The 42,821-nt window shown below is 52.5% G+C and carries 35 protein-coding genes; 29 read left to right on the forward strand and 6 right to left on the reverse strand.

Translation table 11 applies throughout. From position 1 onward, the window contains the following. Positions 1 to 74 precede the first annotated feature (74 nt). The 9 genes from FDW98_RS20215 (at position 75) to FDW98_RS20255 (ending at position 7,310) form a co-directional block, all read left to right on the forward strand. Positions 75 to 635, forward strand: a complete 561-nt coding sequence (locus FDW98_RS20215; protein ID WP_137398940.1) for a recombinase family protein — start codon at positions 75 to 77, stop codon at positions 633 to 635. Between the two features lie 82 nt (positions 636 to 717). Continuing rightward, entirely contained in the window at positions 718 to 1,905 is a 1,188-nt protein-coding gene (locus FDW98_RS20220) for a phage tail sheath protein (protein ID WP_137398941.1), read from the forward strand. Between the two features lie 12 nt (positions 1,906 to 1,917). Next, positions 1,918 to 2,436, forward strand: a complete 519-nt coding sequence (locus FDW98_RS20225) for a phage major tail tube protein (protein WP_023223221.1) — start codon at positions 1,918 to 1,920, stop codon at positions 2,434 to 2,436. A 62-nt stretch (positions 2,437 to 2,498) separates the two neighbouring features. Beyond that, positions 2,499 to 2,780 (forward strand): phage tail assembly protein, encoded by a 282-nt coding sequence (locus tag FDW98_RS20230; protein ID WP_079935220.1) that lies wholly within the window; start codon positions 2,499 to 2,501, stop codon positions 2,778 to 2,780. Positions 2,781 to 2,812: 32 nt separating this feature from the next. Further along, a complete protein-coding gene (locus tag FDW98_RS20235; protein ID WP_000763326.1) occupies positions 2,813 to 2,932 on the forward strand; it encodes a GpE family phage tail protein in 120 nt (39 codons plus the stop codon). Then, entirely contained in the window at positions 2,925 to 5,354 is a 2,430-nt protein-coding gene (locus FDW98_RS20240) for a phage tail tape measure protein (RefSeq protein ID WP_137398942.1), read from the forward strand. Before FDW98_RS20235 ends, FDW98_RS20240 begins: the two co-directional genes overlap by 8 nt. Positions 5,355 to 5,365: 11 nt before the next feature. Further along, positions 5,366 to 5,830, forward strand: coding sequence for a phage tail protein (locus FDW98_RS20245; protein ID WP_137398943.1), 465 nt, complete (start codon positions 5,366 to 5,368; stop codon positions 5,828 to 5,830). A 2-nt stretch (positions 5,831 to 5,832) separates the two neighbouring features. Further along, on the forward strand, positions 5,833 to 7,026 hold the full coding sequence (locus tag FDW98_RS20250) for a phage late control D family protein (RefSeq protein WP_137398944.1): 1,194 nt from the start codon (positions 5,833 to 5,835) through the stop codon (positions 7,024 to 7,026). Positions 7,027 to 7,088: 62 nt separating this feature from the next. Next, positions 7,089 to 7,310, forward strand: a complete 222-nt coding sequence (locus FDW98_RS20255; protein ID WP_052746971.1) for a DNA-binding transcriptional regulator — start codon at positions 7,089 to 7,091, stop codon at positions 7,308 to 7,310. 313 nt (positions 7,311 to 7,623) lie between these two features. Here FDW98_RS20255 and pflB read toward each other — a convergent pair whose 3' ends face one another. The 3 genes from pflB to ycaO all read right to left on the reverse strand — a co-directional run bounded on the left by pflB (position 7,624) and on the right by ycaO (position 12,989). Beyond that, positions 7,624 to 9,906: a formate C-acetyltransferase gene (gene pflB, locus FDW98_RS20260; RefSeq protein WP_096757685.1), complete on the reverse strand. Its 2,283-nt coding sequence runs from the start codon at positions 9,904 to 9,906 to the stop codon at positions 7,624 to 7,626. Between the two features lie 59 nt (positions 9,907 to 9,965). Beyond that, positions 9,966 to 10,823, reverse strand: a complete 858-nt coding sequence (gene focA / locus FDW98_RS20265) for a formate transporter FocA (protein ID WP_135322512.1) — start codon at positions 10,821 to 10,823, stop codon at positions 9,966 to 9,968. A 405-nt stretch (positions 10,824 to 11,228) separates the two neighbouring features. Further along, positions 11,229 to 12,989 carry a 30S ribosomal protein S12 methylthiotransferase accessory factor YcaO gene (gene ycaO / locus FDW98_RS20270; protein WP_096757683.1) on the reverse strand — a complete coding sequence of 587 codons (1,761 nt, stop codon included), beginning with the start codon at positions 12,987 to 12,989 and terminating at the stop codon, positions 11,229 to 11,231. Between the two features lie 135 nt (positions 12,990 to 13,124). Here ycaO and FDW98_RS20275 point away from each other — a divergent pair, with 135 nt between their 5' ends. The 13 genes from FDW98_RS20275 (at position 13,125) to FDW98_RS20335 (ending at position 28,112) form a co-directional block, all read left to right on the forward strand. Next, complete coding sequence (locus FDW98_RS20275) at positions 13,125 to 13,817, forward strand: DUF421 domain-containing protein (RefSeq protein WP_096757682.1); 693 nt, start codon at positions 13,125 to 13,127, stop codon at positions 13,815 to 13,817. A gap of 214 nt (positions 13,818 to 14,031) precedes the next feature. Beyond that, positions 14,032 to 15,120, forward strand: a complete 1,089-nt coding sequence (gene serC / locus FDW98_RS20280; protein ID WP_096757681.1) for a 3-phosphoserine/phosphohydroxythreonine transaminase — start codon at positions 14,032 to 14,034, stop codon at positions 15,118 to 15,120. Positions 15,121 to 15,190: 70 nt separating this feature from the next. Next, the gene (gene aroA, locus FDW98_RS20285) at positions 15,191 to 16,474 is read left to right on the forward strand and encodes a 3-phosphoshikimate 1-carboxyvinyltransferase (protein WP_096757680.1); all 1,284 of its coding nucleotides are present in this window, start codon (positions 15,191 to 15,193) and stop codon (positions 16,472 to 16,474) included. A gap of 171 nt (positions 16,475 to 16,645) precedes the next feature. Next, positions 16,646 to 17,329 (forward strand): (d)CMP kinase, encoded by a 684-nt coding sequence (gene cmk, locus FDW98_RS20290; protein ID WP_045441261.1) that lies wholly within the window; start codon positions 16,646 to 16,648, stop codon positions 17,327 to 17,329. 113 nt (positions 17,330 to 17,442) lie between these two features. Beyond that, positions 17,443 to 19,116, forward strand: coding sequence for a 30S ribosomal protein S1 (rpsA, locus tag FDW98_RS20295; protein WP_096757679.1), 1,674 nt, complete (start codon positions 17,443 to 17,445; stop codon positions 19,114 to 19,116). 159 nt (positions 19,117 to 19,275) lie between these two features. Further along, positions 19,276 to 19,560, forward strand: coding sequence for an integration host factor subunit beta (ihfB, locus tag FDW98_RS20300; protein WP_003035780.1), 285 nt, complete (start codon positions 19,276 to 19,278; stop codon positions 19,558 to 19,560). Positions 19,561 to 19,766: 206 nt separating this feature from the next. Beyond that, positions 19,767 to 22,031, forward strand: coding sequence for a ComEC family protein (locus FDW98_RS20305; RefSeq protein ID WP_096757678.1), 2,265 nt, complete (start codon positions 19,767 to 19,769; stop codon positions 22,029 to 22,031). 36 nt (positions 22,032 to 22,067) lie between these two features. Then, a complete protein-coding gene (gene msbA, locus FDW98_RS20310; protein WP_096757677.1) occupies positions 22,068 to 23,816 on the forward strand; it encodes a lipid A ABC transporter ATP-binding protein/permease MsbA in 1,749 nt (582 codons plus the stop codon). After that, positions 23,813 to 24,790 (forward strand): tetraacyldisaccharide 4'-kinase, encoded by a 978-nt coding sequence (gene lpxK / locus FDW98_RS20315; protein WP_096757676.1) that lies wholly within the window; start codon positions 23,813 to 23,815, stop codon positions 24,788 to 24,790. Before msbA ends, lpxK begins: the two co-directional genes overlap by 4 nt. Positions 24,791 to 24,831: 41 nt before the next feature. Beyond that, entirely contained in the window at positions 24,832 to 26,064 is a 1,233-nt protein-coding gene (locus FDW98_RS20320; protein ID WP_096757675.1) for a winged helix-turn-helix domain-containing protein, read from the forward strand. A gap of 51 nt (positions 26,065 to 26,115) precedes the next feature. Next, positions 26,116 to 26,298, forward strand: a complete 183-nt coding sequence (gene ycaR, locus FDW98_RS20325) for a protein YcaR (RefSeq protein WP_096757674.1) — start codon at positions 26,116 to 26,118, stop codon at positions 26,296 to 26,298. Beyond that, positions 26,295 to 27,041, forward strand: coding sequence for a 3-deoxy-manno-octulosonate cytidylyltransferase (gene kdsB, locus FDW98_RS20330; RefSeq protein ID WP_096757673.1), 747 nt, complete (start codon positions 26,295 to 26,297; stop codon positions 27,039 to 27,041). The genes ycaR and kdsB overlap by 4 nt, the downstream gene beginning before the upstream one ends. Positions 27,042 to 27,218: 177 nt before the next feature. Beyond that, positions 27,219 to 28,112: a YcbJ family phosphotransferase gene (locus FDW98_RS20335; protein WP_096757672.1), complete on the forward strand. Its 894-nt coding sequence runs from the start codon at positions 27,219 to 27,221 to the stop codon at positions 28,110 to 28,112. On the opposite strand, the gene elyC is transcribed toward FDW98_RS20335, so the two are convergent. After that, positions 28,089 to 28,868, reverse strand: a complete 780-nt coding sequence (gene elyC, locus FDW98_RS20340) for an envelope biogenesis factor ElyC (RefSeq protein ID WP_096757671.1) — start codon at positions 28,866 to 28,868, stop codon at positions 28,089 to 28,091. The genes FDW98_RS20335 and elyC overlap by 24 nt on opposite strands. A gap of 135 nt (positions 28,869 to 29,003) precedes the next feature. Between elyC and cmoM the strand changes: the two genes are divergently transcribed. The 7 genes from cmoM (at position 29,004) to FDW98_RS20375 (ending at position 39,666) form a co-directional block, all read left to right on the forward strand. Beyond that, a complete protein-coding gene (gene cmoM, locus FDW98_RS20345) occupies positions 29,004 to 29,783 on the forward strand; it encodes a tRNA uridine 5-oxyacetic acid(34) methyltransferase CmoM (protein ID WP_096757669.1) in 780 nt (259 codons plus the stop codon). Between the two features lie 3 nt (positions 29,784 to 29,786). Further along, positions 29,787 to 31,109 (forward strand): chromosome partition protein MukF, encoded by a 1,323-nt coding sequence (gene mukF / locus FDW98_RS20350; RefSeq protein WP_096757668.1) that lies wholly within the window; start codon positions 29,787 to 29,789, stop codon positions 31,107 to 31,109. Next, positions 31,090 to 31,794, forward strand: a complete 705-nt coding sequence (gene mukE, locus FDW98_RS20355; RefSeq protein WP_096757667.1) for a chromosome partition protein MukE — start codon at positions 31,090 to 31,092, stop codon at positions 31,792 to 31,794. Before mukF ends, mukE begins: the two co-directional genes overlap by 20 nt. Beyond that, entirely contained in the window at positions 31,794 to 36,254 is a 4,461-nt protein-coding gene (mukB, locus tag FDW98_RS20360) for a chromosome partition protein MukB (protein WP_096757666.1), read from the forward strand. Before mukE ends, mukB begins: the two co-directional genes overlap by 1 nt. 259 nt (positions 36,255 to 36,513) lie before the next feature. After that, positions 36,514 to 38,265: a L,D-transpeptidase gene (gene ldtD, locus FDW98_RS20365; protein ID WP_096757665.1), complete on the forward strand. Its 1,752-nt coding sequence runs from the start codon at positions 36,514 to 36,516 to the stop codon at positions 38,263 to 38,265. Between the two features lie 177 nt (positions 38,266 to 38,442). Next, positions 38,443 to 38,991 (forward strand): YcbK family protein, encoded by a 549-nt coding sequence (locus FDW98_RS20370; protein ID WP_096757664.1) that lies wholly within the window; start codon positions 38,443 to 38,445, stop codon positions 38,989 to 38,991. Positions 38,992 to 39,018: 27 nt separating this feature from the next. Next, on the forward strand, positions 39,019 to 39,666 hold the full coding sequence (locus FDW98_RS20375) for an MBL fold metallo-hydrolase (RefSeq protein WP_096757663.1): 648 nt from the start codon (positions 39,019 to 39,021) through the stop codon (positions 39,664 to 39,666). An 89-nt stretch (positions 39,667 to 39,755) separates the two neighbouring features. Here FDW98_RS20375 and aspC read toward each other — a convergent pair whose 3' ends face one another. Together aspC and ompF are read right to left on the reverse strand one after the other, a co-directional pair. Further along, entirely contained in the window at positions 39,756 to 40,946 is a 1,191-nt protein-coding gene (gene aspC, locus FDW98_RS20380) for an aspartate transaminase (protein ID WP_096757662.1), read from the reverse strand. A 183-nt stretch (positions 40,947 to 41,129) separates the two neighbouring features. Then, a complete protein-coding gene (gene ompF, locus FDW98_RS20385) occupies positions 41,130 to 42,203 on the reverse strand; it encodes a porin OmpF (protein ID WP_096757661.1) in 1,074 nt (357 codons plus the stop codon). Between the last annotated feature and the right edge of the window lie 618 nt (positions 42,204 to 42,821).

Below are 42,821 nucleotides of genomic sequence, written 5' to 3' on the forward strand. Positions count from 1 at the left end.
CAGACCAACGTTTAAGAAAATGCAGATTTGCGCCCTGGCTGGCATCATTCCGGCTTTTGCATGAGGGAAAGTCGATGCAGGTTGGCTATGTGCGCGTATCAACAAATGAACAAAACACCGCATTACAGCGTGATGCGCTGGAACGGTCAGGATGTGAGCTAATATTCGAGGATAAAATCAGCGGTAAATCGACAAACAGACCGGGGTTAAATCGCGCTCTCAGGCAATTAAATTCCGGCGATACTCTCGTTGTCTGGAAGCTCGACAGGCTCGGGCGTAGCATGCGTCATCTTGTCTCGATGACTGAAGAGCTTCGCCAGCGCGGGGTTAATTTCCGAAGCCTGACCGACAGCATTGACACCTCAACGCCAATGGGGCGCTTTTTCTTCCATATCATGGGCGCTCTTGCGGAAATGGAACGCGAGCTAATTGTCGAACGAACCCGCGCCGGTCTGGATGCTGCCAGAGCACAAGGCAGAATCGGAGGTCGAAGGCCGAAGCTGACGCCTGATGAATGGGCTCAGGCTGGCCGGTTGATTGCGGCCGGGGAGTCACGACAGCGTGTCGCACTGATTTTTGACGTGGGTATATCGACGCTGTATAAAAAATTTCCGGCGACAAATCCCGTTGTGTAAGCCACCGGCGAACCCTGACAAATAGCCCCCTGTAAACGTACACCCGACAATATCACTCACCCAAACTAACGGAGTTTAACGGATGAGTGATTTTCATCACGGTGTCGAGGTCGTCGAAATTAACGACGGCACCCGTACAATCTCGACGGTATCAACAGCGGTCGTTGGCATGGTCTGCACGGCCAGCGATGCTGACGCCGGGGCATTCCCGCTCAATGAGCCAGTGCTGATTACCAACCCACAAAGCGCCATCGCAAAAGCCGGTACTAAAGGCACCCTGAAAAAATCCTTACAGCTCATCGCTAACCAGTCAAAACCGGTTGTCGTTGTTGTGCGTGTCGCTGAGGGTACCGGCGACGACGAAGAGGCACAGGCGCAAACCATTTCTAACATCATTGGCACCACGGATGAGAACGGAAAATACACCGGGCTGAAAGCGCTGTTAACGGCGAAAGCGGTCACCGGCGTGAAACCCCGTATTCTCGGTGTGCCGGGTCTCGATACTCAGGAAGTGGCGACCGCGCTTGTCTCCGTGGCTCAGAAACTGCGCGCTTTCGCCTATGTCAGCGCATGGGGCTGTAAAACCATTTCTGACGTCATTGCCTACCGTGAGAATTTCAGCGCGCGCGAACTCATGATTATCTGGCCTGAGTTCCTCGGATGGGATACCACGGCCAGCGCCACAACAACCAGCTACGCGACCGCCATCGCGCTGGGTCTGCGCGCCAAAATTGACAATGACACCGGCTGGCACAAAACCCTGTCAAACGTCGGCGTCAATGAGGTCACCGGCATCAGTGCGTCCGTCTTCTGGGATTTGCAGGAAAAAGGCACCGATGCCGACCTGCTGAATGAGGCCGGTGTTACCACGCTGATTCGTGCCGATGGTTTTCGCTTCTGGGGTAACCGTAATTGCTCAGATGACCCGCTGTTTCAGTTTGAGAACTACACCCGCACGGCACAGGTCATCGCCGACACAATGGCTGAGGGGCATATGTGGGCGAACGATAAGCCCATCACCGCGACACTGATCCGCGACATTATCGATGGCATCAACGCGAAATTCCGCGAGCTGAAAAGCGGCGGTTACATCATCGATGCGACGTGCTGGTTCGACGAAGAGGCCAACAGCAAAGAAACCCTGAAGGCCGGGAAACTGTTTATCGATTATGACTATACGCCAGTGCCGCCACTCGAACACCTGACCTTACGCCAGCGCATCACCGATAAATATCTGGCGAATCTTATCTCGTCCGTCAACAGCAAATAAGGAGCCTGACAAATGGCATTACCGCGCAAGCTCAAACTCATGAACCTGTTTATCGACGGGGTAAGTTATCTCGGCGTCGTGCAGTCCGTCACGTTGCCAAAATTAACCCGCAAACTCGAGAAGTATCGCGGCGGCGGGATGAATGGCTCAGCCTCGGTTGACCTTGGCCTCGATGACGATGCGCTGTCGGCTGAAATCTCGCTCGGCGGTTTTCCTGATGATGCTGTCTGGTCGTTATATGCCGCCACCGGTACGGCCTCCGTGCCGCTACGTTTTGCAGGGTCTTACCAGCGTGATGACACCGGCGAGACCGTGCCGGTTGAGGTTGTTCTCCGTGGCCGTCAGAAAGAAATCGACCTCGGCGAAGCCAAGCAGGGCGAGGACACGGAGTCGAAAATCTCGCTCGAGTGCTCGTACTACAAGCTGACACTCAACGGTAAAGATATGGTCGAAATCGACACCGTGAACCTCGTCGAAATGGTGAACGGTACCGACATGCTCGAGGCACACCGACAGAATATCGGCCTGTAATTATTGTCCCGGTCAGCATGGCTGGCCGGGCATCCTGAAACCTGAATTTAACGAGAAATATCATGGAAAAAACTAACGAAAATATCGTCACTCTGATTAAACCCATCAAGCGCGGTGAGCAGGTTATTACCGACGTCACCCTGTTAAAACCGTGTGCCGGAACCCTTCGCGGCGTCAGCCTGGCATCTGTCGCAAACTCTGACGTCGATGCGCTGATTAAAGTGCTGCCACGCATGACCATGCCATCGCTGACCGAGCAGGAAGCCGCCGCGCTGGAGTTGCCCGACCTGCTGTCGTTTGCCGGTAAGGTGGTCGGTTTTTTGTCACCGAGTTCGGCGGCGTAACCTTCCCGAAAAAACTCTCGGTCGATGACCTGATGGCTGACATAGCGGTAATTTTCCACTGGTCGCCATCAGACCTTTATCCCATGAGCCTGACCGAGCTCGTCAACTGGCGCGAAAAAGCGCTACAGCGAAGCGGAAACACGAATGAGTAATAACCTAAAACTCGAAGTGCTGCTGAAAGCTGTCGACCAGGCGACCCGACCCTTTAAAGCGATCCAGACGGCGAGTAAATCGCTGTCTGGTGATATCCGCATGACTCAGCAATCCCTGCGTGATTTGAATGGTCAGGCATCGAAAATCGACGGTTTTCGTAAAACCAGTGCGCAACTGGCGGTAACCGGTCAGTCGCTGGAAAAAGCAAAACAGGAAGCTGAAGCGCTGGCGGTGCAGTTTAAAAACACGGAGCGGCCAACAGCGGCACAGGCCAGAGTGCTGGAGTCAGCGAAACGCGCGGCTGATGGGTTGCAGACGAAATATAACAGCCTCACGCAGTCTGTTAAGCGGCAACAGGCGGAGCTCGGTAAAGCGGGGATTAATACCCGCAACCTGACGAATGATGAAAACCGTCTGAAAAATAATATCAGCGAAACGACAGCACAGCTTAACCGCCAGCGTGAGGCACTGGCGCGCGTCAGCGCGCAACAGGCGAAACTGAGTGCGGTTAAATCCCGCTACGAATCCGGGCAAAAGCTCGCTGCCGGTGCGCGTAATGTCGGTGTGGCCGGTGTTGGTGTAGCGACCGCCGGTGTGGTCGCCGGTGGTGCTGTGCTCAAACCCGGCTTTGATTTTTCGCTGAAGAACTCAGAGCTTCAGGCTGTACTCGGTCTCGATAAAGAATCGCCCGAAATGAAAGCGTTAAAGGGGCAAGCCAGAACGCTGGGCGATAATACGGCTGCATCTGCTGATGACGCCGCAGCGGCACAAATTATCGTGGCAAAATCCGGCGCGGATAAAGACGGTATTCTTGCGCAAACGCCCGCCATTCTGAATATGTCGCTCGCGAATAAAGAAACGATGGAGGATAACGCAAAGTTACTCATCGGTACGAAATCCGCTTTCGGTCTCGCGGATGACAAGGCAACGCATATTGCCGATGTGATCTCGATGACCATGAATAAATCACAGGCTACGTTTGCCGGTCTGAGTGACTCACTGACTTATGTCGCGCCGGTCGCAAAAAATGCGGGTGTGAGTCTGGAAGAAACCGCCGCGATGATTGGCGCGCTTCATGACAACAATATCACCGGCTCGATGGCCGGTACCGGTAGCCGTGCCGTGTTAAGTCGATTACAGGCACCAACCGGCAAGGCATATGACGCGATTAAAGAGCTGGGCGTCAAAACGATGGACAACAAGGGCAATACCCGCCCGATTTTCTCCATCCTCAAAGAAATGCAGGCCAGCTTTGAGAAAAATAATCTCGGTACCGGACAGCGCTCAGAGTACATGAAGGCGATTTTCGGTGAAGAGGCCAGCTCATCGGCCAGTGTCCTGATGGCCGCAGCGGCCAGCGGGAAACTGGATAACCTGACCCGTCTGATTAAAAGCTCTGACGGTAAAACTGAAGAGCTGGTCAAGGTCATGCAGGACAATCTCGGCGGCGACTTTAAAGAATTTCAGTCAGCCTATGAGGCGGTCGGGACTGACCTTTATGACCAGCAAGAGGAGTCGCTCCGCAAGCTCACCCAGACGGCCACAAAATACGTGTTGCAGCTCGATGGCTGGATACAAAAAAATAAAGGACTTGCTCAGACTATCGGCCTTATCGCCGGTGGTGCGCTTGGCCTCATTGCGGTGATTGGCGGTATCGGTCTGATTGCATGGCCGGTCATCGCCGGGATTAACGCCATTATCGCGGCGGCTGGCCTGCTCGGTGCGGTCTTTACGACAATCAGCGGCGGGGTTGTCGCCGCTATCGGTGCTATTACGTGGCCGGTTGTGGCCGTTGCGGCGGCGGTTGTTGCTGGCGCGCTGCTGATTCGCAAATACTGGGAGCCTGTCAGCGCTTTTTTCGGTGGTGTTATCGAGGGGCTGATGAGCGCCTTTGCGCCGGTCGGGGAAATGTTCGCGCCGCTGGCACCCATCTTTGGCGGCCTCGGAGAGAAACTTCGCGGTATCTGGCAGTGGTTTAAAGACCTGATAGCGCCGGTAAAAGCGACTCAGGACACATTAAACAGTTGCCGTAATGTTGGTGTCATGTTCGGTCAGGCACTGGCTGATGCTTTGTTGATGCCGCTTAACGCCTTTAACAAGCTGCGAAGCGGGATTGACTGGGTGCTCGAAAAGCTCGGGGTTATCAACAAAGAATCCAGCTCGCTTGACCAGACCGCGGCGAAAGCCAGTGCGGCGACGCAGAACGGTTACAGCCCGGCTATCAGCTCTTACAACAGCTATCAGCCGGTCACGGCACCTGCCGGTAAAACCTACATCGACCAGAGTCGGCCAACCTATCAAATCAACGTGCCGGGAAACGGTATGCCGGGCGGTCGGTTAGGTAATGATTTACAGGATGCCTTAGAAAAATATGAGCGTGAGAAACGCGCCAAAGCCCGCGCAAGCATGATGCATGACTAAGGAGACCGATTATGATGCTGGCACTAGGTATGTTTGTTTTTATGCGCCAGACGTTGCCCTATCAGAGTATGCAGCGCAGCGCGGATTATAGCTGGACGTCAAACTCCCGCGTCGGGAAGCGTGACGCATTTCAGTATCTCGGTGAAGGGGAGGACAAAATTACCCTGAGCGGTGACCTGTATCCTGAGCTGACCGGCGGCAAGTTTTCGATGCTGACGCTTTATGCGATGGCCGAGCAGGGGCGAGCATGGCCGCTTATTTCTGGCTCAGGCTGGATTTACGGGATGTTTATTGTCAGCAATGTCTCGGAGACTGGCACGGTATTTTTTGAGGACGGGTCCCCCCGAAAAATCAGCTTCACTCTGTCACTGACCCGTGTCGATGAATCGCTCGCGGCGGTCTATGGCGATATCGGAAAACAGGCCGAAAGTCTGGTCGGTAAAGCTGGCGATCTGATGTCTAAGGTGGGGGCTTAATCATGCTGGATATTATCACCGGCGCGGGGGCCACACTGACGCCCGATTTTATGCTGACACTGGAAAGCAAAGATATTACCGGCAATATCAGCGACCGGCTGATTAATCTCTCGATGACGGATAACCGGGGCTTTGAAGCTGACCAGCTCGACATTGAACTCGATGATTCTGACGGACTTGTCGCGCTGCCGATTCGTGGAGCAGTGTTGTCGCTGTACCTCGGCTGGAAAGGTTTCGCACTCGTTGGTAAGGGGCGATTTACCGTCGATGAGGTGGAGCACCGGGGGGCGCCAGATACGGTGACCATTCGCGCCCGTAGCGCTGATTTTCGCGGAACGCTCAATTCACGCCGCGAGGAATCATGGCACGACACCACACTCGGCGCTATCGTCAGCGCGATAGCCGCCCGTAATAAATTAACGGCCAGCGTCGCGGATTCTCTTGCCGGGATAAAAATTCCGCATATCGACCAGTCGCAGGAATCCGACGCTGTTTTCCTGACTCGCCTAGCGGAACGCAACGGCGGCGCGGTATCGGTCAAAGCGGGTAAATTGCTGATGCTTAAAGCGGGAAGTGGTACGACGGCCAGCGGAAAAGCTATCCCTCAGATTACTATCCAGCGCAGTGACGGCGACCGGCATCAGTTTGCTATTGCTGACCGTGGTGCTTACACCGGCGTAACGGCTAAATGGCTGCACACCAAAGACCCAAAACCGGCGAAGCAAAAGCAATCGCTGAAGCTGAAGCGCAAGCCCAAAGAGCAACACCTCCGGGCACTACAGCACCCGAAAGCAAAAGTCGTGGGCAGTAAAACCGCAGCGAAAAAGAAGAAAGAGCAGGAAGCCCGCGAGGGTGAATATATGGCCGGTGAGGCTGACAACGTTTTCGCACTGACGACCATTTACGCGACAAAGGCGCAAGCGATGCGAGCGGCTCAGGCGAAGTGGGATAAATTGCAGCGTGGCGTTGCGGAGTTCTCAATCATGCTGGCAACCGGTCGGGAAGATATTTATCCCGAAATGCCGGTCAGGGTCTCAGGCTTTAAGAGCGTCATAGATGACCAGTCATGGATAATCAGTAAGGTGACCCATAACCTCGGCGGGAATGGCTTCACGACGTCTGTAGAGCTCGAGGTAATGCTCTCTGATGTGGAGTATGAAACGGATAGTGATACGTCAGAAATTGATGATAACTGATTGTTTTATAAGTATTAAGTGGTTAAAATTAGGTCATTAAGTCCAGCCGGTGAGGTGAAAAAATGTTTCATTGTCCGTTATGCCATACAGCCGCTCACGCGCGCACCAGTCGTTACTTTACTGATACCACCAAAGAGCGCTATCACCAGTGCACTAATATTAATTGTAGCTGCACGTTTGTAACGACTGAAACGGTCGAGCGATACATCGTCAAGCCGGGTGAAGTGGTACCGGCATTACCTCATCCGATGCAAAACGGCCAGCAATCAATACCTTGGATGTAGAAAAAGAAAGCCCCGCAAATGCGGGGCTTTTTTGTCGATGTGGTCAATTCGTGGACGTGACCAGAAATAAATCCTTTTATTTCATTTGGTTATCTACAGAAAAATGTCACCAATAACTGACATTGCGGTGTATCTCCAGATGTGCCCCATTCGGGGCCAGAGTGAGTGCACAGTTATTAACTGTGTCGAGTCTGTTTTGGCAGTCATCCATAAGTATAGATAGCTGACGAAAGAGACTTAGTTGCTAAAAAGGCCCCACTTACGTGGAGCCTTTATTGTACGACATTTAACGCGTGATTTCAGTCAAAACCAATTACATGGTCTGAGTGAAAGTACGAGTAATAACATCCTGCTGCTGTTCTTTAGTCAGGGAGTTAAAACGTACTGCATAACCCGATACACGGATGGTCAGCTGAGGATATTTCTCAGGATGTTCCATCGCGTCCAGCAGCATTTCACGGTTCATGACGTTCACGTTCAGGTGCTGACCACCTTCGATGGACGCTTCGTGATGGAAGTAACCGTCCATCAGGCCTGCCAGGTTAGTCTTACGAACTTCGTCGTCTTTACCCAGTGCGTTCGGAACGATAGAGAAGGTGTAAGAGATACCATCTTTAGCGTAAGCAAACGGCAGTTTAGCAACGGAGGTCAGAGAGGCAACAGCACCTTTCTGGTCACGGCCGTGCATTGGGTTAGCACCCGGTCCGAACGGTGCGCCAGCACGACGACCATCTGGGGTGTTACCCGTTTTCTTACCATATACAACGTTAGAGGTGATGGTCAGAACAGACTGAGTCGGGATAGCGTTACGGTAAGTAGTCAGTTTCTGAATTTTCTTCATGAAACGTTCTACCAGGTCAACCGCCATGTCATCAACGCGAGAGTCGTTGTTACCAAACTGCGGGTATTCGCCTTCGATTTCGAAGTCGATAGCCAGGCCGTCTTCGTCACGAATCGGTTTAACTTTCGCATATTTGATTGCAGACAGGGAGTCAGCAGCAACGGACAGACCTGCGATACCACACGCCATGGTGCGAACAACGTCACGGTCGTGCAGCGCCATCAGAGCGGCTTCGTAGCTGTACTTGTCGTGCATGTAGTGGATGACGTTCAGTGCGGTGACGTACTGTTTAGCCAGCCAGTCCATAAAGTGATCCATACGTTCCATCACTTCGTCGAAGTTCAGAACGTCACTTTTGATTGGTTCAGATTTCGGACCAACCTGGATTTTCAGTTTTTCATCAACGCCGCCGTTGATTGCGTACAGCATGGTTTTCGCCAGGTTTGCACGCGCACCGAAGAACTGCATTTGTTTACCAACAACCATCGGGCTTACGCAGCAAGCGATAGCGTAATCGTCGTTGTTGAAGTCCGGACGCATCAGGTCATCGTTCTCATACTGCAGAGAAGAGGTATCGATAGACACTTTAGCGGCGAATTTCTTGAAGTTCAGAGGCAGTTTTTCAGACCACAGAACGGTGATGTTCGGCTCCGGAGAAGGACCCATGGTGTACAGGGTGTTCAGGAAGCGGAAGCTGTTTTTGGTAACCAGAGTACGGCCGTCAACGCCCATACCGCCGATTGATTCAGTTGCCCAAATCGGGTCACCGGAGAACAGTTCATCATATTCAGGCGTACGCAGGAAACGAACCATACGCAGTTTCATGACCAGGTGGTCAATCATTTCCTGAGCGTCTTGCTCAGTGATTTTGCCTGCTTTGATATCACGTTCGATGTATGCATCCAGGAAGGTGGATACACGACCGAAGGACATTGCTGCACCGTTCTGAGACTTAACAGCGGCCAGGTAGCCGAAGTAGGTCCACTGGATAGCTTCCTGAGCGTTGGTAGCCGGACCAGAGATATCGCAGCCATATTTAGCCGCCATTTCTTTGATCTGACCCAGTGCGCGGTGCTGTTCAGCAATTTCTTCACGCAGACGGATAGTTGCTTCCAGGTTTACGCCATTTTCCAGATCGGACTGCAGAGAGACGAACTGAGCGTACTTGTCTTTCATCAGGTAGTCGATACCGTACAGCGCAATGCGACGGTAGTCACCGATGATACGGCCACGGCCATACGCATCTGGCAGACCAGTCAGAATACCGGATTTACGGCAGTTCAGAATGTCTTTGGTATAAACATCGAATACGCCCTGGTTGTGGGTTTTGCGGTATTCGGTGAAGATTTTTTTCAGCATCGGGTCCAGTTCGCGATTGTACGCTTTGCAGGAACCTTCAACCATTTTGATGCCGCCAAACGGAATGATCGCACGTTTCAGTGGAGCTTCAGTCTGCAGACCAACGATTTTCTCAAGCTGCTTGTTGATGTAGCCAGCATCGTGAGAAGTGATGGTAGAAGCAACGGAGGTGTCAAAGTCAACAGGCGCGTGAGTACGGTTTTCCTGTTTAACGCCTTCCATCACGCTGTCCCACAGCTTGGTGGTCGCGTCAGTTGCGCCAGCCAGGAAGGACTCGTCACCCTCATACGGAGTGTAGTTTTTCTGAATGAAGTCACGGACGTTTACTTCATTCTGCCAATCACCTTTGGTAAAACCTTCCCAGGCTGTGGCTAACTTTTCATTAAGCTCGGACATGTAACACCTACCTTCTTAAGTGGATTTTTTATTTACTACGTGTAATGGGCATCAACAAATTAGTGATGATCGTTACCACGTAGGTAAATGACCCAGTATGTCAACCCGACTAACAAACCGCCGCCGATAATGTTACCGATCGTAACCGGAATCAGGTTATCGGTGATGAAATTCATCACGGTCAGGTGTGAAAAATTCTCCGGAGAAGAACCGACAGCGGTCCAGAATTCCGGTGTGGCGAAATCGCGTATTACGATACCCATAGGGATCATAAACATGTTTGCGATACTGTGCTCAAAACCGCTGGCAACAAACATTGCGACCGGCAATACCATGATAAACGCTTTGTCCATCAGGCTACGGCCTGAGTAGCTCATCCATACGGCCAGGCACACCATCAGGTTTGCCAGAATACCGAGGCTGACGGCTTCAACAAAGGTGTGATGCACTTTGTGATCGGCGGTTTGCAGGACATTTAGCCCCCATGCGCCGTTAGCGGTCATATATTCGCCGGAAAGCCACATCAGTAGCACAAAGAGCAAGCAACCTACCAGGTTGCCAACATAAACGTTGAGCCAGTTTTTTGCCAGTTGGCCCCAGGTAATACGTCCACTGGCCTTAGCGACGACAATCAGTACGGTTGAAGTAAAGAGGTCAGCGCCGCAGACAACACAAAGAATCAGTCCCAGGGAAAAGCAGATACCACCGATCAACTTGGCCATACCGAAAGGCATTGTTCCAGTACCGGTCGTGGCGGTGATATAGAAAACAAAGGCAATTGAAATGAACACACCGGCAGTAATTGCCAGATAGAACGTCTTAAGCGGATGTTTCGTTGCTTTATAGACGCCTGCTTCTTCGGCAACTTTGGCCATAGCAGCAGGAAGTATAAGATCAAAAGGGTTGTCAGCTTTCACACTAACTCTCTCTTTATTAAGTCGGCGACGAGATACTAACAAAGCATTATAGATGAGAATTTGATATAGATCATATCTCGCCTGGCTTATAGGCCCGCAAGACGCATGGTTTTTATGCGATTACGGAGTAACTTTTTGATTGTTATAGTAAAAATAAATTTTAAAAATTATAAAGTGAGTTGAATTTTTTCCTTTCGCCTCCCGTTGAGCGGTTAATTAAAATGGAGTAATTGAGATGAAATGCAACACTATCAAGCTATTTTTTTTAATATCAACTACTAATTTTTAACCTTGTTTTTACATTTATTTTTGATTAAGCAAAAATAAAAAAAACGGGGCACAAAATGCGCCCCGTAATATAGCGTAGTCAATTGTTGAAGCCTACTCAGAGCAGGCTAATTGCCATTATTTTGACCAGTATGCTGCTTTTGCGCGCTGCAGTTTTTCATAGGCTTTCAGCAGAGACTGATGCGCCGGGAAAGCCTGCAGATCGCTGTCGACGGACTGGAGGCCATAAAACGGCGCTTCTCCGCTTAATGCAGCACTCGCCGCTTCAACCGCATCGGCACCGTACATACGGACAAAAGCGTTCAGATACTGCAGCGGCTGGCGATCGTCTTCCTGCGACAACAGCAGCAGCGTTTGCAGGCAACGGTAGTAGTTGGCGCGTTCGGCGCTAAAGACCGATGCGTTAAACTCCATTGTCCATTCGGTCCAAATCAGTGCCTGCTCCAGGTCACCGCCGGCCAGTGCCAGCATCACTTTCAGCTCACCAATACGCAGCGTAGACCAGCCGTTGTCTGGACCTGTTGCCAGACCCAGCAGCTCACGTACGCGGGTAAAGTCGTCAAAACCTTCTTCATCCAGTTGTTCGAGCAGGCTGAGATAGTCTTCTTTATCCCACTCGCTGCCCGGCAGAGAAAGAATGGTTTCACGCAGATGTGTGCCCATACCGTTGTTCGCTAACCACAGATCTTCAGCCGGATAAATATCGGACATCCCCGGAACGATGATGCGGCAGGCGTACACGCCCAGATGCTCGTAATCAGCGATATACACTTCTTTATCTTCTGTTTTGAAGATAGCCATCAGGGTGGCGAACTCTTCTTCCGTGGTGCCGGAGAAATTCCAGTCAACGAACGGATAATCGGCATCTTGTTTGAACAAATCCCAGGAGATCAGGCCGCTGGAATCGATGAAGTGGGTTTCGAGGTTGGTATGCTCAGCCACTTCTTCATCATCAAAGGTCGGGGGCATAAAGACATCAAGATCTTTCAGACCGCGGCCCTGCAACAGTTCAGTGACGGTACGCTCCAGTGCCACGCCGAAGTCCGGGTGGGCGCCAAATGACGCAAAGCAGGTCCCGTTAGCCGGGTTAAACAGTACTACGCAGATAACCGGGTATTTGCCGCCCAGCGAGCCGTCATAGGCGAAAATTGGGAACCCTTCGGCTTCCAGTTTGGCGATGGACTCGACCACAGCCGGGTAACGCGCCAGCACGTCGGCTGGGATTTCCGGCAGACTGATGCTTTCTGCGATAATGCGGTTCTTCACATAACGTTCAAAGACTTCAGACAGCCCCTGAACGCGTGCTTCATTTGGGGTGTTACCGGCAGACATTCCGTTGGAAACGTACAGGTTGCCAATGATATTCATCGGAATGTACACGGTTTGGTTATCAGACTGGCGGGTAAACGGCAGACCGCAAACGCCGCGTTCTTCATTGCCTGACTGCAGGTCGATCAGCATGCTGCCGGTCAGTTCATTTTCCGGATCGTAGAACGCGCGCAGACGGGCATCCAACAGACCTTCTGGAACGTCATCCTCTTCGGTTAACGGGAACCATTTTTCGTTCGGATAATGCACGAATGGACCGTTAGCGACAGTTTCACCCAGCCAGAAATCGGCAAAAAAGTAGTTGGTGGACAGACGCTCAAAATATTCGCCCAGCGCGGAAGCCAGCGCCGCTTTTTTCGTCGCGCCTTTACCGTTGGTGAAACACAGTGCGCACTCTTTATCGCGAATATGCACAGACCAAACGTTAGGAACGGGGTTTAACCATGAGGCTTCTTCAATCTGGAAACCAAGGTCGAGTAATTTTTGCTGGAAGCGGGCGATGGAATCTTCCAGCGCGGCATCTTTGCCGGGAATAAATGTTTGCGTCATGAAAATCACTTTTGTCGTACGGAAAGCGCGCAATGATACGGGTTTTATATGAATGGCGCTATCGCCGCCACTGCGGTGACGCAAATAAAAGCGTTGACTATGCTTTCACACGATAACCCACGTTAAGAGTACAAAATGAAAGCATTCGATTTACACCGTATGGCGCTGGATAAAGTGCCCATGGAGTTTCTGGGTGAAGTGGCGCTGCGCAGTTTTTATACCTTTATATTGGTTTTTCTGTTTTTAAAGCTCACGGGGCGGCGTGGTGTACGCCAGATGTCGCTTTTTGAAGTGTTGATTATCCTGACGCTGGGGTCGGCAGCGGGGGATGTGGCGTTTTATGACGATGTTCCGCTGCTACCGGTGCTGGTGGTATTCATTACCCTGGCGCTGCTGTATCGCTTAGTGATGTGGCTGATGGCACACAGTGAAAAGCTGGAGGATCTGCTGGAGGGTAAACCGCTGGTGATCATCGAAGACGGCGAACTGTCATGGTCGAAGCTCAATAATGCCAATATGACGGAATTCGAGTTTTTTATGGAATTGCGGTTGAACGGTGTGGAGCAATTAGGGCAGGTGAAGCTCGCTATTCTGGAGACAAACGGGCAAATCAGCGTCTATTTCTTTGCCGATGAAGACGTCAAACCCGGTCTCAGCATTCTGCCTAAACACTGTACGCAACGCTTTAAGGTGGTACCGGCGGCAGGGGATTATGCCTGCGTACGCTGTAGTGAAGTTATTCACATGCGCGCTGGGGATCATCAATTATGTCCGCGCTGTGCAAATCCAGAATGGACGAAGGCCAGTCGGGCAAAACGGGTCACCTGACAGCGAAAATATCGGTTTTGAGCCGTCAATCCGATAGATTCTGTTGTGTGACGAATGACACATTTTTCCCCTGACCCGTATTACCCATTGCGGCGCGTGTCGCTGAATGATAAAACCGATATCCACAGGAAAAACATATACCCAATGTCTGTCACAGGAATTATTGCCAACGACAGGATGTTGACCGGATAACAACACAACGTGGTGAGGGGAAATGACTCAGGTCTTCAATTTTAGTTCAGGCCCGGCAATGCTACCGGCGGACGTACTTAAACTGGCTCAACAGGATCTCCGCGACTGGAATGGTCTTGGCACGTCGGTGATGGAAATTAGCCACCGTGGCAAAGAGTTTATCCAGGTCGCAGAGGAAGCAGAGCAGGATTTTCGCGATCTCCTCAGCATTCCCTCCAACTACAAAGTGTTGTTCTGCCATGGCGGCGGTCGCGGTCAGTTCGCCGGGATCCCGCTCAATATTTTGGGCGATAAGACCACGGCAGATTACGTCGATGCCGGTTATTGGGCAGCCAGCGCCATTAAAGAAGCGAAGAAATACTGCACACCAAACGTGATTGATGCCAAAGTCACCGTTGACGGCCTGCGGGCGGTCACGCCAATGAGTGAATGGCAGCTTTCTGACAACGCGGCTTATCTGCACTATTGCCCGAACGAAACCATTGATGGTATTGCAATCGATGAGACGCCGAATTTTGCCAGTAACGTTGTGGTGACCGCTGACCTGTCTTCCACCATCTTGTCTGGGCCGCTTGATGTTAGCCGCTATGGCGTAATCTACGCCGGCGCGCAGAAAAACATCGGCCCAGCGGGGCTGACGATCGTCATCGTACGTGAAGATTTACTCGGCAAAGCGCACGTGTCCTGCCCGTCGATCCTCGATTACACCGTCCTGAACGACAATGACTCGATGTTTAACACGCCGCCGACATTTGCCTGGTACCTCTCTGGTCTGGTCTTTAAGTGGCTGAAAGCGCAAGGTGGCGTCAGCGCAATGGACAAAATTAACCAGCAAAAAGCGGAACTGTTGTACGGCGTCATTGATAACAGTGACTTCTATCGTAACGACGTTGCGAAGTCTAACCGCTCGCGCATGAACGTTCCTTTCCAGTTGGCTGACAGCTCACTGGATAAACTGTTCCTGGAAGAGTCTTTTGCTGCCGGTCTGCATGCGCTGAAAGGGCATCGTGTGGTCGGTGGGATGCGCGCGTCTATCTACAATGCAATGCCGCTTGAAGGCGTGAAAGCGTTGACCGATTTCATGATCGATTTCGAGCGTCGCCGCGGCTAGTCTGCTGCTATTTTTCATCCCCACAGCCAGCCTGTGGGGTTTTTATATCTGTTTTTGAGAGTTAAGTTTCATGGAATCCCTGACGTTACAACCCATTGCGCGGGTAGATGGCACCATCAATCTGCCTGGTTCTAAAAGTGTTTCTAACCGCGCTTTGCTGCTGGCTGCATTAGCAAATGGCACCACTGTCCTGACCAACCTGCTGGACAGTGATGATGTCCGCCATATGCTTAACGCGCTGAATGCGTTAGGGATTAGCTATACCCTTTCTGCCGATCGTACCCGCTGCGAAATCATCGGTAACGGCGGCGCGTTACAGGCCGAAGGTGCAGTCGAACTGTTTCTTGGCAACGCCGGCACCGCGATGCGTCCGCTGGCGGCTGCGCTGTGTCTGGGGCACAACGATATTGTGCTGACGGGTGAACCGCGTATGAAAGAGCGCCCGATTGGCCATCTGGTCGACGCGCTACACCAGGGGGGGGCAAACATTGATTACCTGGAGCAGGAAAACTATCCGCCTTTACGACTGCGTGGTGGTTTTATCGGTGGCCAGGTTGACGTGGACGGCAGCGTGTCCAGCCAGTTCCTCACCGCGCTGCTGATGACCGCGCCGCTGGCGCCGCAGGATACGACGATCGCAATTAAAGGCGAGCTAGTATCAAAACCTTACATCGATATTACGCTAAACCTGATGAAAACCTTTGGCGTTGAGATTGAGAACCAGAACTACCAACATTTTGTTGTCAAAGGTGGACAGCAGTACCAGTCCCCTGGCGCATACCTGGTGGAAGGGGATGCGTCATCGGCCTCGTATTTCCTTGCAGCCGGAGCGATTAAAGGCGGTACGGTGAAAGTCACCGGGATTGGCCGCAACAGCATGCAGGGCGATATTCGCTTTGCCGATGTGCTAGAAAAAATGGGTGCGACCGTGACGTGGGGAGATGACTTCATTGCCTGTACGCACGGGGAATTACACGCCATTGATATGGATATGAACCACATTCCGGATGCGGCGATGACGATTGCTACCGCGGCGCTGTTTGCGAAAGGCACCACGACTCTTCGCAACATCTACAACTGGCGAGTCAAAGAGACCGACCGTTTGTTTGCGATGGCGACGGAGCTGCGTAAAGTGGGCGCTGAAGTGGAAGAGGGGCATGATTTTATCCGTATCACGCCACCTGCTACGTTAACATTTGCTGATATTGCGACCTATAACGATCACCGCATGGCGATGTGTTTCTCGCTGGTGGCACTGTCTGACACGCCAGTCACTATTCTGGACCCTAAATGCACGGCCAAAACCTTCCCGGATTATTTCGAACAGTTGGCACGTATTAGTACACCTGCCTGATTTGATGGCCGCACTACCACGTGCGGCACATTCTGACATCCTCGATTGCCCATTTATTCTACACTCAGCTTCAATGATTCTGTATTTTTCACACAAAGATAACGATCGTTGACGTTGGCGCGTATAATGCGCGGCGTTTACGTTAACGTATGCCTGTTTAAGGAGAAAAAGATGACGGCAATTGCCCCGGTTATTACCATTGATGGCCCAAGCGGTGCAGGTAAAGGCACCTTGTGCAAAGCAATGGCGGAAGCATTGCAGTGGCATCTGTTAGATTCTGGCGCGATTTATCGTGTACTGGCGCTTGCGGCGTTACATCACCATGTTGATGTCGCCTCTGAAGATGCGCTGGTCCCGCTGGCGTCACATCTGGATGTGCGTTTTATCTCAACAGACGGCAATCTGGAAGTTATCCTGGAAGGTGAAGATGTTAGCGGTGAAATCCGCACTCAGGAAGTGGCAAACGCCGCCTCTCAGGTTGCTGCGTTTCCCCGTGTGCGCGAAGCGCTGTTGCGTCGTCAACGCGCGTTCCGTGAAGCGCCGGGATTAATCGCTGACGGACGCGACATGGGGACCGTGGTATTCCCTGACGCGCCGGTGAAAATTTTTCTGGACGCTTCCTCGCAAGAACGTGCGCATCGACGTATGCTACAGTTGCAGGAGAAGGGCTTTAGTGTTAACTTTGAACGCCTTTTGGCCGAGATCGAAGAACGCGACGACCGCGATCGAAACCGTGCGGTAGCGCCGTTAGTTCCTGCTGCTGATGCCTTAGTTTTGGATTCAACCCGATTAAGCATTGAGCAAGTGATTGAAAAAGCGTTACAATACGCGCGCCAAAAACTGGCACTCGCTTAAGTGCGACCGAATTTGCAGTACCCCCGTAGCAATGGAGTGTTAGCGGGTATGTTAAACAACCCCATCCGGCATGGAGCCAGGTGGACGTTAAATATGAAACCTGAAGATTAAACATGACAGAATCTTTTGCTCAACTATTTGAAGAATCCTTAAAAACAATTGAAACCCGTCCGGGTTCCATCGTTCGTGGTGTTGTTGTTGCTATCGACAAAGATATCGTACTGGTTGACGCCGGTCTGAAATCTGAGTCTGCCATTCCGGCAGAGCAGTTCAAAAACGCCCAGGGCGAGTTGGAAATCCAGGTTGGTGACGAAGTTGACGTTGCTCTGGATGCAGTAGAAGACGGCTTCGGTGAAACTCTGCTGTCCCGTGAAAAAGCTAAACGTCACGAAGCTTGGATCACGCTGGAAAAAGCTTACGAAGAAGCTGCGACCGTTACTGGTGTTATCAATGGCAAAGTCAAGGGTGGCTTCACTGTTGAGCTGAATGGTATTCGCGCGTTCCTGCCGGGTTCCCTGGTAGACGTTCGTCCGGTCCGCGACACGCTGCACCTGGAAGGCAAAGAGCTTGAATTCAAAGTAATCAAGCTGGATCAGAAACGTAACAACGTTGTTGTTTCCCGTCGTGCCGTTATCGAATCCGAAAACAGCGCAGAACGCGATCAGCTGCTGGAAAACCTGCAGGAAGGCATGGAAGTTAAAGGTATCGTTAAGAACCTCACTGACTACGGTGCATTCGTTGATCTGGGTGGCGTTGACGGCCTGCTGCACATCACCGACATGGCATGGAAACGCGTTAAGCATCCGAGCGAAATCGTAAACGTTGGCGACGAAATCACTGTTAAAGTGCTGAAGTTCGACCGCGAGCGTACTCGTGTATCTCTGGGCCTGAAACAGCTGGGCGAAGATCCATGGGTAGCTATCGCTAAGCGTTATCCGGAAGGTACCAAACTGACTGGTCGCGTGACCAACCTGACCGACTACGGCTGCTTCGTTGAAATCGAAGAAGGCGTTGAAGGCCTGGTTCACGTTTCCGAAATGGATTGGACCAACAAAAACATCCACCCGTCCAAAGTTGTTAACGTTGGCGACGTAGTGGAAGTTATGGTTCTGGATATCGACGAAGAACGTCGTCGTATCTCCCTGGGTCTGAAGCAGTGCAAAAACAACCCATGGCAGCAGTTCGCGGAAACCCACAACAAGGGTGACCGTGTTGAAGGTAAAATCAAGTCTATCACTGACTTCGGTATCTTCATCGGCCTGGACGGCGGCATCGACGGCCTGGTTCACCTGTCTGATATCTCCTGGAACGTTGCAGGCGAAGAAGCAGTTCGTGAATACAAAAAAGGCGACGAAATCGCAGCAGTTGTTCTGCAGGTTGACGCAGAACGTGAGCGTATCTCTCTGGGCGTTAAACAGCTCGCAGAAGATCCGTTCAACAACTGGGTTGCACTGAACAAGAAAGGCGCAATCGTAAACGGTAAAGTGACTGCAGTTGACGCTAAAGGCGCAACCGTAGAACTGGCTGACGGCGTTGAAGGTTACCTGCGCGCTTCTGAAGCTTCACGTGACCGCGTTGAAGATGCAACTCTGGTTCTGAGCGTAGGCGACGACGTTGAAGCTAAATTCACCGGCGTTGATCGTAAGAACCGTGCAATCAGCCTGTCTGTTCGTGCTAAAGACGAAGCTGATGAGAAAGATGCAATCGCAACTGTTAACAAACAGGAAGATGCAAACTTCTCTAACAACGCAATGGCTGAAGCTTTCAAAGCAGCTAAAGGCGAGTAATATCGAGTGCTTCAAATCCTTTGTGCTATTAACAGCACAAAGGGTGACGAGTAGCTTGACAGATTACAGGATTCGTCCTGTAATCAATGACAAAGGGCGGCTACGGCCGCCCTTAATCAATGCAGCAGCTAATTTTGCCTTTAAGGAACCGGAGGAATCATGACCAAGTCAGAATTGATCGAAAGACTTGCAACCCAGCAACCTCACATTCCCGCGAAAGCGGTTGAAGACGCGGTAAAAGAGATGCTGGAACATATGGCCTCGACTCTGGCGCAGGGCGAGCGTATTGAAATCCGCGGTTTCGGTAGTTTTTCTCTGCATTACCGCGCACCACGTACCGGACGTAATCCGAAGACTGGCGATAAAGTGGATCTGGAAGGAAAATATGTTCCGCACTTTAAACCGGGTAAAGAGCTGCGCGATCGCGCCAATATTTACGGCTAAGTTTTTCACAAAACTTAACGTCGAGAAAAGCACCTGTAGGGGTGCTTTTTTCATTTCTGCTTGCCCATATTGGAACTCGCCTCTCAGTTAAATTGCACATTACATCCTTCGCGTAATAACAGCAGAACACACGCCGGAAAACGAAAAATTGCTGCCAGACAACCACTGCGTTGTCCTGCACACTTCCTGTAACAGGGAGGTGTTTCGTGAAAATAACAACGGCCAGTTCGTGTGCATTGTGCGGTATTCTCCCGCTTACGGTATTACCCTCACTGCCCGAAATGCTGTGCGTCAGCGGCCTGTTTTGCCTGGCGTGTGTGTGCTGTCTTTTTCCGTACAAATATCTGCATTATGCCGGGTTAACGCTGTTGTTCTTTCTCTGGGGAATACTGGCAGCGAAAGACGCTATCTGGGCGGGGAATACGCTCCCCGCTAACACTCAGCAGGCCATAGTTCAGATAACCGGCACAGACCATATGACCACGCACTATGGACAGATTACCCACCTGCAGGGGAGACGAATATTTCCGGCGCAGGGGATCGTACTGTATGGACAATACTTACCTGGTGAGGTTTGTGCGGGTCAGAAATGGGCGATGACGCTTAAGGTTCGCGCGGTACACGGCCAATTAAATGAAGGGGGATTTGATAGCCAGCGCTATGCGTTAGCACAGCATCAACCGCTGACGGGACGCTTCCTGCAGGCAAGTGTCATTTCGCCACAGTGTAGCCTGCGTGCCCGTTATCTCTCTTCGTTGAATACAACGTTATCCGTTTATCCCTGGCAGCAGGTGATACTGGGCCTGGGAATGGGGGAGCGACTCTCTGTTTCGCAAGAGGTCAAAACCATTATGCGCGACACCGGAACGGCGCATTTGATGGCTATTTCCGGGCTACATATTGCCTTTGCCGCGCTTTTAGCTGCCGGGCTAATTCGCGGTGGGCAATTTTTTATGCCAACCCGCTGGATCGCCTGGCAGGTTCCGCTGGTGGGCGGAATCGCCTGTGCGACGTTTTATGCATGGTTAACAGGGCTACAGCCTCCCGCATTACGCACCGTGGTTGCACTGATTGTCTGGGGTGCGCTTAAACTGAGCGGGCGGCAGTGGAGTGGGTGGGCTGTCTGGACATGCTGTCTGGCTGCAATTGTGATGGTTGATCCCGTTGCTGTTCTCTCACAAAGCCTGTTGTTGTCCGCATTTGCCGTTGCGGCACTGATATTCTGGTATCAATGGTTTCCACTGCCCGAATGGTCACTCTCCCGTGCGGGACGCGTATTTCTCGAGCTGGCGCATCTCCAGTTAGGTATCACGCTCCTGCTTCTGCCAGTGCAAATCGCCCTGTTTCACGGTATCAGCCTGACCTCATTTCTGGCCAATTTGTTTGCTGTACCGTTGGTCACGTTTGTTTCTGTCCCGCTGATTCTCGCGGGTATGATTGTGCACTTAACCGGGCCGCTGGTTGTCGAGACCGGGTGCTGGTATCTGGCCGATCGATCGCTGGCACTCTTATTCTGGGCGCTCAATAGTCTGCCAGAAGGTTGGATCAACATTGACCAACGCTGGCAATGGCTTTCGTTATCGCCCTGGGCGATGCTTGTTGCATGGCGACTGAATGCATGGCGTACCTTACCGGTGGTCTGCATTTCGGCAGTGCTTTTGTTGAGCTTGCCATTCTGGCGACCTGCGCGAACGCAAGTGTGGCAGATGTATATGCTGGATGTTGGGCAAGGACTGGCAATGGTCATTGCCCGTAATGGTAAAGCGATCCTCTACGATACCGGGCTGGCATGGCCTGGGGGTGATAGCGCACAGCAGTTGATCATCCCCTGGTTACGCTGGCACAACCTGACACCTGAAGGGATCGTGTTAAGCCATGAACATCTGGACCACCGGGGGGGAATGGACTCGTTACTGAAAACCTGGCCAGCAATGTGGGTGAGAAGCCCGCTAGGATGGAAAGGCCATTTACCCTGTTTTCGCGGCGAGAGCTGGCAATGGCAGGGATTAACGTTCAGTGCTCACTGGCCGCTCCGTGGGACTAACGATCGGGGGAATAACCATTCCTGTGTGGTGAGAGTTGACGACGGCAAGCGCAGTTTTCTGCTGACCGGTGATATTGAATCTCCTGCAGAACAAAAAATGCTAAGTCATTACTGGCAGCATCTGCAGTCCACTTTTATTCAGGTACCGCATCATGGCAGCAATACTTCATCGTCATTAGCGTTTGTTCAGCGGGTTGCTGGGCAGGTGGCGGTAGCCTCAGCTTCACGCTATAACGCCTGGCGTCTGCCTTCCTGGAAAGTGAAGCAACGCTATCAGCAGCAGAGTTACCAGTGGCTGGACACGCCTCATCAGGGGCAGGTTACACTAGACTTTTTCCCGGAAAATTGGCGGATACGCAGTTTGCGGGATCAGATTTTACCTCGTTGGTATCATCAGTGGTTTGGCGTGCCGGAGGATAACGGGTAGAATATGCGGCTATTCTAACAAATGCTGGTTTTTTGAATGCATAACGATAAAGATCTCTCTACGTGGCAGACGTTTCGCCGACTATGGCCGACCATAGCGCCTTTTAAATCGGGTCTGATCGTGGCGGGTATAGCGTTAGTCCTGAACGCGGCCAGCGATACCTTCATGCTATCGCTCCTTAAACCATTACTGGATGATGGTTTTGGTAAAGCCGATCGCTCGGTGCTGATGTGGATGCCACTGGTGGTCATTGGACTGATGGTAGTACGTGGCTTAACCAGCTACGTCTCCAGCTACTGTATTTCCTGGGTGTCAGGCAAAGTGGTGATGACCATACGCCGCCGCCTGTTTGGTCATATGATGGGCATGCCCGTCGCTTTTTTTGATAAACAGTCAACCGGTACGTTACTGTCTCGTATTACCTATGATTCAGAGCAGGTTGCGTCATCGTCTTCTGGCGCACTGATCACCGTAGTGCGTGAAGGGGCCTCGATTATTGGCCTGTTTATCATGATGTTTTATTACAGCTGGCAGCTGTCATTAATTCTGATTGTGCTGGCGCCTATTGTGTCGATTGCAATTCGTGTGGTTTCCAAGCGTTTTCGCAGCATCAGTAAGAATATGCAAAACACTATGGGGCAGGTGACGACCAGTGCGGAGCAGATGCTGAAAGGCCACAAAGAAGTTTTGATTTTTGGTGGTCAGGAAGTCGAAACCAAACGTTTTGATAAAGTCAGCAACAAGATGCGTTTACAGGGCATGAAGATGGTTTCCGCGTCTTCTATCTCCGATCCAATCATTCAGTTGATTGCGTCGTTGGCGCTGGCTTTCGTATTGTATGCAGCCAGTTTCCCCAGCGTCATGGAAAACCTGACGGCAGGGACCATCACGGTGGTCTTCTCCTCAATGATCGCTCTGATGCGTCCGCTGAAGTCTCTGACTAACGTCAACGCGCAGTTCCAGCGCGGTATGGCGGCGTGCCAAACCTTGTTCACTATTCTGGATAGCGAACAGGAAAAAGATGAAGGTAAACGCGTTATTGAACGCGCGACCGGCGATTTAGAGTTCCGTAACGTCACCTTTACCTATCCAGGTCGTGAAGTGCCTGCGCTGCGTAACATCAACCTGAATATTCCGGCGGGAAAAACCGTTGCGCTGGTTGGGCGTTCAGGGTCAGGTAAATCCACCATAGCCAGTCTGATTACGCGTTTCTACGATATCGATGAAGGGCAAATTCTGATGGATGGACACGATCTGCGTGAATATACCCTGGCGTCCTTGCGCGATCAGGTTGCGCTGGTCTCGCAGAACGTGCACCTGTTTAACGACACGGTTGCCAATAACATCGCTTACGCACGTACGGATATCTACAGCCGCGAACAGATTGAAGAAGCGGCGCGTATGGCCTACGCCATGGACTTCATCAACAAGATGGATGATGGTCTGGATACGGTCATCGGCGAGAACGGTGTGCTGCTTTCCGGCGGTCAGCGCCAGCGTATTGCTATCGCCCGTGCCTTGCTACGCGACAGCCCGATTCTGATCCTGGATGAAGCGACGTCGGCTCTGGATACCGAATCCGAACGCGCTATCCAGGCGGCTCTTGATGAACTGCAGAAGAACCGCACCTCGCTGGTCATTGCGCACCGTCTTTCGACCATCGAACAGGCGGACGAGATTGTCGTTGTGGAAGATGGGCTGATTGTTGAGCGCGGCACCCATAGTGAACTGCTCGAACAGCGCGGTGTGTATGCGCAATTACACAAAATGCAATTTGGTCAATGATCGCGCGCATCTGGTCCGGTGAATCGCCGCTGTGGCGGTTGTTACTTCCGCTCTCCTGGCTATATGGTCTGGTGAGCGGGGTGATCCGCTTATGCTATACGCTTGGGCTTAAACGTGCATGGCGCGCACCGGTGCCGGTTGTAGTAGTTGGAAACCTTACAGCTGGCGGCAATGGTAAAACGCCAGTCGTTATTTGGTTGGTTGAACACCTGCAGCAACGCGGCATTCGTGTGGGCGTAGTTTCTCGCGGCTATGGCGGAAAAGCGCAGACGTACCCGCTGTTGCTGACGGCGGACACCACGACGGCAGAAGCGGGCGATGAACCGGTACTGATCTTCCAGCGTACCGGCGTGCCGGTTGCTGTTTCTCCGGTAAGAGCCGATGCGGTAAAAGCCATTCTTGCTCATCATGACGTGCAGATTATCGTCACGGACGATGGTCTGCAGCATTATGCCCTGGCGCGCGATGTTGAAATCGTGGTGATTGACGGTGAACGTCGGTTTGGCAACGGCTGGTGGCTTCCCGCGGGGCCTATGCGGGAGCGAGCGGATCGGCTTAAATCGGTGGATGCGGCTATCGTCAACGGTGGTATTCCGCAGGCGGGAGAAATTCCGATGAGCCTTGAGCCGGGGCTGGCCGTTAATTTACGCACCGGCGAGCGCTGCGACGTTGCGCTGTTACCCAATATTGTTGCTATGGCCGGGATTGGCCATCCCCCGCGTTTCTTTGCCACCCTGGCGGCATGCGGGGCTAACCCACAGAAATGTGTCCCATTGGCAGACCATCAGTCTCTGACCTACAGTGACGTCAGTGCATTATTAGTTGCCGGACAAACGCTGGTGATGACGGAAAAAGACGCGGTGAAATGTCGTGCCTTTGCCGAGGATAACTGGTGGTACCTCCCTGTTGATGCGCATCTGTCGGGCGACCAGCCTGACGTATTACTTGATAGATTAACCTCGCTGGCTCGTTAGCGGTTTCACGCTGCGGCAGCGACTGATTGATGAGGTTATCCATGTCGTTGCCGCACCTTTCTCTGACGGATGCCCGTCATCTTCACCTGGCAGCACAGGGCCTGCTGAAAAAAACACGTCGTCGGGCGACCCCTGCAGATATTCTCGCGACCATTACGCGCATGTCTTTACTGCAAATAGACACCATTAATATTGTCGCGCGTAGCCCTTATCTGGTGCTGTTCAGTCGCCTGGGCGACTATTCCCCGCAGTGGCTGGATGACTCGCTACATTGCGGTGAGTTGATGGAATATTGGGCGCATGAGGCGTGCTTCTTACCGCGTAGCGACTTTATGCTGATTCGCCATCGTATGCTTGCCCCAGAGAATATGGGCTGGAAGTACAAAGCCACCTGGATGCAAGAGCATGTCCATGAGATTGAACAATTGCTTCATCACATTCAGCAAAATGGACCGGTGCGTTCAGCCGATTTTGAGCATCCGCGCAAGGGAACCAGCGGGTGGTGGGAATGGAAGCCGCAGAAACGTCATCTTGAAGGACTGTTCACCGCCGGTAGGGTGATGGTGGTGGAGCGGCGTAATTTCCAGCGGGTCTATGATGTAACGCATCGGGTTATGCCGCACTGGGATGATGAACGAGACTTGCTTTCGCAGACGCAAGCGGAAACGGTCATGCTGGACAACAGTGCGCGCAGCCTCGGTATTTTCCGCGAACCGTGGCTGGCGGACTACTATCGTTTGAAGCGTCCAGAACTCAAAAACTGGCGTGATGCGCGCGCAGAGCAGCGGAAAATCATCCCTGTCGATGTCGAAAGGTTGGGGCCTATGTGGCTCCATAGCGATCTTCTACCATTGCTTGAACAGGCACAGGCGGGCAAATTAACAGCCACCCACAGTGCCGTGTTATCTCCCTTTGACCCGGTGGTCTGGGATCGTAAACGTGCGGAGCAGTTGTTTGATTTTAACTATCGGCTGGAGTGCTATACGCCAGCGCCGAAACGGCAGTACGGCTATTTTGTTTTGCCTTTGCTGCATCGTGGGCAACTGGTGGGTCGTATGGATGCTAAAATGCACCGTAAAACGGGCGTGCTGGAGATTATCTCACTATGGTTGCAGGATGGCGTCAAACCGGGAATTACCCTGCAAAGGGGCGTGTTCCAGGCCATCGATGATTTTGCGCGCTGGCAACAGGCGACACGCGTTACGCTGGGACGCTATCCTGACAGTTTATTTGTCGACTGCCGTGATGGCTGGGAAATAGCCCCAGCCCGCTAAACGAATATGTTAATATTTACGGATTCACAATCCGGTCCATCTGGAGGAACTATGGATCATCGTCTGCTTGAAATTATTGCCTGCCCGGTATGCAATGGAAAACTCTGGTACAACCAGGAAAAACAGGAACTTATTTGTAAGCCGGATAACCTGGCGTTCCCACTGCGAGACGGTATTCCCGTGTTGCTGGAAACGGAAGCTCGCGCCCTGACGGCGGATGAGAGTAAATCATGAGTTTTGTGGTCATTATTCCCGCGCGCTATGCGTCTACGCGCCTGCCCGGTAAGCCACTGCTGGATATCAACGGCAAACCGATGATCGTGCATGTTCTGGAGCGTGCGCGCGAGTCCGGTGCCGATCGCATTATTGTTGCTACCGATCATGAAGATGTTGTTCGCGCAGTCGAAGCGGTGGGTGGGGAAGTGTGCATGACGCGCGCCGATCACCAGTCCGGAACGGAGCGCCTGGCGGAAGTCGTCGAGAAATGTGGTTTTAGCGACGATACCGTTATTGTGAACGTGCAGGGTGATGAGCCGATGATCCCGGCGGTCATTATTCGGCAGGTAGCAGAGAACCTAGCGCAGCGGCAGGTCGGTATGGCAACGCTTGCCGCGCCGATCCACACCACGGAAGAAGCCTTTAATCCTAATGCGGTAAAAGTGGTACTGGATTCGGAAGGTTATGCGCTCTATTTCTCACGGGCAACTATTCCCTGGGATCGCGATCGTTTTGCCAAAAGTCTTGAAACCGTTGGTGATACTTTCCTGCGTCACCTGGGGATTTATGGCTATCGCGCCGGTTTTATCCGTCGCTATGTTAATTGGCAGCCGAGCCCGCTTGAGCATATTGAAATGCTGGAGCAGCTCCGCGTGCTGTGGTACGGCGAAAAAATTCACGTTGCTGTGGCGAAAGAAGTACCCGGCACAGGCGTTGATACCGCCGAAGATCTCGAGCGCGTTCGCGCCGAAATGCGTTAGTTTTTCTAATCACACTCCCCTCACTACAGATTGATATCTGACGAGTATTAGTGGGAGGAGTGTCGTATCTTGATTCTTTTCTTCCACTTTTCTGTTCATCAATTGATCTCATCCGGGTGACATCCGTCTGCACGACGCTCATTATGAAAGCAGTCGCATTTATGAGGGCCATCTGAAATGGAACAGTTGCGTGCCGAACTCAGTCATTTACTGGGTGAAAAACTCAGTCGTATAGAATGCGTGAATGAAAAAGCGGATACAGCGCTGTGGGCATTGTATGACAGCCAGGGAAACCCGATGCCGCTGATGGCGAGAAGTTTCACTACGCCGGGTATGGCACAGCAGCTGGCATGGAAAACGTCCATGCTGGCGCGCAGTGGTACGGTACGTATGCCGGTCATTTATGGTGTCCTGACGCACGAGGAACATCCTGGCCCGGACGTGCTGCTACTTGAGCGCTTACGCGGCGTGCCGGTGGAAGCACCCGCCAGAACGCCCGAGCGTTGGGAACATTTAAAAGATCAGATTGTAGAAGGCATGCTGTCATGGCATCGTCAGGACAGTCGAGGATGCGTTGGTGAGGTGGATAATACCCAGGAAAATTTCTGGCCATCCTGGTATCGTCAACGTGTGGAGGTGTTGTGGAGTACCCTCAACCAGTTCAGCAATACCGGGTTAACGATGCAGGACAAACGGATTTTGTTTCGTACCCGAGAGTGCCTGCCCAGCCTGTTCGAAGGTTTTAATGATAACTGTGTCCTGATCCACGGCAATTTCAGTTTGCGCAGTATGCTCAAAGATGCTCGTAGCGATCAGCTCCTGGCAATGGTCGGGCCGGGATTAATGCTCTGGGCGCCAAGAGAGTTTGAGCTGTTCCGGCTGATGGATAATGCGCTGGCGGAAAGCCTGTTGTGGCAATATCTGCAACGCGCGCCCGTGGCGGAGTCGTTCATCTGGCGACGCTGGCTGTATGTGTTGTGGGATGAAGTCGCTCAGTTGGTCAATACCGGGCGTTTCAGTCGGTCTAACTTTGATCTGGCAACCAAATCACTGTTGCCCTGGCTCGCCTGATGAGCCCTTCAACCACTGCCAGATCCTTCCCAGCGTTTCGTAGCCGACGCGATCGCTGTGCATCAGCCAGACGGGGGACGGAATGGCGCGCTCCCACGGGTTCAGCGGAGAGTCTATCGCCAGTTGATTAGCGGGTGCTGGGAGCGGATGCAGTCCGGCCTGCTGGAAGAAGATCATCGCGCGCGGTAAATGTGATGCGGAGGTCACCAGCAGGAATGGTGCGTCACCGATTGTTTTTTTCACTGCGGCGGCTTCTTCTTCGGTATCTTTAGGTTCATCCAGGGTAATTATCTCACTGCGGGGAATCCCCAGTGATTGCGCCACTCGGGCACCAACTTCAGCAGTGCTGACGGGATTGGTCTTAGCTGCGGCACCAGTAAAGATAAGTTTCGATCCCGGATTGGCTCGCCACAGGCGCAGACCTTCATTGAGGCGCGGAAGGCTATTATTGATAAGATTTGAACTCGGCGCCCATTGCGGGTTCCAGGTATAACCTCCGGCCAGTACCACAACGAACTCGACTTTCTGCGTATCCTGCCAGGTGGGATAGGTATCCTCAATCGGTTTTAGCAGACTATCGGCGACGGGCTGCAAGCTGAGCAGCAAAAGTGCCAGCCAGCTAAGGCTAATACACACTTTCCCTGTTTTCTGAAAGCGACTAAACCACACCAGCGCCAGCCCTATCCCCATCACCAGCAGCATCAACGGAAGCGGCAGCATCATACCGCCAATCACTTTCTTCAGCGTAAAAAGCATCCTTTTTGGTTCCTTTTTTAACCATACAGCAGAAGATCAGCAGGGATATTACACCAGAAAGGTTCATTCTCGGCGTGGGTGTGACAAAATAGCGGTTTTACTTAGTCACCCTTAAGCCAGCATGTGGAGCGCGCGATGCGGGATCGCAATTTTGATGATATTGCCGAGAAGTTTTCCCGTAACATTTACGGTACCACCAAAGGTCAGCTTCGTCAGACGATCCTCTGGCAGGATCTGGACACGCTGCTTGCCGACTACGCGGGCCAAACGTTGCGTGTGCTTGATGCGGGTGGCGGGGAAGGACAGACAGCCATTCTGATGGCGCAACGGGGCCATCACGTCACCTTGTGCGATCTTTCTGCTGAAATGGTGGCGCGAGCGCAACGAGCGGCAGAAGAGCAAGGTGTGAGCGACAACATGCATTTTATACATTGTGCCGCTCAGGACATTCCGCAGCATTTGGATTCTCAGGTTGATCTGATATTGTTTCATGCTGTGCTGGAATGGGTGGCTGACCCGCAAGCGGTCTTAAAAACACTGTGGTCGATGTTACGCCCGGGCGGTGCTTTATCGCTGATGTTCTACAATGCAAACGGTCTGTTGATGCGTAATGTGTTGGTCGGTAATTTCGGCTATGTACAGCAGGGAATGTATAAAAAGAAACGGCGCACGTTGTCTCCCGATTTCCCGCGCGATCCACAGCAAGTCTATGGCTGGCTGGAGGAGATCGGCTGGGAGATAACCGGTAAAACGGGCGTGAGGGTGTTTCATGATTATCTGCGTGATAAACAAAAACAGCATGACTGTTTTGACGCTTTAACAGAAATAGAAACGCGCTATTGTCGCCAGGAGCCGTTTATCAGCCTTGGGCGTTATATTCATGTCACCGCGCGCAAACCGCAGATGCAAGGATAACCTATGAGTGAATTTTCCCAGACAGTCCCCGAACTGGTTGCCTGGGCCAGAAAAAATGACTTTTCCATCTCTCTGCCGGTAGACAGACTTTCTTTTCTGCTGGCTGTGGCTACGCTGAACGGTGAGCGGCTTGACGGTGAGATGAGTGAAGGCGAACTGGTGGATGCATTCCGCCATGTCAGTGATGCGTTTGAGCAAACCAGCGAAACCATCGGCGTGCGCGCCAACAACGCGATCAACGATATGGTGCGTCAACGTCTGCTGAACCGCTTTACCAGCGAGCAGGCGGAAGGAAACGCTATTTATCGTCTGACGCCATTGGGGATTGGCATCACCGATTATTACATCCGCCAGCGTGAGTTCTCGACGCTGCGCCTTTCCATGCAGCTCTCAATTGTGGCTGGGGAACTGAAGCGCGCGGCAGATGCGGCCGAAGAAGGCGGCGATGAGTTCCACTGGCACCGCAATGTGTACGCACCGCTGAAATATTCGGTGGCGGAAATCTTCGACAGCATCGACCTGACGCAGCGCATTATGGATGAGCAGCAGCAGCAGGTGAAAGACGACATTGCCCAATTGCTGAATAAAGACTGGCGGGCGGCGATTTCCAGCTGCGAAATGCTGCTGTCTGAAACCTCCGGCACGCTGCGTGAACTGCAGGACACGCTGGAAGCAGCGGGGGATAAGCTACAGGCTAACCTGCTGCGTATTCAGGACTCCACCATGACCCATGACGATCTGCATTTCGTTGACCGTCTGGTGTTCGACTTACAGAGCAAGCTTGACCGTATTATAAGCTGGGGTCAGCAATCCATCGATCTGTGGATCGGCTACGATCGCCACGTGCATAAATTCATCCGTACCGCGATTGATATGGATAAAAACCGCGTCTTTGCCCAGCGTTTACGCCAGTCTGTCCAGACTTACTTTGACGATCCGTGGGCGTTGACCTATGCCAATGCCGATCGTCTGCTGGATATGCGTGACGAAGAGATGGTGTTGCGTGATGAAGAGGTCACCGGGGAACTGCCGCCGGACCTTGAGTATGAAGAATTTAACGAGATCCGTGAACAGCTGGCAGCGATCATCGAAGAACAGTTGGCTATCTATAAATCCAGACAAACGCCACTGGATCTCGGTTTGGTAGTGCGCGAGTATCTGGCGCAATATCCGCGTGCGCGTCACTTCGACGTTGCGCGTATTGTTATCGATCAGGCGGTACGCCTTGGCGTAGCGCAAGCAGATTTCACCGGACTGCCAGCCAAATGGCAGCCGATTAATGATTACGGAGCCAAGGTACAGGCGCATGTCATTGACAAATATTGAAAAAGTGATGCCGGTTAAGCTGGCGCAGGCGCTGGCGAATCCGTTATTTCCGGCGCTGGACAGCGCATTACGTTCGGGTCGACATATCGGGCTGGATGAGCTGGACAATCATGCCTTCCTGATGGACTTTCAGGAATATTTTGAGGAATTTTACAGCCGCTATAACGTGGAGCTCATTCGCGCCCCGGAGGGTTTTTTCTACCTTCGTCCGCGCTCGACCACGCTTATTCCGCGCTCAGTATTGTCTGAACTGGACATGATGGTTGGTAAAATTCTTTGCTATCTCTATCTCAGCCCGGAACGTCTGGCCAATGAAGGGATTTTTACCCAGCAAGAACTGTACGACGAACTGCTGACGTTGGCGGACGAAGCTAAATTGCTCAGGCTGGTGAATAACCGCTCCACCGGCTCGGACGTTGACCGTCAGAAGCTGCAGGAAAAAGTACGTTCTTCATTAAACCGCCTGCGCCGTTTAGGCATGGTGTGGTTTATGGGCCATGACAGCAGCAAATTCCGCATTACGGAATCGGTGTTCCGCTTTGGCGCGGATGTGCGCAGCGGTGACGATCCACGCGAAGCGCAGCGTCGTTTAATTCGTGATGGTGAGGCGATGTCGGTCGAAAATAATCTGCAACTCAACGATGAGCCAGAAGAGAATCAGCCGGACAGTGGAGAGGAAGAATAATGATTGAACGCGGTAAATTTCGCTCACTAACGCTGATCAACTGGAATGGTTTTTTTGCCCGCACGTTTGACCTGGATGAACTGGTTACCACGTTGTCCGGCGGGAACGGTGCCGGTAAATCCACCACTATGGCGGCATTTGTTACGGCACTGATTCCGGACTTAACCTTACTGCATTTCCGTAATACCACCGAAGCCGGTGCGACCAGCGGATCGCGCGATAAAGGCCTGCACGGTAAGCTCAAAGCGGGTGTCTGTTACTCGATGCTCGACGTCCTGAATTCGCGTCATCAACGCGTAGTGGTTGGCGTGCGCTTGCAACAGGTCGCCGGGCGCGATCGTAAAGTGGATATCAAACCGTTCGCCATTCAGGGGCTGCCGATGTCGGTACAGCCAACCGAACTGGTCACAGAAACGTTGAACGAGCGTCAGGCGCGCGTCCTGTCTCTTGCAGAGCTGAAAGATAAGCTTGAGGAGATGGAAGGCGTCCAGTTTAAGCAATTCAACTCGATAACGGATTATCACTCGCTGATGTTCGATTTGGGCATCATCGCTCGTCGTCTGCGTTCCGCTTCCGATCGAAGCAAATTCTATCGTCTGATTGAAGCCTCGCTTTATGGCGGGATTTCCAGCGCCATTACCCGTTCGCTTCGTGACTACCTGCTGCCGGAAAACGGCGGGGTGCGTAAAGCGTTCCAGGATATGGAAGCCGCGCTGCGTGAAAACCGCATGACGCTGGAAGCCATACGCGTGACCCAGTCTGACCGCGACCTGTTTAAGCACCTGATCAGCGAAGCGACCAACTACGTGGCGGCGGACTATATGCGCCATGCCAACGAACGTCGTATTCACCTGGATAAAGCGCTGGAATATCGTCGTGAGCTGCACACGTCACGTAAACAACTGGCGGCAGAGCAGTATAAGCACGTGGATATGGCGCGTGAGCTGGGCGAGCATAATGGCGCCGAAGGCGACCTTGAAGCCGATTATCAGGCGGCCAGCGATCACCTGAATCTGGTGCAAACCGCGCTGCGTCAGCAGGAAAAAATTGAACGTTATGAAGCGGATCTCGAAGAGTTACAGATCCGTCTCGAAGAACAAAATGAAGTGGTGGCGGAAGCCGCCGATCGCCAGGAAGACAACGAAGCGCGGGCGGAAGCCGCCGAGCTGGAAGTGGATGAGCTGAAAAACCAGCTTGCCGATTATCAGCAGGCGCTGGACGTCCAGCAAACGCGTGCGATTCAGTATACTCAGGCGATTCAGGCACTGAGCCGGGCCAAAGAGATCTGTCATTTACCGGATCTGACGCCAGGCTCCGCAGCTGAGTGGCTGGAAACCTTCCAGGCGAAAGAGCAGGAAGCGACGGAAAAACTGCTGACGCTCGAACAAAAAATGAGCGTGGCGCAAACCGCGCACAGCCAGTTCGAACAAGCCTATCAACTGGTGGCGGCGATCAACGGCCCGCTGGCGCGCGGCGAAGCCTGGAGCGTGGCGCGTGAGCTGCTGCGTGAAGGCGTTGAGCAACGGCATCTGGCGGAGCAGGTTCAGCCGCTGCGCATGCGCCTGAGCGAGCTGGAACAGCGTCTGCGCGAACAGCAGGAGGCCGAGCGTTTGCTGGCTGAATTCTGTAAGCGTCAGGGTAAACACTTCGACATCGACGAGCTGGAAGCCCTGCACCAGGAGCTGGAAGCCCGCATCGCGTCCTTGTCTGATAGCGTGTCGTCTGCCAGCGAACAGCGTATGACTCTGCGTCAGGAGCAGGAACAGCTGCAATCTCGCATTCAGCATTTAATGCAACGAGCCCCTGTCTGGCTGGCGGCGCAAAATAGCCTCAACCAGCTCAGCGAGCAGTGCGGTGAAGAATTTACCTCCAGCCAGGAGGTCACCGAATATCTGCAACAACTGCTGGAGCGCGAACGCGAAGCCATTGTTGAGCGTGATGAAGTCGGCGCGCGTAAAAACGCGGTAGATGAAGAGATAGAACGCTTAAGTCAGCCGGGGGGTGCAGAAGATCAGCGCCTCAACGCACTGGCCGAACGTTTTGGCGGCGTGCTGCTGTCAGAAATCTACGATGACGTCAGCCTTGAAGATGCCCCGTACTTCTCCGCACTGTATGGTCCGTCGCGCCATGCCATCGTGGTCCCGGATCTGTCGTTGGTCACCGAACAGCTGTCTGGACTGACGGATTGCCCGGAAGATCTCTATTTCATCGAAGGGGACCCGCAGTCGTTTGATGACAGCGTCTTCAGCGTGGATGAACTGGAAGGCGCAGTGGTGGTGAAAACCGCCGAGCGTCAGTGGCGTTATTCCCGCTTCCCGACGGTACCGATTTTTGGTCGCGCCGCGCGGGAAAGCCGCATAGAAACTCTGCATGCCGAACGTGAAGGGCTGTCCGAACGCTTCGCTACGCTCTCGTTTGACGTCCAGAAAACGCAACGTCTGCACCAGGCGTTTAGCCGCTTCATCGGCTGCCATCTGTCGGTGGCGTTTGAATCCGATCCCGAGGCGGAAATTCGCCAACTGAACAGCCGCCGCGTTGAGCTGGAGCGTGCACTGACCAATCATGAAAATGATAACCAGCAGCAACGCATGCAGTTTGAACAGGCGAAAGAGGGCGTCTCAGCCCTTAACCGCCTGTTGCCTCGTTTGAATCTGCTGGCCGACGACACCTTAGCTGATCGCGTGGACGAAATCCGCGAACGTCTGGATGAAGCCCAGGAGGCCGCGCGTTTCGTTCAGCAGCATGGTAATCAGCTTGCCAAACTGGAGCCGATGGTTTCGGTTCTGCAAAATGACCCCGAGCAGTTTGAACAGTTAAAAGAAGATTACGCGTACTCGCAGCAGATGCAGCGTGACGCGCGTCAGCAGGCGTTTGCGCTGACCGAAGTTGTCCAGCGCCGCGCGCACTTTAGCTATTCCGACTCGGCAGAAATGCTCAACGGTAACAGCGATCTGAACGAGAAGCTGCGCGAACGTCTGGAGCACGCAGAAGCTGAACGTACCCGTGCTCGTGAAGCCTTGCGCAGTCATGCTGCACAGCTAAGTCAGTACAGCCAGGTAATGGCGTCGCTGAAAAGCTCGTATGACACCAAAAAAGAGCTGCTCAACGATTTACAGCGCGAGCTGCAGGATATTGGCGTTCGCGCCGACAGCGGAGCGGAAGAACGAGCGCGTATCCGTCGTGATGAGCTGCACGCGCAGCTCAGCAACAACCGTGCGCGCCGTAACCAGCTGGAAAAAGCACTGACCTTCTGCGAAGCGGAAATGGATAACCTGACCCGCAGGCTGCGTAAGCTGGAACGTGATTATTTTGAAATGCGTGAGCAGGTGGTCATGGCGAAAGCCGGATGGTGCGCCGTGATGCGCATGGTGAAAGACAATGGCGTTGAACGTCGTCTGCACCGTCGCGAGCTGGCTTATCTTTCCGGGGATGAATTACGTTCAATGTCGGATAAGGCGTTAGGTGCGCTACGTCTGGCGGTGGCGGATAACGAACACCTGCGTGACGTACTGCGCATGTCCGAAGATCCGAAGCGTCCGGAACGCAAAATCCAGTTCTTCGTGGCGGTCTATCAGCATCTGCGCGAACGTATTCGTCAGGATATTATCCGCACCGACGATCCGGTGGAAGCCATCGAACAAATGGAAATTGAGCTGAGCCGCCTGACGGAAGAGTTAACCTCGCGTGAGCAGAAGCTGGCGATCAGCTCCCGCAGCGTGGCGAACATCATCCGTAAGACTATCCAGCGCGAGCAAAACCGTATTCGTATGCTGAACCAGGGTCTGCAAAACGTCTCCTTTGGTCAGGTTAACAGCGTTCGTCTGAACGTTAACGTGCGTGAAACCCACGCCACGTTGCTGGATGTCCTGTCCGAGCAGCACGAGCAGCACCAGGATCTGTTTAACAGTAACCGCCTGACCTTCTCGGAAGCGCTGGCGAAGCTGTATCAGCGTCTGAATCCGCAGATTGACATGGGGCAGCGCACGCCGCAAACCATCGGTGAAGAGCTACTGGACTACCGCAACTATCTGGAAATGGAAGTTGAAGTTAACCGTGGTTCAGACGGCTGGCTGCGTGCTGAGTCCGGTGCGCTGTCAACGGGTGAAGCGATCGGTACCGGGATGTCGATTCTGGTGATGGTGGTACAAAGCTGGGAGGATGAAGGACGTAGACTGCGTGGGAAAGATATTTCCCCGTGTCGTCTGCTGTTCCTTGATGAGGCCGCACGACTGGATGCACGATCTATCGCGACCCTGTTTGAACTGTGCGAGCGTTTGCAGATGCAGCTTATTATCGCCGCGCCGGAGAACATCAGCCCGGAGAAAGGCACCACCTATAAACTGGTGCGTAAGGTCTTCCAGAATACTGAGCACGTTCATGTAGTGGGTCTGCGCGGGTTTGCACCGCAGCTTCCTGAACCGCTGCCCGGAACGGAAGATGCCTCATCGCAGGCAAGTTAAGTCAGGAAGGCGGCTAAAGGGCCGCCTTCTTCTTTTCTGAAAAGGACTCAATGCCTGGTGTAATTTCTTTATATTTCTTTACATTAGGTTAGGCAAAAACGATTTGATGTTTATATACTGAAGATAAGCCCGACGCGTCACCGGGCTTGTTCGTCATACTTCAGAGCGTATTGGCGTTTTACAGGCCCGCCCCGAGATAATCGGGAGAATACAGACGGCCTGGCTATTTAAGTATGATAAAGAAAACAGGGGGCAAGGGATGTTGCTTAATAAAATGTGTGGTCGTCGGCTGTCGGCAATCAGTTTGTGCCTGGCCGTAACATTCGCTCCGCTGTTCAATGCGCAGGCCGATGAGCCTGAAATGATCCCTGGCGACAGCTCAGCGACCGTCAGCGAGCAGCCAACCGCGTTATCGCAGCCGCAGGGACAATCTTTCGCCACAGCCGTGATGGCGGGTATTCAGGCGCTGCCGGATGGCGCGTCTGTGGATAATGCCCGCGCAGAATTACGTTCTCAACTTCCAGTAGGTTATACGCCGGTTTACATGAGCCAACTGGCGTTGCTGTACGCCGCCCGCGATATGAAACCGATGTGGGAAAATCGCGATGCGGTCAAAGCTTTTCAGCAACAGCTCGCTGAGGTGGCGATTGCCGGTTTTCAGCCGCAGTTCACCAATTGGGTGGCTTTATTGACCGACCCAGGCGTAACGGGCCTGGCGCGGGATGCCGTTCTTTCTGACGCGATGATGGGCTACCTTCACTTTATTGCCAATATCCCGGTCAAAGGCAATCGCTGGCTCTACAGCGACAAGCCTTACGCGCTGACTACGCCGCCCATTTCAGTGATTAATCAATGGCAGGTGGCATTGGATAACGGCCAGTTAACCCCCTTTATAGCCAGTCTGACGCCGCAGCACCCGCAGTACGCGGCGATGCATGAATCGCTGCTGAAGCTGGTGGGCGATTCACGCCCGTGGCCACAGTTAACCAGCACAGCCACGCTGCGCCCAGGTGAATGGAGTAATGATATTCCGGCCCTGCGCGAAATTTTGCAGCGTACCGGCATGCTGGATTCGACAGTCAGTACATCTGCCCGAGAAGGGCGTAGTGCTTACGACAGTGAACTGGTTGCGGCGGTAAAGCGTTTTCAGACGTGGCAGGGATTGGGGGCAGATGGTGCAATTGGTCCGGCAACGCGTGACTGGCTGAACGTGACGCCCGCGCAGCGCGCGGGTGTGCTGGCACTGAATATCCAGCGTTTACGCCTGCTGCCGGGTGAGATGTCTACCGGGATTATGGTTAATATTCCGGCTTACTCGCTGGTCTATTATCAAAACGGTAATCAGGTGCTGGATTCACGGGTTATTGTGGGACGTCCTGACCGTAAAACGCCGATGATGAGCAGCGCGCTGAATAACGTCGTCGTAAACCCACCGTGGAACGTTCCGCCGACGCTGGCGCGTAAAGATATTCTGCCTAAGGTATGGAACGATCCAGGCTATCTCGAACGTCACGGGTATACCGTGATGCGTGGCTGGAACAGCAAAGAGACAATCGATCCATGGCAGGTGGACTGGGCGACGATTACGCCGTCAAATCTGCCGTTCCGCTTCCAGCAAGCGCCGGGGGCGCGCAACTCGCTGGGTCGTTATAAATTCAATATGCCGAGCTCGGATGCTATTTATCTGCACGATACGCCGAATCATAATTTGTTCCAGAAAGATACGCGGGCGCTCAGTTCCGGTTGTGTGCGCGTGAATAAGGCCTCGGAACTGGCGAACATGCTGCTACAGGATGCGGGCTGGAATGATTCGCGGATCTCGGATGCCCTGAAACAAGGGGATACGCGCTACGTGAATATTCGCCAAAATATTCCGGTTAATCTTTACTATCTGACCGCATTTGTTGGACCCGATGGGCGTACGCAATATCGTACAGATATTTACAATTACGATCTTACTGCGCGATCCAGTGCACAAATTGTGTCAAAAGTGGAACAATTAATCAGATAAATGAAGCAGTTCGAGGAAAATGATTGTCGTAAGTTATGTTGGAAACGGGGTGAAATGGCTGCAGGCCCCGTATTTCCTGGGGTTGGGAGCCTTGACGCAGACTAGTTAGCCCGGTAAGGTTTCCCGCGTGCGCTAGAGCATACATACGATAACATTGACCTTGTAGACCTTAATACCATGGACAAATTTGACGCTAATCGCCGCAAACTGCTGGCGCTTGGTGGCGTTGCCCTCGGCGCCGCCATCCTGCCCACGCCTGCGTTTGCCACACTCTCCACCCCACGTCCGCGTATATTGACTCTGAATAACCTGCATACCGGTGAGTCAATTAAAGCTGAGTTTTTTGATGGCAGGGGCTATATTCAGGACGAATTAGCAAAACTTAACCACTTTTTCCGTGATTTTCGCGCGAATAAAGTCAAGTCCATCGATCCGGGATTGTTCGATCAACTCTTCCGTCTGCAAGGCCTCCTTGGCACGCGTAAACCCGTACAGCTGATCTCCGGCTATCGTTCTGTCGATACCAACAACGAATTACGCGCGCGCAGCCGCGGTGTGGCAAAGAAAAGTTACCACACCAAAGGGCAGGCCATGGATTTCCACATTGAAGGCGTTGCATTAAGTAATATTCGCAAAGCTGCGTTATCTATGCGCGCAGGTGGTGTAGGATACTACCCACGCAGTAACTTTGTGCATATTGACACCGGGCCTGCACGGCACTGGTGAGCCGTCGCTTAATGAAACAGGAGCTGTATGAACTATCGTATTATTCCGGTCACTGCATTCGCTCAGAACTGCTCGCTGATCTGGTGTGAACAAACGCGTCTTGCCGCGTTGGTCGATCCCGGCGGCGATGCCGAGAAAATCAAACAGGAAGTGGATGCCAGCGGTCTGACGCTTATGCAGATCCTGCTCACACATGGTCATCTTGACCACGTGGGTGCGGCGTCTGAACTGGCGCAACATTATGGTGTACCGGTTATCGGTCCGGAAAAAGAAGATGAGTTCTGGCTACAGGGACTGCCTTCGCAGAGCCGCATGTTTGGCTTGGGTGACTGCGAGCCATTAACGCCCGATCGCTGGCTAAACGAAGGCGATCGCATCAGCGTTGGCAACGTGACGTTACAGGTGTTGCATTGTCCGGGCCACACGCCGGGGCACGTGGTCTTCTTCGATGAACAGTCAAAGCTGCTGATTTCAGGCGATGTGATTTTCAAAGGTGGAGTCGGACGCAGCGACTTCCCGCGCGGGGATCACAGCCAGCTGATCGACTCGATTAAACGCAAGTTATTACCCTTGGGCGATGATGTGACGTTTATTCCTGGTCACGGCCCGCTTTCAACGCTGGGGAATGAACGCCAGCACAATCCGTTCCTGCAGGATGAAATGCCGGTCTGGTAAATCCAGTCCGTAGGCCGGATAAGGCGCTAGCCGCCATCCGGCAAAAAAAAGCCCGCACGAATATGCGGGCTTTTTTTTTTCAGGTGAGCTTACAGCACGGCGACAATCGCTTCGCACAGCGGCGCCATGTTGTCAGGCGTCATACCCGCGACGTTCACGCGCCCGGAAGCGACAGCGTAAACGCCAAACTCCTCACGCAGACGCAGAACCTGTTCTTTCGTCAGACCGCTGAAGGAGAACATGCCGTTCTGTTTGATGATAAAGCTGAAGTCACAGTTTGCCCCTTTCTCCTGCAAGGTATTCACAAACAGCAGACGCATACGCTGAATGCGCTGACGCATGTCGGTCAGTTCCTGCTCCCAGATTGCACGCAGGGCATCATTGCTCAGAATGGTGGCGACAACCGATGCACCGTGGGCCGGCGGGTTGGAATAGTTGGCACGAATGACGGACTTCATCTGGCTGAACGCACGGTCAACGGTGTCGGCATCGGCAGCAATCAGCGTACAGGCACCCACGCGCTCATTGTACAGGCCAAAGTTCTTGGAGTAAGAGCTGGCGACAATAAGCTCTTTGTGCAGCGCGGCGAATGCGCGCAGGCCTTCGGCATCTTCTTCCAGACCACGAGCAAAGCCCTGATAAGCGAAGTCGAACAGTGGTAACCAGCCTTTTTCTACCGACAGCTGTGCCAGCGTTTGCCACTGCTCCAGCGTAGGGTCAATACCGGTAGGGTTATGGCAGCAACCGTGGAACAGTACCACGTCACCTGCCTGTGCTTCACTGAGGCTTGTCAGTAGCGCATCAAAGTCTAATGAATGGCTGGCCGCATCGTAATAATTGTACTCACGAACGTCCAGACCGGCGGAGTTAAAGACGCTTTTATGGTTCGGCCAGCTTGGGTTACTTACCCATACGCGCTGCGTTGAGGTATTTTTTGCCAGGAAATCAGCCGCCACACGCAATGCACCGGTACCACCAGGGGTTTGCGCGGTACGTGCGCGTTTGTCGTTAATCAGTGCGTGACCTTTACCAAACAGTAATTCCTGAGTGCAGCGACCAAACTCTGGAATACCGTCAATGCCAAGGTAGTTTTTGGTGGTTTCATTTTCCAGTATATATTGCTCGGCTTTTTTCACGCTGGTCAGCACCGGCGTTTTGCCTGTCTCATCTTTATATACACCGATCCCGAGGTTGATTTTCCCTGGGCGGTCATCGGCACGAAACAAATCAGCCAGGCCCAAAATTGGGTCGGCGGGAGCGGCGGTAATGTTCTCAAACATGACGAGGTTCCATTGTGGTTACAGAAGGGAAGTCCGCTATCAGGTTAACGGTAGATTTACAAAATGCCAACCGTTAGTGACGAAAAGATAGAGTGTTTTTTGAAGACGCAAGAATCCGCTGATGGACATAAAAAAACAGGACCGAAGTCCTGTTTTTTAGGCATTTAGCAAAGAGGTCTGCTATTAGAACTGGTATACGATACCGACTGCTACGGTGTCGTCAGAACCTACGCCCAGTTTGTTGTCAGAATCGATCTGGTTGATGATGTAATCAACATAGGTGGACATGTTTTTGTTGAAGTAGTAAGTCGCACCCACTTCGAAGTAGTTCACCAGATCTACGTCACCGATACCTTCAATGTCCTTACCTTTAGATTTGGTATAGGCGAGGGATGGGCGCAGGCCGAAGTCGAACTGGTACTGAGCAACCAGCAGCACGTCTTCAGTTTTGTTAGCGTAGCCGTTACTGATACGGGTAGCGTTACGGGTTTCGCTGTAGTTCGCTGCCAGGTAGATGTTGTTGGCGTCGTATTTCACACCGGTCGCCCACTGCTCAGCTTTCGCACCGCGACCATAAGTCAGCGTTTCTTGTGCATTAGTACGGTCTGCTGCACCGTAGGCACCGACAATACCGAAGCCATTCATTTCGTAGCTTACAGAACCGCCAACACCGTCGCCGTTAGAACGACGTGCGTCATCACGCTCATTTTTGCCCAGGTACTGTACGGCGAAGTTCAGGCCTTCAACCAGACCGAAGAAGTTAGAGTTACGGTAGGTTGCGAGACCACCGTTACGCTGAGAGAAGAACTGGTCGGAAGCAGCGGTATCACCACCGAATTCCGGCAGCATATCGGTATAGCCCAGCGCATCGTAAACGACGCCGTAGTTACGACCATAATCGAAGGAACCCAGGTCGCCATATTTCAAGCCAGCGAATGCCAGACGGGTTTTGTTGCCTTCCTGAGCGTCGTCACCACCTTCGGAGTTATTACCGGCAAAGTTGTATTCCCACTGACCGTAACCCGTCAGTTCGGAATTGATTTGAGTTTCCCCTTTGAAACCAAGACGGGCATAGGTTTGGTCGCCGTTTGCTGCATAGGCGTTATCACCGTTGTGCTTGGAAAAATAGTGCAGGCCTACCGCTTTACCATACAGATCCAGCTTGTTGGCATCTTTATTATAGATTTCTGCAGCGTTAGCTGCCCCGGCTACCAGCAGAGCAGGGATAACCACTGCCAGAATATTGCGCTTCATCATTATTTATTACCCTCATCGGTTTTTATATGACACCTGCCACTGCCGCCAATAAATTCCGTCAATTAAAATTTACGGAACTATTGATGAGAGTTTGGTGTCTTTATGTGTCTGACAGGCATCTTTCCATTCAAACAACCGTTTCGCTACCGTCAAAGTGCTACAAATATAAAGATTTAGTTTCAAAAAGAAAAAATGTGTAACTAAATGTTATTTTTATGCAACTTTGTGAACAATATCAAACTTCAGCTGTCCCCGCGCTAAAAAACAACAGTTTTATTTCTATTTATATGATTTTCTTATGTTTAATTAGCATAACGGTGTTTTTCTGTGCGGATGCCGGAAAGATCGATTTTTACACTTGACTATTTTTAGCCGTCCAGAACGCCATGCGAACGGTTAAAAAATGGTCTATTTAATCAGAAAATGCTAATCCACAATAAAAATGCTGATTGTTTTTTGTGCGCATATGTTGCAGAGAAATATTACGTAACAGGATGAATGGAGTAGGAGATTGTATTCAGGGAGAATGGCGAGTCTGTCTAAAGTGAAAAACGGTGTATGGGTGATGGATATAAAAAAGGCCAGCAATGCTGTAATGCCAGTCAGTTAAGCAACTGA

Origin of the sequence: Citrobacter sp. wls711, from assembly GCF_005281055.1 — a bacterium.
GTDB classification, from domain to species: Bacteria; Pseudomonadota; Gammaproteobacteria; order Enterobacterales; family Enterobacteriaceae; genus Citrobacter; species Citrobacter gillenii.

Bases quoted from the DNA above. Each gene is read 5' to 3' on its own strand.
- FDW98_RS20215 (WP_137398940.1), top strand. From the start codon at position 75: ATGCAGGTTGGCTATGTGCGCGTATCAACAAATGAACAAAACACCGCA.
- FDW98_RS20220 (WP_137398941.1), top strand. From the start codon at position 718: ATGAGTGATTTTCATCACGGTGTCGAGGTCGTCGAAATTAACGACGGC.
- FDW98_RS20225 (WP_023223221.1), top strand. From the start codon at position 1,918: ATGGCATTACCGCGCAAGCTCAAACTCATGAACCTGTTTATCGACGGG.
- FDW98_RS20230 (WP_079935220.1), top strand. From the start codon at position 2,499: ATGGAAAAAACTAACGAAAATATCGTCACTCTGATTAAACCCATCAAG.
- FDW98_RS20235 (WP_000763326.1), top strand. From the start codon at position 2,813: ATGGCTGACATAGCGGTAATTTTCCACTGGTCGCCATCAGACCTTTAT.
- FDW98_RS20240 (WP_137398942.1), top strand. From the start codon at position 2,925: ATGAGTAATAACCTAAAACTCGAAGTGCTGCTGAAAGCTGTCGACCAG.
- FDW98_RS20245 (WP_137398943.1), top strand. From the start codon at position 5,366: ATGATGCTGGCACTAGGTATGTTTGTTTTTATGCGCCAGACGTTGCCC.
- FDW98_RS20250 (WP_137398944.1), top strand. From the start codon at position 5,833: ATGCTGGATATTATCACCGGCGCGGGGGCCACACTGACGCCCGATTTT.
- FDW98_RS20255 (WP_052746971.1), top strand. From the start codon at position 7,089: ATGTTTCATTGTCCGTTATGCCATACAGCCGCTCACGCGCGCACCAGT.
- pflB (WP_096757685.1), bottom strand. From the start codon at position 9,906: ATGTCCGAGCTTAATGAAAAGTTAGCCACAGCCTGGGAAGGTTTTACC.
- ycaO (WP_096757683.1), bottom strand. From the start codon at position 12,989: ATGACGCAAACATTTATTCCCGGCAAAGATGCCGCGCTGGAAGATTCC.
- FDW98_RS20275 (WP_096757682.1), top strand. From the start codon at position 13,125: ATGAAAGCATTCGATTTACACCGTATGGCGCTGGATAAAGTGCCCATG.
- serC (WP_096757681.1), top strand. From the start codon at position 14,032: ATGACTCAGGTCTTCAATTTTAGTTCAGGCCCGGCAATGCTACCGGCG.
- aroA (WP_096757680.1), top strand. From the start codon at position 15,191: ATGGAATCCCTGACGTTACAACCCATTGCGCGGGTAGATGGCACCATC.
- cmk (WP_045441261.1), top strand. From the start codon at position 16,646: ATGACGGCAATTGCCCCGGTTATTACCATTGATGGCCCAAGCGGTGCA.
- rpsA (WP_096757679.1), top strand. From the start codon at position 17,443: ATGACAGAATCTTTTGCTCAACTATTTGAAGAATCCTTAAAAACAATT.
- ihfB (WP_003035780.1), top strand. From the start codon at position 19,276: ATGACCAAGTCAGAATTGATCGAAAGACTTGCAACCCAGCAACCTCAC.
- msbA (WP_096757677.1), top strand. From the start codon at position 22,068: ATGCATAACGATAAAGATCTCTCTACGTGGCAGACGTTTCGCCGACTA.
- lpxK (WP_096757676.1), top strand. From the start codon at position 23,813: ATGATCGCGCGCATCTGGTCCGGTGAATCGCCGCTGTGGCGGTTGTTA.
- FDW98_RS20320 (WP_096757675.1), top strand. From the start codon at position 24,832: ATGTCGTTGCCGCACCTTTCTCTGACGGATGCCCGTCATCTTCACCTG.
- ycaR (WP_096757674.1), top strand. From the start codon at position 26,116: ATGGATCATCGTCTGCTTGAAATTATTGCCTGCCCGGTATGCAATGGA.
- kdsB (WP_096757673.1), top strand. From the start codon at position 26,295: ATGAGTTTTGTGGTCATTATTCCCGCGCGCTATGCGTCTACGCGCCTG.
- FDW98_RS20335 (WP_096757672.1), top strand. From the start codon at position 27,219: ATGGAACAGTTGCGTGCCGAACTCAGTCATTTACTGGGTGAAAAACTC.
- elyC (WP_096757671.1), bottom strand. From the start codon at position 28,868: ATGCTTTTTACGCTGAAGAAAGTGATTGGCGGTATGATGCTGCCGCTT.
- cmoM (WP_096757669.1), top strand. From the start codon at position 29,004: ATGCGGGATCGCAATTTTGATGATATTGCCGAGAAGTTTTCCCGTAAC.
- mukF (WP_096757668.1), top strand. From the start codon at position 29,787: ATGAGTGAATTTTCCCAGACAGTCCCCGAACTGGTTGCCTGGGCCAGA.
- mukE (WP_096757667.1), top strand. From the start codon at position 31,090: ATGTCATTGACAAATATTGAAAAAGTGATGCCGGTTAAGCTGGCGCAG.
- mukB (WP_096757666.1), top strand. From the start codon at position 31,794: ATGATTGAACGCGGTAAATTTCGCTCACTAACGCTGATCAACTGGAAT.
- ldtD (WP_096757665.1), top strand. From the start codon at position 36,514: ATGTTGCTTAATAAAATGTGTGGTCGTCGGCTGTCGGCAATCAGTTTG.
- FDW98_RS20370 (WP_096757664.1), top strand. From the start codon at position 38,443: ATGGACAAATTTGACGCTAATCGCCGCAAACTGCTGGCGCTTGGTGGC.
- FDW98_RS20375 (WP_096757663.1), top strand. From the start codon at position 39,019: ATGAACTATCGTATTATTCCGGTCACTGCATTCGCTCAGAACTGCTCG.
- aspC (WP_096757662.1), bottom strand. From the start codon at position 40,946: ATGTTTGAGAACATTACCGCCGCTCCCGCCGACCCAATTTTGGGCCTG.
- ompF (WP_096757661.1), bottom strand. From the start codon at position 42,203: ATGATGAAGCGCAATATTCTGGCAGTGGTTATCCCTGCTCTGCTGGTA.